Origin of the sequence: Chitinophaga sp. YR573, from assembly GCF_900110995.1 — a bacterium.
Taxonomy (GTDB): Bacteria; Bacteroidota; Bacteroidia; order Chitinophagales; family Chitinophagaceae; genus Chitinophaga.
This window is the reverse complement of the sequence record NZ_FOJF01000001.1, coordinates 775,586-833,256: the sequence shown is the minus strand read 5'-3', so window position 1 is coordinate 833,256 and position 57,671 is coordinate 775,586. Positions and strand designations below refer to the sequence as shown.

Genomic DNA, 57,671 nt, shown 5'->3' with positions numbered 1-57,671 from the left:
GTGATGTGGTGAAGCGACTGGAAACCTGTCCCCTGGATCAGGCGATAGCGGTCCTGAGCGTTGCGCCTTATTACAGCAAGCCTAGTCAGGAAGGGATCTTCCAGCATTACAAAGCGATTGCTGCTGCCTCTCCGAAGCCAATCATCCTGTATAACGTTCCCGGCCGTACGGGCCGTAATATGAGTGCCCAGACCACGCTCAGACTGGCTCACGAAGTTCCGAACATCGTAGCTATGAAGGAAGCCAGCGGGGATATGGTGCAGTGTATGCAGATCATCAAAGACAAGCCGAAAGACTTCCTGGTAATAAGCGGGGATGATGCACTGGCTATGCCGCAGGTAGCTGCCGGTATGGATGGTCTGATCTCAGTAGCAGCGAACTATTTTGCCAAAGATGTATCTGGTATGATTAAAGCTGCCCTGGGGAACGATATGCCATTAGCCCGTAAATTGCATTATAAGCTTCAGGAAGCGTTTGATCTGATGTTTGAAGAGAATAACCCTGCCGGGGTGAAAGCCTTCTTACATGATGCCGGAATTGGCGAAAACGTGTTCCGTTTACCGGTAGTACCGGTGAGTGATGGCTTAAAGAGCCGGATCAGCGCTTTTTCTAAGAATTACAAATAAGTGGGGCATTTGCCTCTTAAAATATCAATCCCCGTCTTGTAGACGGGGATTTTTTTATACATATTTACAACAATTGTTTTGTGATGGTGCTTTGCACCATCACAAAACAATTAAAGGGGTTTTTGCAGGGCGAAGCCCTGCACCCAAAAAATCAAATTAAATAAGATAAGTAACTCCTTCCTCGGCGAGGTCTGTATTCTCAAATACAGGACGGCTTTCTTCCAGGAAAGGTGCCAGATCGGAATACTTGGAAGAGAAATGCCCGATTATCAGTCGTTTAGCCTCCGCGTTCAACGCAAGGGTAGCTGCCTGCACGCTGGTGCTGTGATAACGTTCAGCTGCTCTTTCAGCCAGATTATGGAGATAAGTTGTTTCATGGTAAAGGAGATCTGCCTTTTCTGCATAGGGCAGGAGTTCCTCTGTATACATGGTATCCGCACAGTACACATACCTTTTGCCTGGTAAAGGCGGGAATGTTACCCAGTCGTTTTTCACCAGTAGTCCGTCTTTACGCTGGTAATCAGCGCCTTCCTGCAGTTTGGAGAAGTAAGCCGCAGGTATTTCATATGCCCTGGCTTGTTCCGGGATAATCTTGCGCTTACGTTTCTGTAGTTCGAAGATGAAACCATAACAGGGAATACGGTGTCTGGTAGGGAAGGAGCTGACGCGCAATTCCTTATCTTCCAGGATAACACCATGGTTCTCTGCTGTTAAGGGAACAAATTGTAATTGAAACTGAAGAGTAGTACCGGAGCATTCAAGCTGGAGAAGGAGAATAGTTTCCAGTTCGGGAGGAGCAAATACAGTTAAAGTCTCTGTTCTGCCTAAGAGGCTAAGACTGTTTAGGAGTCCTATCAGTCCAAAGTAGTGATCTCCATGCAGATGACTGATGAAGATATACCTTAACCGGCTTCTTTTGATTTTGTAACGGGCCATTTGCAGCTGGGTGCCTTCACCACAGTCTACGAGCAGCAACTGATCATTACATGTAACTATCTGTGCCGTCGGATGTCTGTCTAACGTGGGGATAGCTGAATTATTACCTAAGATGGTTACCGCAAACATGCCCGAAAATAAATAATTAGAAATCATTTTCCGTAAAATGGAACATAAATCCATATTTCGGAATAACATTTGGCATCAGATTGATACACAGAGAAATTATTCTTCGTCCTGCAGTAACTCTCTTTCAAGGTCTTCCATCATCACCAGGTCAATTGCTTCAGCCATAGTAGGAGCAAGGTTATACACGGTTTCGTCTGCTTGTTTGATGAGAAGTGTTAAAGCACTGTTAAGACCAGTTAACGCGCAGGAGAGGGCGCTGTCATACTGCTGGTGATAGACTGTTAATATGGCTTGAATCCCAGTATCGTCGGCCTTTTCCACCAATGCCATGTCCAGTATAAGGTTACGTCCTTCCAATTCAGGTAATTCGGAGATGCCGGTGATAAAGGGGGCTGCCAAATTAGCATTCAACTCATTAATTTCCGGACTTATTACCACTATTTTTTCTTTGGTATCAATTTTGAATTTCATTAGCAAGATTTTGTTTTATAAATTAGTAAATAAGTAATCTGGAATCCTGCCAAAAAACAGCCTTCTTCTTACTTCACTCTCTCCTATACTATTAAAGTGTTAGGGTAAAGGTAAATCAAAATTATTTGCTAATATTGTATAAGCAAGTCCCCGTAAGGGTTTTAATAATTTAATATTCTCACAATGGACCAGAATTTTTCACCGCAAGTAAAGGAAATTATTTCGTTCAGCAGGGAGGAAGCTCTTCGCTTAGGGAATGATTTCATCGGCACAGAACACCTGCTGCTCGGCATTATAAGAGAAGGGGAAGGGACAGCTGTTAAAATTCTGCAGGCTTTAAATGTAGACCTTTATGAACTGCGTAAGGAGGTTGAATTGGCCGTCAAAGACAAGACAGGAAAAAACATCGCCAATATCAATAGTCTCCCGCTTACAAGGCAGGCAGAAAAGGTTATACGGGTGACCGTACTAGAAGCAAAGGCGCTGAAAAGCCCTACTGTAGAGACAGAGCATTTAATGCTTTCTATCCTCAAGAATAAAGAAAACGTTTGTACACAAATCTTACAACAGTTTGACGTGGATTACGACACTTTTAAAAACGAACTGGGCTTTGTAAAATCTGCTGATCCCAAAGCAGAGTTTGATGATCCTGGAGAGGAAGAATTTGAAGATGAACGCAAGAGTTTTGCCTCGAAAGCCAAACAAACTAATACAAAGTCTAAAACTCCCGTGCTGGATAATTTCGGCAGGGATATTACCAAGCTGGCCGAGAGTGGCAGCTTAGATCCGATCGTGGGTCGCGAGCAGGAAATTGAGCGTGTATCGCAGATATTATCCCGCCGTAAAAAGAATAATCCAATCCTTATCGGGGAACCGGGAGTGGGTAAAACCGCTATCGTAGAGGGCCTGGCACTGCGCATTGTGCAGCGTAAGGTATCCCGTGTGCTTTTTGACAAGCGCGTGGTGAGTCTCGACCTGGCAGCACTGGTGGCTGGTACCAAGTACCGCGGTCAGTTTGAGGAAAGGATGAAGGCTATCATGAATGAACTGGAGAAGAACCGGGATGTGATATTGTTCATTGATGAGATCCACACGATTGTTGGTGCTGGTGGTGCTTCCGGCTCGCTGGATGCTTCCAACATCTTCAAACCGGCACTTGCTCGCGGAGAACTGCAATGCATCGGTGCTTCTACTTTGGACGAATACCGCATGTACATCGAGAAAGATGGTGCTTTAGACCGTCGTTTCCAGAAAGTAATGGTAGAACCTCCAACCGTAGATGAAACCATTCAGATCCTCAATAACATCAAGCCCCGTTATGAAGAGTATCATAACGTAAGCTACTCTCAGGATGCAATCGATGCCTGTGTGAAACTGAGCGATCGCTACATGACAGACCGTTTACTGCCCGACAAGGCGATAGACGTACTGGATGAAGTAGGTGCCCGTGTACATTTAAAGAACATCAACGTTCCTACCAACATCCTCGACCTGGAAAAACAGATCGAAGATATCAAGCAGGAAAAAAATAAAGTAGTAAAGAGCCAGCGTTTCGAAGAAGCAGCAGCTCTGCGCGACACTGAAAAGAAACTGGGTGAAGACCTGGAACGTGCAAAAGCAGTGTGGGAAGAAGAAGTGAAGCACAAACGCTACCCGATTGATGAAGAAGCAATTGCTGAAGTAGTGAGCATGATGACCGGTATCCCTGTTAAAAGGATGGTACAGGCCGAAACTGAGAAACTGCGTCGCATGGGTGAAGACCTGAAAGGCGCTGTTGTAGGACAGGATGATGCTATCAGCAAAGTAACCAAAGCAATACAGCGTAACCGTGTAGGATTGAAAGATCCTAAGAAACCAATCGGTACTTTCATATTCCTCGGACCAACAGGCGTGGGTAAAACCGAGCTGGCTAAATCGCTGGCACGCTACATGTTCGATTCCGAAGATGCACTGATCCGTATCGATATGACGGAATACATGGAGAAATTCTCCCTGAGCCGTCTGATCGGAGCGCCTCCGGGTTATGTAGGATATGAAGAAGGTGGTCAGCTGACTGAAAAAGTTCGCCGTAAACCTTACTCCGTGATCCTGCTGGATGAAATCGAGAAAGCACATCCGGATATCTACAATATCCTGTTGCAGGTGCTGGACGATGGTATCCTCACAGATGGTCTTGGCCGTAAAGTGGATTTCAAAAATACACTGATTATCATGACCTCTAACATCGGAGCCCGTCAGTTGAAAGACTTCGGAGCAGGTGTTGGTTTCACAACTGCCGCTAAATCAGGCAATGAAGACGAGAATACTAAATCAGTGATTGAAAAAGCACTGAAACGTACCTTCTCTCCTGAGTTCCTGAACCGTATAGATGATGTGATCATATTCAACTCCCTCTCCAAGGAACATATCTACACTATCATAGATATCACCATGAAGAGCGTGCTGAAACGCCTCGAAAACCTGGGCTTCAGCCTGGAACTGACAGAAGAAGCGAAAGGCTTCCTCGCAGAGAAAGGATACGACCAGCAATTCGGCGCACGTCCGCTGCACAGAGCCATCCAGAAATACCTGGAAGATCCTTTGGCAGAAGAGATACTGAATATGAATATTCACAACGGAGATATTCTGATCGCTGACCTCGACAAGGAAAATCAGAAACTGATTTTCACTCTGAAGAATTCAGAAGAAAAGAACACGATCTCTGATCAGAAAGAAGCATAAACAGTAAGCCATAGTTGATAAAAATTGTTTTTGAAAGAGTCCCGGGCACTGTCCCGGGATTTTTTTTGGCCCAAACTGTAGCACTTTAGTGTTAATATTCTGCTGTTTATAAATTAGTTATAAAATAAATTTTATGATTATGGAGCTTTTTTGCAGTTCCTGTGGCCTGGATTTGTAAGGGATCTAAGTTATTATTAGAAATAATTCAGATAAAATGGTGATTATCTGGATATATTTTAAGAATTTTACACTCACTTTTAAATTATGACAAATGAGCCAGATACCAACTACATTATTTGACAAAGTATGGGATTCCCACGTGGTCAGGAAAATTGAAGATGGCCCTGATGTACTTTTTATAGACCGGCATTTTATCCATGAGGTAACCAGCCCGGTAGCATTCCTGGGTTTGGAAAGTCGGGGACTTAAAGTAATGTTCTCCGGAAAGACATTCGCTACAGCCGATCATAATACACCTACCATCAATCAGCATTTGCCTGTGCAGGATGCACTTTCTGCCAATCAGCTGAAAGCATTGGAAACCAATTCGGCAAAATATGGTATTTCGCATTGGGGGTTGGGTAATCCAAAGAATGGTATTGTACATGTGGTAGGCCCCGAAAACGGGATTACACTTCCAGGTATGACCATTGTTTGTGGGGATTCACATACGTCTACTCATGGTGCATTTGGAGCTATTGCATTTGGTATTGGTACTTCCGAAGTGGAAATGGTACTTTCTTCACAATGTATCATGCAGCCCAAGCCAAAGAAAATGCGCATAAAAGTAAATGGTAAGCTGGGTAAAGGCATTGTTCCTAAAGATGTGGTACTCTATATCATTGCTAAATTGACTGCGGCGGGTGCTACCGGTTATTTTGTTGAATTTGCCGGAGATGTATTTGAGAACATGAGTATGGAAGGCCGTATGACTGTTTGCAATATGAGTATTGAAATGGGTGCCCGTGGTGGTATGATCGCACCTGATGAAACTACTTTTGCTTATATCAAAGGCAGGGAAAAAGCTCCAAAAGAAGCTGCCTGGGATACAGCGCTTGCCTACTGGAAAACATTGAAAACTGATGAAGGTGCAGGTTTTGACCTTGAATATAATTTTGATGCGGCAGATATAGAGCCTATGATCACCTACGGTACCAATCCGGGTATGGGTATGGGCATCACCAGGCATATCCCTGCTGCTGCGGAAGCCGGTGGTAGTAAAGCCAGTTATGAAAAGTCACTTGAATATATGGGCTTTCATGAAGAAGATGGAATGATTGGGAAAAAGGTGGATTATGTATTTATTGGTAGCTGTACCAATGGACGTATTGAAGATTTCCGTGCATTTGCATCTATCGTAAAAGGCCGTAAAAAAGCAGAACATATTACTGCATGGATAGTACCCGGTTCTCATATAGTTGAACAACAAATTAAAGACGAAGGGATATTGGATATATTGACTGAAGCAGGATTCCAGCTACGTCAGCCAGGATGTTCGGCCTGTCTGGCAATGAATGATGATAAAATTCCTGCAGGTAAATATGCAGTGAGTACCAGCAACAGGAATTTTGAAGGAAGACAGGGACCAGGAGCAAGAACAATGCTGGCAAGTCCTCTGGTGGCAGCAGCAGCAGCCGTAACCGGTGTTGTAACAGATCCGAGAGCATTAATGGCTGAATAGTATTGAAACAAAAAATTATAAAAAATGGCTTACGATAAATTCACAGTATTAAAAAGTTCAGCGGTTCCTATGCCGATTGAAAATGTGGACACTGATCAGATCATTCCCGCCCGTTTTTTAAAAGCAACTGAGCGTACAGGGTTTGGCGATAATCTTTTTCGCGACTGGCGCTATAACACAGATGGATCACAGAAAAGAGATTTTGTATTGAATAATCCTATTTATTCAGGCAAAATACTGGTAGGCGGCAGAAACTTTGGAAGCGGCAGCAGCCGTGAGCATGCGGCATGGGCTATATATGATTATGGCTTCCGTTGTGTGGTATCTAGTTTTTTCGCTGATATCTTTAAGAACAATTCTCTGAACATCGGCATATTACCCGTACAGGTAAGCGCTGTATTTTTAGACAAGATATTTACGGCTATTGAAGCAAATCCTGCAGCAGAACTTGAAGTGAACCTTCCTGAGCAGAAGATTACCATCCTCACAACAGGGGAAAGTGAATCATTTGATATCAATACTTATAAAAAGCATAACATGACGAATGGCTATGATGATATTGATTATCTGCAGGCCATGAAAAGCGAAATTCAGTTGTTTGCTGAAAAAAGCATGTATTAAAAAAACAGTTCAGAACTACTATGTCAGTTAGCCAGCGTTATATTGAGGTAATGGATACCACACTCCGTGATGGTGAACAAACCAGCGGTGTTTCTTTCTCTCCGATTGAAAAATTGACCATTGCCCAGCTTTTATTAACCGAAGTAAAAGTGGACAGGATCGAAATTGCGTCAGCCCGTGTGTCTGAGGGAGAATTTGCTGCTGTAAAAGCTATTACCAAATGGGCAAAGGCAAACGGCTTTTTAAATAAGATAGAAGTACTGACGTTTGTTGATGGTGATGTTTCTGTACAATGGATGCAGAAAGCAGGAGCCAAAGTAATGAACCTGCTGACGAAAGGTTCCCTTAATCATTTAACACACCAGTTAAAGAAAAAACCTGAACAGCATTTTGAGGAGGTAGCTGCTGTTATTGCACTCGCAAAGAAGAAGGGATTGGAGTGTAATGTGTATCTGGAGGACTGGAGTAATGGTATGCGCGACTCTAAAGCATATGTTTTTCAATACCTGGATTTTTTACAGCATCTGCCTGTAAAAAGGATCATGTTACCGGATACTTTAGGTGTATTGATTCCTTCTGAAGTGTATACATATATTTCAGAAATTGTGCAGCGCTATCCGGGTATTCATTTCGATTTTCATGCACATAATGATTATGATCTGGGTACCGCGAATGTGCTGGAAGGAGTAAAAGCGGGTGCACATGGGATCCATCTTACTATTAATGGGATGGGTGAAAGGGCTGGTAATGCACCTTTAGCCAGTGCGATTGCCGTATTGAATGATTTTATGCCTTCTGTAAAAACTTCAGTGGCGGAAAAATCATTATACACTGTAAGTAAACTGGTAGAAACCTTTTCAGGTTTCCGTATCCCGGTTAATAAACCGGTAGTAGGGGAGAATGTGTTTACACAAACAGCCGGTATTCATGCTGATGGCGACAAAAAGAATAAATTGTACTTCAGCGACCTGATGCCGGAGCGTTTTGGTCGCAAGCGTGAATATGCTTTAGGTAAAACAAGCGGTAAAGCCAATATCGAAAACAATTTGCAGCAGTTGGGCATACTGCTCTCCGAACCGGACCTCAAAAAAGTAACGCAGCGTATCATTGAACTGGGAGACAGGAAGGAAGTAGTTACGCAGGCAGATCTTCCTTATATCATTTCCGATATATTGGACAGTAACACGATTGAGAATAAAGTGAGGATAGAGAACTATGTGCTTACTCATGCAAGCAGGCTCAGACCTTCTGCAACGCTGGAAATTGTGATTGATGGTGAACTGTTTGAAGAACATGCACAAGGTGACGGGCAATATGATGCTTTTATGAATGCACTGAAGAAAGTGTATAAGAAGAAGAAGCAGGAATTACCCACATTAACAGATTATGCTGTTCGTATACCACCAGGTGGTAAAACTGATGCTTTATGTGAAACAATTATTACCTGGAGCTATAGTAATAAAGAATTCAAGACAAGAGGGCTTGATAGTGATCAGACAGTATCAGCAATAAAAGCAACACAAAAAATGCTCAATTTAATATAAACTATGGCAACCAAGCATATTTTAATTGTTCCAGGTGATGGAATAGGACAGGAAGTAACAGCAGTTGGTAAAAAAGTTTTAGACAAAATCGCTGTAAAATTTGGACATACATTTACTTACGATGAAGCATTGATTGGTCATGTGGCTATTGAGGCTACAGGAAACCCTTTACCGGATGAATCGCTTGAGAAGATGCGGAACTCTGATGCGGTATTATTTGGCGCTGTAGGCCATCCGAAATACGATAACGATCCTTCAGCTAAAGTAAGACCGGAACAGGGTTTGCTGAAAATGCGCAAGGAATTGGGATTGTATGCTAATCTTCGTCCTATCAAATTGTTTGATGAATTGCTGGAAGCTTCCAGTATTAAACCGGAGATCTTAAAAGGAGCTGATATTTTGTTTTTCCGTGAGCTGACCGGGGATATTTATTTTGGTGAAAAAGGAAGGAAGAATAATGGAGATACCGCCTATGATATTGCGGAATACAGCCGTTATGAGGTAGAGCGTATTGCCCGTAAGGCATTTGACGCTGCCAGGACCAGAAGAAAGAAATTATGTTCTGTAGATAAAGCAAATGTAATTGAAACATCGAGGTTGTGGAGAGAAGTAGTACAGAAAGTAGCTTTAGAATATCCTGATGTTGAAGTAGAACACCAGTTTGTTGATGCTACGGCTATGTTGCTGATAAAAGATCCGCGTCGTTTTGATGTGGTCGTTACAGCAAATTTGTTTGGTGACATTCTCACAGACGAAGCATCACAGATAGCAGGTTCTATGGGCATGCTGGCCTCCGCTTCAATAGGCGATGGTACTGGCGTATATGAACCTATTCATGGCTCAGCTCATGACATTACAGGTATGGGAGTGGCTAATCCGTTAGCTTCCATCTTATCTGCTGCTCTGTTGCTGGACATCTCCTTTAATATGAAGGCCGAATCAGAAATGGTTATTAGTGCGGTAGATAAAGTGTTAAAAGCAGGCTTCCGGACAAGAGATATCGCCAATTCTCAAACACCTGCTGACAAAGTACTAGGTACAGCAGCAATGGGAGAGGAAGTGCTTAAATTTATTTAATAAGATTGTTTTTGAAAGAGTCCCGGGCATTGTCCCGGGATTTTTTTTGCCCTTTTGCTACCACTTAGGTGTTATGATTTACAGTTGTTTTAGATAGATTTTAATTTTAACATATATTTATAGATCTACCTTCTCCACATTCAACTATAAGATTTTTCCGGAAAGATGACTTTCCCTCATTTATAAACAAAATACCCATTATCCCTTGTAGTACTATTTCTACAAACGTGTTATTCAATTCTACTTAAAATCTCAATAATGGTATTATTTTAACATCTGTAAGTACTAAAATACCAGTTAACAAGTCATTTACAATTCATATTATAGCACTAACGTGTTAGATGTATTCAGGGAGTATATTACATAACTCCATCATTTACAATGAAAAAAGGCATTGTTTTAATCTCCCCCTTATCCCCCTTTTTTTGCATTATAACTAATAATCAATGATAATCAGATATATATACAAATGTATTGATTCCCAAAATGATACATTGATGTCATTTTATGAAGTTTAATAATATTATACATTTGTACAATACAATTATAATCAGATAGTTCAGATTCGTGGACAATGACAATACGTGAACGATATACATCCACTACTTTTTTAACCGGCGCTTTTTAATATAACTTTTTAATAAACGGTTAAACATTATATAATCAATTAACAATTAAATCTATCTATCCCTATACTATGAAAGCAGTTATACGCAATGTCTCGCGCACACTCATTATGGCCGGAGCTATTTCTCTGGTTGCAGCTGCGGCTAATGCCCAGATGAAAATAGGTACCAATCCTTCTGTAATTAAAAAATCAGCCATCCTGGATCTGGAAACTACCAAGCAGGGTCTGTTATTACCAAGGCTACCAGATTTTACAGCCATTAATGCGGCTATCGGAACCGATATCGTAGATGGTATGATCGTTTATCTCGCCAGTGGTGTCACAGCTACTGAAGGGGTATACATGCGTAAAGCAGGTGCCTGGGTAAAGATTTCCAGCGCTGCTGATGCTGTAACCAGCTGGAGCCTTCTTGGTAATACCGGTACTACAGCCGCTAATTACGTTGGAACTACCGACGCAATGCCGTTGTCTCTCCGTTCTAACGCTACGGAAGGTATCAGTATCCAGACAGATGGTACCGTACAGTTAAAACAGGTTGCCGCAAGCGCCACCTTATTTGATGTAATGGTGATCGATCCTACTACCGGTACTGTTTCTAAAAGAACATTACCTATCACCGCTTTTAATTCCCTGTTAAGTAATGTTGCCGTAAAAGCTGATTCTGCTTTTGCCACCATGAACGTAACGGAAGATGCAACAACAAAAGCGATCACTATTAACACACCTATTATGGCTGCGTCTTCAACCGCTCCATATGGTTTCATAACAAAAGCTGACTGGGATAAATTACAGTCACTGGCTGCCGGTAATAACTTTACCATCGCAGATTTCATCACCACTATTACTGCTGGTCAGGAAAACAGAGGTGGTCAGATCACATACAATGCCGCTACTGCAAGTTATAAACTGGAATTAGTAGCTGCCAGCGCAACATTGGCTGGTATCGTTACCACCACTGCACAAACCTTCGGTGGCGACAAGACCTTTACCGGTGCTGTTGCTGTTGGTGGTACTTTGGGTGTAACTGGTGCTACTACCCTTAACAGTACACTGGATGTAACCGGTAATACTACTGTAGGTGGTACATTAGGTGTAACTGGTGCTGCTACTTTAGCAAATAACCTGAGTGTTGCCGGTACTTCTACCTTAACCGGTGCTACTACTGTTGGTAGTACATTAGGGGTAACAGGTGCTACTACCCTTAACAGTACGTTAAATGTAGTTGGCGCTTCTACTTTAGGTGGTGCTGTTACTTTAGGTTCAGTTGCTGCTACTCCTACCGCTGCTTCTTATGACCTGCTGGTTAAGAATACAGCAACTAATACTGTTGAAAAGAAAGCGTTTAATCTGGATGCACTGAGTACTGCTGTACAGTTCATCACTACTGGTGGTGCAACTGCTTCTACAAGTGGTACAAGTGTTGAATTCCAGGGTGGAACTACCGGTACCGATTTCAATATCGTTGCTGATGGTACTGCCAAGACAGTTACTTTCAATATTCCTGATGCGAGTGCTTTAGATGCTACTCATACCGCAGCTCAGCGTGGTTTGGTAACTACAACTGCACAGACTTTTGGAGGTAGCAAAGCTTTTGCTTCTAAAGTGGCTGTAGGTGCAACAGATACCAGCTCATCTACTTTCCAGGTAACAGGTTCTGTAGCAATGTCTATCAAACCGGTAACTGCTGCATATACTATCACAGATGCTGATAATACTATCCTGGCGAATGCTACAGGTGGTGGATTCACAGTAACTTTGCCTGCTCCTTCTTCAACTGCAGGTACAGGTAATGTAGGCCGTATTTACACTATTAAGAAAATAGGTACCGGAGATATAGATAATCCGATCACTATTGTATCTGCTGGTGGTGCTAACATTGAAGGTGGCACTACTTACATGATCTACAATGACTGGACATTCATTACTGTTCAGACAGATGGTACTGCCTGGTATATTGTCAAGAAATAATAATTGATTCATTAACAGGAGTGGTATTATACCACTCCTGTTAATCTTATTGTAGCAAATGTTTCTAGAACCCAATTATTATTATCTATGAGAACAATGAAATACAGTATAGCACTCTTGTGCCTGTTTTTATTGTTAACCCGATTTGTACTGGCTCAGCAATTAACGCTGGGCACAACTCCTAATGTAGTTGTGAAATCTGCTTTATTAGATCTGAACAGTGATAAGCAGGGATTATTATTACCCCGTATCAGCAATTATTCTGTAGCGCCTTTAAGCACAGCCCCTGATGGCATGCTTATCTATTCTGTAACTGATAAATTATTGTATATAAGGAAGAATGGTATCTGGAGAAAACTGATAGACGAAACCAATAGCATTACATCCGTAAACGGACAAACAGGTCCTGTTGTTAGCTTAACCACCAACGATATTTCTGAATCTGTGAACCTCTATTATACAGATACGAGGGCCAGATCAGCATTCAGCGCAGGTACCGGTATTAACTTATCTGGTGCAGGCGTTATTTCAGCTTTAAATACTTCTGCTCTCTGGAACGCTTCGCAGCTCCAGGGACGTAATATATCCACCAATGCTCCTGCTAATAACGATGTGCTTGCCTGGGATAATGCTACCAGCACATGGTTACCCAGGAGTAGTACAGCCGGTTCCGTTACTTCTGTAGGATTGGCATTGCCATCTATTTTTACTGTGAGTAACAGTCCGGTTACATCATCCGGCACTTTAACAGGTGCATTAGCTTCGCAAACCTTAAATACTGTATTTGCTGCACCTGTTGCTGCAAACGGAATACCTGCTTTCAGAGCATTAGATCCTTTGGATATTCCTACTCTGGATGTTTCCAAAATCACTTCAGGTATTTTACCAATCGCAAGAGGTGGTACAGGAATAGGAACAATCGGTACTGCGGGACAGTTAGTACGCGTAAATCCGGGTGCTACTGCATATGAATTCTTTACACCTTCTTACCTTACTGCCAACCAGACTATCACATTAACCGGTGATGTGACAGGTAGCGGTACTACGAGCATAGCCACAACACTGGCAAATGCAGGTACAGCAGGTACTTATACTAAAGTAACAACAGATGCCAAAGGTCGTGTAACATCAGGAACTACCCTTGCTGCTGCGGACATCCCTTCCGGCTCAACGAATTATATTCAGAATATCAGTTCAGGTACACAAACGGCGAATTTTAATATTAGTGGCAATGGTGGTGTAGGCGGTACATTTAATACTGCAGGTGCTACTACACTGGGCTCAACACTTGGGGTAACTGGTAATACAACTTTAAATGGTACGTTAAGTCTGCCATCACTGACTACGGGTTCTGTTTTATTCACAGGGGCCAGTGGGTTAGTATCTCAGAATAATGCCAATTTCTTCTGGGATAATACCAATAACCGTTTAGGGCTTGGTACCAACACTCCAAACAGAACGTTGGAAGTAGGTGGTACAGTTGCCGCTTCCGGTTTATCCGGGTTACGTCTTACGGGAATGGGGGCAGCAACGTTGCAATCACCGCTTACGAATGTATTGGCTTTGAATGCCAGCGGAGATGTGATCGTGACTAGTAATCCTGCTGCCAATAACTGGTTGCTCACTGGTAATACAGGTAATGCAGGTACTGCATTTCTTGGAAACACAGATGACAAGGCAATGGTCATCAAATCCAATAACTTATCTTACCTGGAATTCGCACGCAGACAAACGTTAGGTCTTGTACAGGGTTATACTGATTATACCGATCCGGACGAGAAAGTAACATATATACGTTCTGCCATGCAATTCGAAGTACCGGCAACAGTGAATTTCTATAAACCTAAAATGTGGACTACCTCAGATGGTAATTTCAGAATGAAAGGACCTTCTGCCGGTACAGACTATTTTGAGTTTGGTGCTACCGGTACAAACAATGGCGGAGGCTTTGAATTTATTATCGGAGATGATGGAGATGAGCCTATCGTATTCAAAAGTTATAATTATATCGGCCCTGTATTCACTGAAATCATGAGGTTACAGAATGGTAATGCCGGTATTAATATGAATGGTACTGCACCTACAAGAAATCTGATGGTAAACGGTACTTTTAATTTTTCAGGTAGCGTAGGTACTTCAGACAGGTTAGTAGGAAGAAATAACAGTAGCGGGGATGTTGCAACTATTGGTTTAGGTACTACCTTAACCTTAAGCAGCAATGTACTGGATGCGAATGCTTCAAGCGCTATCTGGAATGCGAATCAATTACAAGGGGTTACTGTATCATCCACCGCACCAACAAGCGGACAGGTACTGACCTATAATGGCTCTTCATGGGCACCTGCAGCAGCAACAGGCAGTGGATGGTCGTTGACAGGTAATGCAGGTACTGCTCCGGCAACCAACTTTATAGGAACAACAGACGCACAGCCGTTTGTCATCAGAACTAACAATACAGAAGTTGCAAGAGTTGCTACCGATGGCAGCTTTGGTATAGGACTGGCAGGCGCTACGCCTGTAAAAAGGTTACACGTAAATGCCAACAATGATGCAATACGTATCACTAACCTGTCAGGCAGTGGTACAGGTAATCCATTGGTAATAAATGCAACAGGTGATGTGAAACAGACTACGGCACTGGATGGTGTAACAGTAGGAGCTACTACAAAGGCGTCAGGTGCATTTACAACATTAACAGTTGCAACATCACCACTGGCTTTTGCCGCTGCTACTACTACCGTTAATAATCTGGCGCTACCGGCCAATGCTTCTTTTATAAGGATCACTGGCCCTACTTCTTCATTCACTATTACAGGTATTACAGCAGGATTAGATGGTCAGATGATCACCCTGTATAACACTGTGAATAATAACATGACACTGGGGAACCTGAATGCAGGTAGCAGTAGTGCTAACCAGATCCTTACAATGAATGGAGGAAATGTGAATACGAATGGAGCTGGTACTATCTCATTGATTTATTCTTCGACAGACACCAAGTGGATCGTAACGGCAATAAATCAATAATGTTAGCATAACAAACAATGACTTTAATATGGTTAAAACATAATAATTACATGAAAAGAAATATACTCTTATTATGTTTCCTTATTTTTTTCACGAATACTTTCGCTCAGCAGGCGGCTTATATTCCTGCTGGCGGGAACGTATGGAGTTATGGTAATGTAGCATTTTTTGGTGACGTTTCCAACGACGGACTATTAGGCTCAAATCCTGCTTCCATTCTATATTTTATGGGTAAACAGTGGACCAATGGATTCACTGCTTTACTGAAAGATGAAAGTGCTACAGGTGTGGACGGTATCGGTGGTACCTTCCGCTTTGCCGGTATTACCGGTCAGCAAACCGTTGCCGGTGGTTATAACGTGGCATCCAAATCAGGCGCCAGTTTTCCCAACCTGGAAGTAAGCAACCCGAATGGTATACTGCTGGCAGATCTCAATGACCTGAAAGTAAGGGACACCCTCAAATTCACCAATGGTAATATTTTCCTGAACGGATGGAACCTGGTAGTAGGGCAAAATAACCCGGGTAACATTACCGGTTATAACCAGACCCGTTTTGTAGTTACTGGTACCGGTACTTCAGGAGGATTTTTATACCGCTCGAAATTAACAACTTCAGCAGGACCTGTCGTATTTCCTGTAGGGACTACTGCTACCAACTATGCTCCCGCAGGTGTTGTATATGGTGGTACCGCAGATGATTTTAAAGCAAGAGTATTTGACAGTGTTTATCAGTACGCGGTATCCGGTTATACCATTAATGACAGCGTAGTATATAAAACATGGAATGTAGGGCAGGAAAACCCTGGTCAGGGTGCTGTTACAGTGACCCTGCAGCATATGGATACAGAGGAAGGAGTGGATTATGTGACCAACAGGGACAGCAGTTATATCAGTCAGTTTATAAGTAGTAACTGGGAAAGACGTACAGGTGTGAATGATAATATGGGGCCAGGTACACTTGTTTCCCAGGGGACACTCGCCGGTGCTACTATGCACGCCCGTACCTTTGCCGACCTGGGTATGAATGCATATCTGACCAAGTTTGCTTCCATCGCTTATTATCTGCCTGCTGATATCATACACTTTAATGCTTATCGCGTAAGTGAGTCACTGGCAGACCTGGTATGGACTACATCCCGCGAAACCAACAATGCAGTATTTGAGATAGAGCGGATGTATGATAATGAAACGTCATTCACGAAAATTGCTACCGTACCAACAAAAGCGCCGGGAGGAAACAGTACTACCCGTCTGGATTATTTCTATGAAGATCCTAACAGCTATGATGGATGGACTTACTATCGCATTAAGGTAGTTTCTATATCAGGCAAATACCTGTACACAGATGTAAGAGAAGTACCACCACTGATAAAAGTAGTTGTTTATCCGAACCCGAACTTTGGTCAGTTTAAGGTAGATATTAAGGGTATCAAGGTACCATTGGTATTACAGATGATCGATACATGGGGACAGGTAGTGCGTTCACAGGTAGTTGTGAAGAGCGGACAAGTACAGATAACAGATATGCCGGCAGGCACTTACTTCCTGGTATTAACGTATAAGGATTCCAAGAAACAGGCATATGTATGTAAAGTAATTGTAATAGACCATTGATATCTATGATGACAATTTTTAAAAAATTAGAAAGGGACATTTAATAAGCTGAAGAAGAGCATAGGCCTTGCCACCTGTACTCTTCTTCAGTTTGTATTTATGCCGTCCTAGCTAACCAAGTTATATTTATGAAGACAAAATGTTACGTTCGATTAATTGCATTGTTTTTATTCTCGTCATCTACAGTATTGCATGCACAACAGTTAAAGCTGGGAGATAATCCCAGTACTATTCAAAAATCTGCTTTGCTTGAACTGGAAAGTAAATCTCAGGGTTTGTTATTGCCACGTATTTCAGATACGACGCTGGCGACTATCAAAGCATCACCTGATGGGATGATCATTTTCCTTACCCTGAACAACAGTTTATGTATCCGTGCAAACGGTGCCTGGCAAAAACTGATTCCGGAAGGGCAGGCGATTACGTCCATGAACGGATCTACTGTTCCTGTACAAACGATTACCACTACCAGTAATGCTGCACCAGTATCCATTACTACTACAGCAGGTAATCACTTTATAAATCTGCCGGATGCCACTAATACTTACAGCGGTTTTATGGGTATGGGCTCGCAGAGTTTTGCCGGTGCAAAAACATTCAATGGAATTGTAACAGCTAATCAGGACTTCTACCTGACTGGTCTTGCAATAGATAATACAAAAGATAGTGTGTTGCTGATTGACAATGGTAAAGTGTGGAAGAAACAGCTGACCGGCTTACCTCCAACAGGTGCTGCCAGTGGTGATCTTACAGGAACATATCCCAGCCCTGTCATAGCGGCAGGTGCGGTAACCGGGGCCAAAATGGCACAGGCAGGTGCAACTACCGGACAAGCATTAAAATGGAATGGCACTACATGGGCGCCTGCTGCAGATGATGGTCTCACCTCTGTAGGGTTAACACTACCTTCTCTTTTTACGGTTACGGGTTCACCGCTTACAGCTAATGGTACTATTGCAGCAACCCTGACATCACAAACAGCTAATACTGTATTTGCTGCACCTAACGGAGCCGCAGGTACACCTTCATTCAGGGCATTGGTAGCAGCAGATCTTCCTTCATTACCTTTCACCAAGATCACGGGTATTGTACCTATCGCACAGGGTGGTACAGCATTAAATGCTGTAGGTGCAGCAGGAACTGTGCTGACAAGTAATGGCACAAGTCTTACTTATGCAGCACCATCTGTTACTTTAGCAGGAGATGTTACCGGTGCAAGCAGTTCGAATACAATTGCTGCAAAAGCAGTGACATATGCTAAAATACAGGATGTAACTACACAGACAATATTAGGAAGATATACAGCGGGTTCAGGCAATGTGCAGGAAGTATCCCTGGATAATTCTTTGAAATTAACTACAGCAGGGATCTTGTATGCAGATAGTTCTTTAGCTATCTGGAATGCGAGTAAGTTGTTAGGAAGATCATTGTCTCCTACAGCACCAACAAGCGGACAAATATTAAAATGGAATGGTGCTACATGGGCGCCTGCGGCAGATGATAATACCGGAAGTTTGTCTTCCATAGGTTTAACATTGCCATCTATTTTTACTGTTACAAATTCACCGTTAACAGCAAATGGTACTATAGCAGCAACACTGCAATCGCAAACAGCGAATACCGTATTTGCAGCACCTAACGGCGCAGCAGGTACGCCTGCTTTCCGTGCATTGGCCGCAGCAGATATTCCAGCATTGCCTTTCAGTAATATCACTGGTACTGTACCAACTACACAGGGTGGAACAGGATTGACTACTGTAGGTGCAGCAGGAACTGTGCTGACAAGTGATGGAACGAATCTTTCTTATGTAGCACCATCTGTTATTTTAGCGGGAGATGTTACCGGTGCAAGTGGAGCGAATACAATTGCTGCAAAAGCAGTGACGTATGCTAAAATACAGGACGTAACTACACAGAAAATATTAGGAAGATATACAGCTAGTACAGGTAGCGTGCAGGAAGTATCCCTGGATAATTCTTTGAAATTAACAACAGCAGGGATCTTGTATGCAGATAGTTCTTTAGCTATCTGGAATGCAAGTAAATTGTTAGGAAGATCATTATCACCCACCGCACCAACTTCCGGACAGATATTGAAATGGAATGGTAGTACATGGGCGCCTGCTGCGGATGATAACTCAGGTACTTTAACATCTGTAGGTTTAACAATGCCTTCCATCTTTACTGTTACCAATTCACCATTAACAGCTAACGGTACTATTGCAACAACATTAGCATCACAGACTGCCAATACTGTATTTGCAGCGCCTAATGGGGCAGCAGGTACGCCTTCATTTAGAGCATTGGCAGCAGCGGATATTCCTTCATTACCTTTCACTAATATTACTGGTATTGTACCTATCGCACAGGGTGGTACGGCATTAAGTGCAGTTGGTGCGTCAGGAACCGTGCTGACAAGCAATGGTACAAGTCTTACTTATGCAGCACCATCTGTTACTTTAGCAGGAGATGTTACCGGTGCAAGCAGTTCGAATACAATTGCTGCAAAAGCAGTGACGTATGCTAAAATACAGGACGTAACCACACAGAAATTATTAGGAAGATATACAGCGAGTACAGGCAGTGTACAGGAAGTATCCCTGGATAATTCCATAAAATTAACAACAGCCGGGATCTTGTATGCAGATAGTTCTTTAGCTATCTGGAATGCAAGTAAACTTTTAGGAAGATCATTATCGCCTACTGCACCAACAAGTGGGCAGGGATTAAAATGGAATGGTTCTACATGGGCGCCTGCGGTGGATGATGGTTTAACTTCTGTAGGTTTAACAATGCCTTCCATCTTTACTGTTACAGGTTCACCGCTTACCGCTAACGGTACTATTGCTACAACATTGGCATCACAGACTGCCAATACGCTCTTTGCAGCACCTAACGGTGCCGCTGGTACACCAACTTTCCGTGCAATGGTAACGGCGGATATTCCTGATCAGGGGGTTACTTATGCCAAGATCCAGAATGTGACCACACAGAAATTATTAGGAAGATATACAGCCAGTTCAGGAGTAGCACAGGAAGTGACACTGGATAATTCAATAAAACTAACGACTGCGGGTACACTCTATGCAGATAGCTCACTGGCTATCTGGAATGCCAGTGCGTTGCAGGGTAGAAGGGTATCTAGTGTTGCTCCTACTGATAACTATATATTGAGATGGGATGCGACCAGTAGCACCTGGGGACCTGAAGCTGAAACAAGTGCTTCTAACTGGTTGTTTACAGGTAACAGTAATACAACTGCTGCCAGTTTCTTAGGTACTACTGTTGATCAGCCAATGGTACTGAAGTATAATAATAATGAACTCTTCCGTGGTACAAAAGGAACAGGTCTTTACGCAGCTAAAACTGTCTCTCTCTTTAACGGAGCAACTGCCTTTAATGGTCATCCGGTTGTGATAAAAGCCAATGGTGTTGATGTACTGGCCTTCCAGGACTCTACTGGTACTATGAAGTGGCACTGGAATCTGTTGGGTACAGGGTTGAATTTCGTAGAATCAAATGTGGCAGATTACAGGTTGTTCCTGCAGAATGGAGGATATGTAGGAATTGGTACCAGTACACCGGTAGCTAAGCTTAGCATAGTTGGAGGAATATCAATGGCTATAACAACTATAACGGCAAGTTATACTGTAACTGATGATGACTATACGGTAGTTAAAACAAATTCCGGTGCTGCAACTATAACTTTGCCTGCTGCTACCACTCGTGCAGGAAGGATATTTGTGATAAAGCGTGTGAGTGCAACAGGAGCGGTTACCATAAATGGAGGTGGTACTAATATAGACGGGGCAGCTACATTCACTACAGCTACCACTGCAGGAAAAGCTTATACTATTCAATCAGATGGTTCTGTTTGGTATATCATAGGAGGTATATAAAAGTTTATCAAAAAAAACTCCGCAAGAAACGACGTATTTATTGCCAATATATTCAGCTTAATTTACTCCGGAAAAGTCCTTATAAAATGATTATAAGGATTTTTCCGGAGTTGGTTTTTTATTCAATTTCTTACAATCTCATTACTCCTGAAAACGCTTTCCCACCCTGAAAATGTTAAAAACATAGATGTTTTTTTATTAATTTGAGTACAAGCCCTCTATTCTCCATTTCTCTCTCCCCAATTCCCCCCTTTTCCTGTTAACTTTATAACGAGCCGAGTTATATACTATACCTATACCTAAGAGACCTGACCTATGAAAGTACAACTGAAACTGTATACAGTATTCATCCTGTTACTGTTTATATCCACGCTTACGCATGCCCAGTTGAAACTAGGGGATAATCCTGGTGCTATACAAAAGTCAGCTTTACTTGAGCTGGACAGCAAATCGCAGGGATTATTATTACCCAGGATTTCAGACACGACACTGACCACACTTAAAAATTCACCTGATGGGATGATCATCTACTTTATACCAAATAAAAGCCTGTATGTACATGCCAATAACGCATGGGTAAAACTGTTACCGGAAGGAAATACCATCACATCCCTCAACGGGCAAACCGTCTCCACACAGTTGTTAAAAACTACTAACGTGGCAGGCACCTACGGAATTACTTCCACAGCAGGTAATCATACACTCAATATTCCCAACGCTACCGCTACCACAAACGGGTTTATGAGTACGGGTGCCCAGACATTCGCAGGCAGCAAAGTATTCAACAGCGCAGTGATTGCCAATGGTTCTTTTATCCTCAATAACGGGATGACATCCACCACCGGCGCTGTGAATATTATTACGAACACATCTCAGCCTATACAGCTGATCAGTGGAGATGTTACTGAAATATATGGTACATCGGTTTCTATCGGAAGTGCAACAGGGACTACTATTGCACAGGATCTGTACTTACCGCATATTCAGGTGGATGATACAAAAGACACAGTATTGTTGGTAGACCAGGGGAAAGTATGGAAAAAAAGATTGGGGGCTGCCACACAAACACTCCCCATAAGGGTAGTAACAGATGCCAGCAGCGTCACGGATGATGATTATACTGTGATAAGAAGTGGAACCAGTGGAGCAGTTAACATTACGCTACCAGCGGCCACCGGCCGCACAGGCAGAATATTTATCATAAAACTGGCCAAAGGCGCTTCGGATGTAGTTGTAAATGCCAGTGGAAGCAGTTTTGACGGGGATGACAGTAACACCGGTTTTAACCTCACCAATGGTGAAAGCGCTACAGTACAATCGGACGGTACTTACTGGTATATCATATCAACAGCTAATCCACTTTAAGGTAGTGCCTCAGTTTGATTACGTAATCTTCGCGCCAGATGTTATTGGGCATAAATACACCTTATCTGACGTGAATATCAGGTGAAGTTAAATTGAAAACAAATCCTGAACCCATATTCCAAAGCTAAATCAGAGAGCTAAACAGTCAGATGCAGTGTATTTATGCCCAACAACATCTGGCAAATAACATTCAAACTGAGTCACTACCCACTTTAACATAATTCCTAACCGTATAGTTGCTGATTTTTCCATTTTTCCTTTAACTTTACACCGTCAATTCTTACCCTTGTTCATTTAATTACCTGGTTTTGAAAAAAGTTATTATCACAATAGATGGTTACTCTTCCTGTGGGAAAAGCACACTGGCCAAACAACTGGCAGGAGAACTGGACTATGTGTATATAGACAGCGGAGCCATGTATCGTGCTATCACGCTGTATTTCATACAGAACCGTGTGGACTGGAACAATACGGATGAGGTGAACGAAGCCCTGGATAATATTTCCCTGGAGTTTGTGTATAACCCGATCACCAACTCATCGGAAATGAACCTGAACGGAGAGAATGTAGAGAATATGATCCGCGAAATGCTGGTAGCCGAAAAGGTAAGTGAAGTGGCAGCCGTGAAAGAAGTACGGGAATTTGCCGTGGCACAGCAACAGCAGATGGGAGAGCAGCGTGGTATCGTGATGGACGGACGTGATATCGGGACCACCGTATTCCCACATGCAGAACTGAAAATATTCATGACGGCAGATACTGCCATCCGTGTGGAACGCAGATTCAAAGAACTGTACGCTAAGAACAAAAACATCACCCTGCACGAGATAAAAGAGAATCTGGAATTACGCGATTATATCGATACCAATAGAGAGATTAGCCCACTCCGCAAGGCAGAAGATGCTATTATATTGGATAACAGTCAGTTAAACCCGGACGAACAACTCAGATTAGTGATGCAATGGGTTGAGGATGCGATAATGGTGCAATCTTAACTAAAAAAAGGCCCGATAATAGAACAATCTTTTTGATTTTATTTTAATATTAGAGAAACCTTTATTAAATTTGTCTCACTCCCGGTTTTATTGCGGGTGAGAAACCCTGATAATTTTCCACATCCTCCAGAATTTCCTGCATTTTATTGTTACCGTATTTTTTTGAATACTGCCTATAAGCACTTTCAAAATCATCATATATATTTCCAGAAGTGGTCAAGAGACGTCTTGTTAGGATCTTTGAGGTCTTATCATAGCTGTATCCGGAGACCTGCTATTAACCGTAAGAACATTCGACACTTAATATATAGCGTTGTGGCTAGTAATATTTAAACTTAATGTGGGTAAGGCGGGTTCGCCTGTACTTGTCCATATTTTCAGTAGGTGTATTCGGTTAATAGGAAGAAGGGGCGAATTCTTTCGCCCTTTCGCTTTTTTAACTAACTTGTGCTTATACCTTGCTGATGCATGCTTAAAGGCTGTTACTTATTACTTATCCTGCTCTCGTTAACAAAAGGGGACATATACGGACAGGATTCTATCCTTGTTTTCCATACACTGGATTCTGCCAGACTATTGCCCGGTGATACCAACAAGGTAAACTGGCTGATAGACAAAGGAAAGGCCATGAGCCATTACTTTGATAAACATAAAGCAGAAAACCCCTTCTTCCAGGAAGCAATCGCTACTTCCCAGCATCTCCGGTATTTCCGTGGCCTGTTCAGTGTGTACAATGAACTGGGCATCTCCAAAAGAAATAAATCAGAATATATCCTGGCTTCAGAATATCATGAAAAGGCCGTTAAATATGCCGAAGAGGCCAAAGACGACCTGATGCTGGCCATTGCCCTGAATAATACAGGGGTGGATTACCGGCGGCAGGAAAAGCTGGAGAAGGCATTCGGATACCATTTCCGTGCATTACAACTGGCGGAAAAGGTCAATGATGTGCGTAATATCTGTGTGGCTATCAACAGTATAGGCAATATTCAGCTGTCTTCCGAAAAGTATGATGATGCCATTGCCCATTTCAATAAGGCCTTACTGCTGGAACGTGAGAATAAGAATAGTCTGGGTGCAGCTATCAACCTTGGAAATATAGGGTATGCCTACCAGGGACTGGGTAAACTGGACCTGGCCATAGAATATTATAAGAAGTCACTGGCCGTTAATCAGGTACTGAATAACAGTATGGGCCTGGCCATCTGTTATAATGCACTGGGAGATGCCTATAAGGAAAAGAAAGACTATGCCAGTGCATTGGAATACCTGCATAAAGCGCTGGCAGTGAATAGTAAAGTGGATGATAAAGTGCATGAGGCAGAAAGTTACCTGAGCATTGGGAAGTTATGGAGCCTGCAGGGTAAACATGAGGAAGCACGTAAAAATATCCAGGCCTCTATTAATCTGAGTCAGTTATGGCGGTTTAAACTGATGCTGAAAGATGCCTATAAAGCATTGGCAGCAGATTATAAGGCCAACGGAGAGTTTGAAAAGTCTCTGGAAGCAATGGATAAGTCGTTATTGTACAAAGACAGTCTGCTGGATGAAACCTCTGCCCAGGCATTGGCGCAGACACAAGCCATTTATGAAGTAGACCGGAAAGACAACCAGATCAAACTACTGGAGCATGATAAACAACTGGGTGAACTGCGTACCAAACGTAATGTCGTATATATCATTTCCTTAGCAGGATTTTTATTGATGCTTACAGTAGGTGGCTTCTTTTATATCCGCCACAGAGACCTGGAAACCAAGAAACGTACCTTACAACTGGAACTGCGCTCATTACGTGCGCAGATGAACCCACATTTTATATTTAACTCACTCAGTTCCATACATCGTTTTATCTGGAGCAATAACCAGGAAGAGGCATCAGACTACCTTACCAAATTCTCCCGGTTAATGCGTATGATTCTGGATAATACGCAGTACACCTTTATTTCTCTGAATAAAGAGCTGGAATCGTTACGTTTGTATCTTGATCTTGAAAAATTACGTTGTAATAATATTTTTGATTACGAGATCACTGTATCAGAAGAGATTAATGAAGAAGAGGCAATGATCCCGCCCATGATTATACAACCCTATGTTGAAAACGCTATATGGCATGGGCTGGTACATAAATCAGGTAAAGGACTACTGGAAATAAACGTATCGCTGAAAGGACGTGTATTGACCTGCATTGTTACAGATAATGGAATAGGAAGGAAGAAAGCTGTAGAAATAAAAGAAAAAAAGGGACAAACGCACCGTTCGATGGGCATGAAGGTAACGGAAGGCAGGATAGATCTGATCAGAAAGATCAATAATACAAAAGAAGCAAACGTAAACATTACAGACCTGGAAGACGAAGCCGGAACAGCCACCGGCACAGAGGTCAGACTCGTCTTACCGGTAGAATTTATTTTTTAATACACATTAAGAGCATGAGCGAAATAAGAGCCATCATCGTTGATGACGAGCAGCACTGTATTGAAGCCCTTCATACAATGCTGCAAAAGAAATGCCCGGAAGTAACTGTGGTAGGAAGCGTGAACAGTGTAAAAGACGCAAGGGATATGATCTCCGAATTACAGCCGGATGTAGTATTCCTGGATGTTGAAATGCCTCATCAGAATGGTTTTGAATTATTGAAACTGTTTGATAAGATCAATTTCGACGTGATATTCACTACTGCTTATGAACAGTATGCTTTAAAAGCGATCAAGTTCAATGCACTGGATTACCTGTTGAAACCTTTTAGTGTAAAAGAGCTGCAGGATGCTATTCAGAAATGTACCAGCAGGCGTAACGGGCCGGCCAGTGAAGCACAGCATTCTCCTATTGAAGTATTCCTGCAGAACATGAAAACGCTGCATCAGACACATAAGAAGATTGCACTGCCTACTATTAACGGATTGGTATTTATGCCCGTACAGAATATTGTACGGTGTGAATCTACGGGTAACTATACCCGGATATTTTTTACGGATAAGAAAAACCTGATGGTATCCCGTCCGTTAAAAGAGTTTGAAGAATTGCTTACAGATGTGGATTTTTTCCGTGTACATAACTCTCATCTTATTAACCTTCAGCAGATGCAATCTTATATACAGGGAGAAGGTGGGTTTGCACTCATGAGTGATGGAACGCAGGTAGAAGTTTCGAGAAGACGTAAGGCAGATTTCCTGAAAAAGGCCATGCAGTTCTAACCAGATTTAATGTGTTTTATGCCACTTACAGGAAATTGACCACCAGATAATAATTGTTGGTTGTTGGCTGAAAAGGTAAAAAGTACTTTTGGATCAGATTCTACCTTATTACAATATATAAATTTTTTTCTCTGCATTACTAGCATTGATTAGCCCCAAAGACAAAAGACACCACGTGGTGTCTTTTGTGTTTTATGACTACTTGAATTTCGCCGCTAATTCTTCAATTTTATGTTCCAGTCCGTAGAAGGAGAGTAGTTTCCGTATAACTGCTTCTACTAATGCATCCGGGCAGGAAGCCCCGCTTGTGAGCATAATAGTTACCTGTTCTTTTTTAGGCAGAAAGGTAAAGCTGTGTAATTCCTGTTTGTGGTGAAAATCCCAGTGTTCTATTTCATCAGCAGATACAAGCTTCTCATCTGAGGAGATGAAAAAGGTAGGCAGCTTCTCTTCACAGAGTTCTACCAGGTGAGAAGTGTTGGAGCTGTTATAACCACCTACTACAATGGCCAGGTCTGCCTCTTCCTGAAGCAGGCCGGTTACAGCGCTCTGATTGTCGTTAGTAGCATAGCAGAGGGTATCTCTTGCATCTGCGAAACGTTCACCTGCGGTGGCGGCAGTTAATGCGTAGCGGTCCATCATTACATTGCGGATGTAATCTGCAATGGCCTGGGTTTCTGTCGCCAGCATGGTCGTCTGGTTTACCACACCTACACGTTGTAAGTCTTTTGCCACGTCAAACCCGGGGGAATATTGTCCTTTGAAGAGTTCGTAGAACGCTGCTGCCGGTTTTTCTCCTGTGATGAATGTAGCCAGTAGTGTAGCTTCTGCCATGTCTTTTACCACTATAGTGGGTGTACTGCTGGTACTATGGGAGAAGGTAGCCCTGGTTTCTTCATGACCAGGTTTACCGTGGACAATGACGGTGTAGGATTGTTGTCCGATCTGTTCTGCCTTGTTCCATACCCTTTCCACGAAAGGGCAGGTGGTATTATATTGAAGGGGGGCAATGCCCAGTGAGGTTAGTTTTGCTTCTATTTCCAGTGTGGTACCGAAGGCGGGGATGATCACGATATCATCCGGGTTGAGTGATTCCCAGGGGACCAGCTGTTTGCCAGCTGTGTCCATAATGAACTGTACACCTCTTGCCAGCAGGTCGTTATTGACGTGCGGATTGTGAATCATTTCACTGAGGAGGAAGATCCTTTTATCCGGGTTCTCGTCTAAGGTCCTGAAAGCTATTTCTATAGCATTTTCCACACCGAAGCAGAAGCCGAAGTGACGGGCCAGTAATACTTTAAGCGGGCCGAAATCCAGCACGGTAGGTGTAAAATCCTTCTTCATGCGGTCCAGTTGCTTGCGGCTGTTCTTGATAGCCGTGATCAGCGGACTGCGATATATAACAGGGACGTTGAATGTTTTCATCTGAAGGCGAAGTTACATATTTTGATGGCCAGTTATTCCTGGCTCATTCTCTTTAACCAGGCTTTTTCATCAGGGCTCAGGCTTTCGAAGCCTTTGTCGTTGATTTTGTCCAGGAGCTGGTCCAGGCGAAGCTGCCTGTTTTCTTCCGGTCCGTTCTTCACCACTTTCAGCGGGGATTTCTTGGGTTTGAACATGCGTTTACGCTTGCCGGTAGCTTCTACACGTACCCGTCTGTTGAACAGCCATATTAAAGGCTGACAGATATCGGTACCATTGTCCAGGAGCTTCACGTATACAAAACCCATCAATGCACCACCCAGGTGAGCAGCGATACCGCCGGTGTTACCATCAGGGATGGCAATAGCATCCAGTACTACAATGGCCAGAGCCAGCCACTTTAAGCGGATGGAACCCAGGAAGAGTAAGCCTATCTCGTAATTGGGGATCTTGGTAGCGCAGGCCACCAGTAAACATATTACAGACGCAGAAGCACCTATGAGGGTACCATCGAGGCTGGGGTAAGCTAGATTGTAGACTAAGAGGAATACCAGTCCGCCTGTGATACCGCCCAGCAGATAGAGGGGCAGTACACGGTGATTACCGAGGAATGACCGGAAGAGGTTACCGAACCAATAGAGGTTCAACATGTTGAAGAAGATGTGAAAGATGGCAACATGGGTGAACATATAAGTAAATAACCCCCAGGGTTTCACAATAAAAGCAGGTAATGCCGAATGCAGGGACAGCTGCTCATATAAAAAGGTGGGTATAAAACCCGCAGCGGGAGATATCCATCCCGCAACATGCACTACTCCCAGCAGGAGGAAAACAACAATGTTCCAGAAAAGTAAATGGTTAATTGTGTTTCCTTGTCTCAGCCAGTAGCGAATATCAGATCTGAAAGACGTTCCGTTCATACTTGAAAATTAGTACAAAATCTGCATTCCTAAACCTATTTAGCCTACATTTTTACAAGCGGCGACGACCAGGATTTTGGTGGTTTTTTTATGATTATTCAGTATCTTTGCCGTCCAATTAAAACTTCCGGCTTAATCTCCGGGGGATATTTTATCAAAAAGTAATAACAAAATTTTGGAAGAAAACAACATTATTAACGAACAAAACGCTGAACAGCAGGCTCCGGTGGCAGTTAGTGCCCAGGCAGAAACAGCGACAAAAAATGCACCTGTTGCAGTACAGACCGCTCACGATGATTTTGACTGGAGCGTGGACAAACGTAACGTATCTTCTTATAGCCAGGAAGAGAAAGTTAAGTATGACCAGACTTACGACAGCACTTTCAAAGTGATCGAAGAAAACGGTTTGCTCACTGGTACCGTGGTTGGTTTAACCAAAACGGACGTTGTGATCAACATTGGTTTCAAATCAGATGGTCTTATCTCTCTGAATGAGTTCCGCGATCTGCAGGGCCTGAAAGTAGGAGATGAAGTAGAAGTACTGGTTGTAGAAAAAGAAGACAGGGATGGTAACCTGCACCTGAGCCGTAAACAAGCTCGTCAACAGCGTGCATGGGAAAAAATCGTTGAAGTGTACAAAACAGGCGAAGTTGTTACTGGTACTGTTACCAGCAAAACTAAGGGCGGCCTGATCGTGGACGTTTATGGTATGGAAACATTCTTACCAGGTTCACAGATCGACGTTAAACCTGTTACTGATTACGATCAGTTTGTTGGTAAAACAATGGAATTCAAAGTGGTTAAGGTTAACGAAGCCATCAGAAATGCAGTTGTTTCCCACAAAGCGCTCATCGAAAGCGATATCGAACAACAAAGAGTGGATATTATCTCCAAACTGGAAAAAGGCCAGGTATTGGAAGGTACTATCAAAAATATCACAGACTTCGGTGCATTCATCGATCTGGGTGGTCTGGACGGCTTGCTGTACATCACCGACATCAGCTGGGGTCGTATTTCTCACCCAAGCGAAGTACTGCAGATGGATCAGAAGATCAATGTGGTTGTACTGGACTTCGACGACGAGAAAAAACGTATCAGCCTTGGTTACAAACAACTCACTCCCCATCCTTGGGATACCTTACCAGCTAACATCACAGAAGGTGCGCGCGTGAAAGGTAAAGTAGTGAACATTGAAGATTATGGTGCATTCCTGGAAATTCTGCCTGGTGTAGAAGGACTGGTACACGTATCTGAAATCTCCTGGGCTTCTACACCAATCAATGCTAAGGAATTCTTCAAATTAGGAGAAGAGTACGAAGCAGTGGTAGTTACCCTGAGCAAAGACGAGCGTAAAATGAGCCTGTCTATCAAGCAACTGACAGAAGATCCTTGGGCTACTATCGAAACTAAATTCCCGCTGGAAAGCCGTCACAAAGGTATTGTGAAGAACATTACTCCTTATGGCGTATTCGTTGAGCTGGAAACTGGTATCGGTGGTATGATCCATATCTCTGACCTGAGCTGGATCAAACGTTTCAATCACCCAAGTGAGTACACTAAAGTAGGTAGCGAAATCGAAGTAGTTATCTTAGGTATTGACAAGGATAACCGTAAACTGAGCCTGGGCCACAAACAAATTGAAGAAGATCCATGGAACACTTTTGAAACTATCTTCCCGATTGGTTCTATCCATGAAGGTACTGTAGTGAAGAAAGATGACAAGGGTGCTACCGTTCAGTTACAATATGGTCTGGAAGCTTACGCTCCTGCCCGTCACCTGCGCACTGAAGATGATAAAGCCATCAGCGTTGAAGATGTGAAAGAATTCATGATCATTGAATTCGATCGTAGCGAAAAACGTATCCTGGTTTCTCATACAAGAGTTTGGGAACAAGTGAAGAACGAAGAGAAAGCTGTAGTTGCGAAAGAAAAGAGAGCAGATGCTGATAACACTCGCAAAGCAGTTAAAACCATTCAGAGTAAAGTAGAAAAAGCTACTTTAGGTGATCTGGGTGCTTTAGCTGAACTGAGAGAGAAACTGAAGCAGTCTGAAGGTGGTGAAGAAGAGAAAAAAGCGTAATAACTTTTTTAGGTTGAAATAATACAGGGGCTGTTTCGAAAGGAACGGCCCCTGTTGTTTTTTATCATATCCATAGATTTTATGAGGCTCCGTCAGGAGCCCCGTGTTTGTTACAAACATGGGGCTCCTGACGGAGCTTTTTTGTATAGATAATTGATTTATAGATAATTAAAGAGAGAAGGATCCATATGTCCATCACCGATGGCCTATTTCAGAAGAGTCCCTGAAAAGCCTTAACAGGCTTGTGATCAGAGATATAATCCATATATAACCCATATATAAGCCATATATGAAGCATATATAAGACATATTTCTAGAAGTATGCTTTATATATACCTCATAATTGGTTTATTAATGCAATAAATAAATTTAAGAGGATTTATCAGAAGCCGGATAAAGATATGTTAGAACCCGGTAAGGTAAGAGCAGGGAAGCCTTTGTACCACTTAACCCATCGTATACTGATATATAAAAACCCGGGCCGGAGTAAGTTTAAACTTACCCCGGCCCGGGTTTTATGATATGTTGATATTTTTATAGTTTAGCTAAAATCCCGTCGTTAAACTCGGTTAAAGAGCTTAATTGTACATCTGCCAGGGCATAACGTTTGTTACTGCGGTTGTGCGGCTCCGGCACCACCACTACCTTCATACGGGCAGCTTTGGCGGCTGTCATGCCGGTAACGGAATCCTCGAAAGCGATACATTGCAGGGGCCTGCTACCCAGTTCCTTAGCGCAGGACAGGTAAACAGCCGGATGCGGCTTGCCATGTGATTCAAACTCTGCTGAAGAGATTACCTGGAAACGGTCTTTGATACCGAAATGATTCACCGCAGCCAGGATCAGCCGCATAGGAGAGGAGGAAGCCAGTCCTATTTTGAATTTCTTCTGTTCGAAATAATCGAGAATGTATTCCAGCCCTTCCATCATCTCACCTTCTGCCACGATTTTGGCAGTAACGCTGTCAATAATCTCTGAAGTCACCTGCTCTGAACCTTTTCCTTCCCATTTGAAGAAATTATGCCAGTAATCCACCACTTCTGCCGTGCGTAAGCCGGTAGTATGACTAGCCTGTTCCATTGACAATTCCACTCCAACCGTAGCGAACACTTCCCGCATCGCTTGTCCCCACAGGGGTTCGGAGTCAATCAACAATCCATCCATATCAAAAATCACCGTATTGATCATGTGCTCTTTTCGTTTGTTTTGCGCGGCAAAGTTACATTATCATTCCAATGACAATAGAAAAATCCGGGAAGCATCCCCCAGACTTTTAAATAAATTCTAATATTCACCCCCTTTTTTTATGAAAATTTCCTTTGGAAATCTCACTTAGATTTATAACTTTGTTATAGTCTACAAAAACGATGGGAAATATGGATAGTAATCTGATGATAGAGCGTTTAGAGTGCCGTTGCTGTACCGCAAAGGTAAGAGCGGAGGCGTAGATGTATACCAACTGATGATCAATCAAAAATCAAACAAGATATACAAAGCCTCCGTTCTTACGGGGGCTTTGTGCTTTATATAGGCTTAATAAGGAAGATAATTTACCACCACCCAAGAAAATAATTGATATGCAAAGCTTCAGAACAGAACTGGAAAATCCGGTTGTAGAGAAGGACATAATAGAACTGGAGAAAAAGATCCGATTATTCCGTGAAGGACAGATACCGGAAGAGAAATTCCGTAGTCTGCGTCTCGCAAGAGGTATTTACGGACAGAGACAACCGGGAGTTCAAATGATACGCATTAAACTGCCCTACGGTAAAATGACACTGGAGCAGTGGAAACGTATGTCTGACGTTTCTGACGAATATTCTACCGGTAACCTGCATCTGACCACCCGTCAGGACATTCAGATCCACTTCGTGAGCCTGGAAAGGACACCCGAACTGTGGGCCAAATTAGATCTTGACGATATTACCATACGTGAAGCCTGCGGTAACACCGTAAGGAATATTACCGCTTCTGATAAAGCGGGTATAGATCCTGCTGAACCATTTGACATTACACCTTATGCTGATGCAGCGTTCCGCTATTTCCTGCGTAACCCTGTATGCCAGGACATGGGCCGTAAGTTCAAGATGTCTTTCTCCAGCAGCGATGCAGATACAGCATGGGCTTTCATGCACGATATAGGTGTAATACCTAAGATCCGTGAAATCAACGGACAGCAGGTACGTGGCTTTAAAGTGATGATAGGTGGTGGCCTTGGCGCACAGCCTTACCTGGCTCACGTTGCTTACGAATTCCTGGAAGCAGATCAGCTGATCCCATACATAGAAACTGTGTTGCGTGTGTTTGACAGAAATGGTGAAAGAGCCAGCCGTCATAAAGCACGTATGAAGTTCCTGATCCAGAAAATCGGGTTTGAAGAATTCACCAGACTGGTAGAGGAAGAACGCCTTGCCAACAAAGTGAAGACTTTCCATGTAGACGCTGATGTGTGGGAAGAACCGGCATTACCTGCAGCAGATGCAGTATTACCGTCTTACACTATTAAAGATCCAAAGAAATACGAAACATGGAAGGCTACCAATGCTTTCCGTCAGAAGCAGGCAGATTATTATGCCGCTTATGTGCGTGTACCACTGGGTAACATCAGTTCCGTTATTTCCCGTCAGATCATTGAAGCACTGAGACCAGCCATCGGCAACGATGTACGTGTAACAGCCAACCAGGGTTTACTGTTGAAATACATATTACCTGCTCACCTGCCTTATGTGTTCAGTGTACTGGAAACAGCAGGTTTTGCTGAACCCGGCTTTGACAGTATCGCCGATATCACTGCCTGTCCTGGTACTGATACCTGTAACCTGGCTATTTCCAGCAGCACTGGTATTGCTACTGCACTGGAACTGGTGATTCAGGAAGAGTTCCCTGACCTGGTATATAATAAAGATATTAAGATCAAGATAAGTGGTTGTATGAACTCCTGCGGTCAGCATGGTATTGCCTCTATTGGCTTCCATGGCAGTTCCGTGAAGAGTGGTGGTAAAGTATTACCAGCCCTGCAGGTATTGCTGGGTGGTGGTATTGTAGGTGATGGTATTGGCCGTGTAGCGGACAAAGTGATCAAGGTGCCAAGTAAACGTGGCCCGGATGTACTGCGCTCCCTGCTGAATGACTATGAAGCCAATGGACAGGAAAGCGAAAAGTATAATGATTACTACGACCGTCAGGGAGAGAGATACTTCTACGACCTGCTGAAACCACTGACAGACCTGACTACCCTGCAGAACGATGATTTCATCGACTGGGGACAGGGCGACAAGTTCGCTACTGCTATCGGTGTAGGTGAGTGCGCAAGCGTGGTAATAGACCTGGTAGCTACCCTGTTATTTGAAGGGGAAGAAAAGCTGCAGTCATCTGTTGTAGCTTTGGAAAGCAATCAGTTCGCAGACAGTATCTATCATTCTTACTCTACTTTTGTACAAACAGCGAAGGCATTACTGTTAGGAGAAGGCGTAAGCTGTAATACACAGACCGGCATCATCAATGACTTTGACAAATATTTCGTAGAAACTGGCAAATGGCCAATCGACGGAGGTTTTAAAGAGCTGGTGTTACAAATCAATCAGCACGAACCTTCAGAAAGTTTTGCGAAAGCATATCACAAACAGGCAGCAGACTTTTATCAGCAGGCACACGCCCTCAGGCAGCAGCCAAGCGCTGAAGTGTCTGCGTCTTAATCTTTAAAAGAGTACATTATGCAAAATATACATCCAAAATTAACACTGGTAGGCGCAGGTCCTGGTGATCCTGAGCTGATCACTGTAAAAGGGCTGAAAGCCATACAACAGGCCAGGGTAATTCTGTACGACGCACTGTCTAACAATGAACTGCTGGAGCATGCACCAAGCAACTGCTTAAAGCGTTTTGTTGGTAAACGTGCCGGTATGCATGTGTACTCTCAGGATGAGATTAATCGCATGATTGTGAAGTACGCATTGACCTATGGCAATGTGGTACGCCTGAAAGGAGGAGATTCTTTTGTGTTTGGCCGTGGGCAGGAAGAACTGTCTTTTGCCCAGCAGTTTAATATAGATACAGAAGTAATTCCCGGTATCAGCAGTGCGATATCGGTACCGGCTTTTAACGGGATTCCAGTGACAGCGCGTAATGTGAGTGAGGGATTCTGGGTACTGACCGGTACCACGCAGAACGGCAACCTGGCAAGAGACCTGGACCATGCTATCCAGGTGAAAACGACGGTTGTGATATTAATGGGAATGAGTAAGCTGGAAGAGATATCTTCCGCATATATCGCGCAGGGAAAAGGTAATACCCCTGCTGCCATTATCCAGAATGGTACATTACCTAACCAGAAAGTGGGTGTAGGTACTGTGGGAGAACTGGCAGCGATCGCCAGCAGGGGAGACCTCCGCAATCCCGCTATCATTGTTGTGGGAGAGGTGGTGCGTTTCCATGAAGCGTTTCAGTCTGTGAAGGAGAAGCTGGCTGCCGAATTTAAAATAGCCGTATAAGTTTTTGGGTGCAGGGCAAAATCCCTTCAATTTTTATGTGATGGTGCGAAGCACCATCACATAAAAATCACTCACTACCCCCTGAAAGTGGGATGCTTTTATCTGCTGATATTGAGTAACTTTTTGTTATAAATGTACCCATATGGAAGAGAATAATCTGTTTCCGGTATTTTTCAAGGTACACCATCTGCAGGTGCTGGTAGTTGGCGGGGGTAATATCGGGCATGAAAAAGTAAGTGCTATCCTCAGCAACTGCCTGGACGCCAATGTTACAGTAGTGGCAACCTGGTTCCTGCCGGAACTGGTAACGCTGGCCAAAACCGCTCCCAATGTGACATTAGTTCAAAAACCTTTCTCCTGTGGGGATATGCTGGGTAAAGACCTGGCCATTGCCGCCACTAATGATAAGGAACTGAACGGCTATATCTGGGAAAAGGCGAAGGGCAGCCGGGTACTGATCAATGTGGCTGATACGCCGGAGTTATGTGATTTTTATTTAGGTTCAGTAGTACAGAAGGGCAATCTCAAAATAGCTATTTCTACCAATGGTAAATCTCCTACCATTGCGAAGCGTTTAAAAGAAGTATTACAGGAAGCTATACCAGGCTCTATTAATGAGGTGCTGGATAAGTTACAGATGATACGGGAAAGACTGAAAGGTGATTTTAGTGAAAAGGTGAAACAATTGAACCAGATAACTGAGGTACTGGTAAAGAGAGATTAAAGATTATAAAATATCAATATATTCCATTTTTTACTGCAAATAGCCCAATTTTCCACCCACCAACGGAACAATTCTGCATTTTTTATTACAAATAGATAGTTTTTTAGCCTTCTCAGGATAAAACTATCTTTCTTTTTATGCTTAATTCTTTATTTTTATTACATGATTAATAAAAATATATTTATAAATTAGCATCGATGTATGTGAAAATTCAACAATGGTTGTTATTTTTATGTAAATATTAGAAAGTATAAGTGGTTTTGATAGAGATTTTCAGATTAATAGTTCAAATATATTTATTTTTAATGTGTCATTAGTCTCTTGTTATGCGCAATGTTTCGAAAAACAGGTTCAGTAGGATGGTCATTAAGAAATCGCCCTATATTAATTCGGTTACTATCATGAAATCCAATATTAAAACAAGTCCATTACAAACAATCATAAAACCATCCAAAGGAGCAGTGTCAACCTATGATCAGCAGATAATAGCTGGCTCTGCTCTCTAAAATATTGAGGCATATAGCAAGTATATGCCCGAAGATAAAGTAAGTAGCGGTTACAGGCGGGGAACTTCCGGTGCTAGGGTCGGCAAAAGGCCAGCAAAGTTCTTGACCTCGCAGTTTCGGATAGTTATCATATCCCCGCCTTATGCCGCGCCAATTACAAAGATAGTTCCCGCTTCCCTGAAGTTAATACCTTGTGCCAGAGGCCTGAAAGGGGCCTCGCTTAGGTATTATTAAGATCGTTTATCAACCAAAATCTGAATTGTATTTCGACTATTCACTATTTCATTTTATCAACCATCATTTAGCTGCACCAAACTAATCTATCGATTAATACAAAGAGAAAAACGAAGAAAATCTAGTGAAGCAGATCCCCTGTAATATTGCATGCTGCCAGAATTCAGGGAAGGGAAACGGTTCATTGCAGGCTATGCTTCCTTAACCGTTTCTCTTTTTCTTCGTTCTTCGTAGCTGTATATTTGCCCCATGATCCTTTCCCAAACAGAAGCATTCGTTAAAAAAGAACTGGCAGGCGCCGAAGGCGGGCATGACTGGTGGCATATTTACAGGGTATGGCAACTGGCTAAACACATTGCTGCAGAGGAAGATGTGAATATGCTGGTGGTTGAACTGGGCGCCCTGCTGCATGATATTGCAGACGCCAAATTTCATGGAGGAGATGAAAGTGTTGGGCCGGCGAAAGCACGGCAGTTCATGGAATCTATCCAGGTACCGGCTGATGTGATACAACATGTGACTGATATCATTGAACATATTTCTTTTAAAGGCGGACAGCAGGCAGGTAAATTTTACTCTCCGGAACTGGGGGTGGTACAGGATGCAGACCGCCTGGATGCACTGGGGGCTATCGGTATTGCCCGCACCTTCAACTATGGCGGTTTTAAGAACAGGGCCATTTATGATCCGGGGATTGCACCTGATTTACAGATGACTAAAGAACAGTACAAAAATAGTACGGCCCCTACGATCAATCATTTTTATGAGAAGTTGTTATTGCTGAAGGACAGGATGAATACTGCTACCGGCAGAAAGCTGGCTGAAGAAAGACATTTGTTTATGGAGCAGTTCCTGGAAAGGTTTTATAAAGAGTGGGAGGGGATATCCTGATGTGTGAAAGATGTCCTTTCACACATCAGTAAGCCTTTTATGCAAATAATGCTTTCAGTTCTTCCGCATCTTCCGGCTTCATTTTACCACTGAGGATCAGGCGAAGCTGACGGCGGCGTAAAGCACCGTCATATAAATTCTTCTCATCTTCTGTATCAGGAACAATGGGAGGTACTATCCGGGATTTGCCATTAGGGTCCAGGGCTACGAAAGTCATGAACGCCTCATTTGACTTATAACGATATTGCTGTACAGGATCTTCACCCCATACCCGCAGATGTACTTCCATTGAAGTAGTAAATGCCCTGCTCACTTTCGCTTCAATATGTACTACGTTACCCAGCTTAATGGGATTCTCGAAAGAAATGTTGTCTACAGATGCCGTTACTACCGGCGCACTGCAATGTTTCATGGAAGCCAGCGCTGCGGCTATGTCCATCCAGTACATTAAACGGCCGCCCATCAGGTTGCCAAAAGTGTTGGTATCATTGGGCAGTACCAGTTCCGTCATCTGGATAACTGAGTCCTGCGTGCGCTTGGGCGTTATAGTCATGTTATTGTTTGTTCGCCGGCAAAATTAGTAAGAAGTTTGATGCTATCGGTAATAAATAAAATGTGGAACCCCTCACGATAAATTTATAAGCCCTAAATAAGAGGTTAAATATTTTTATGTTATTTCTTTATATATGTGATAAATATATAATCTTAAAAAGCCTTTTGGGCGGGTAGCAAATTTTTGTAACTTTGCCTGACCTTCGGAAGTTAGTTTTTACTTGACTGGTTACACCATTTATGTCGTCCGGCACTTCCTCTTTAGGTCAAGTATTCTACAGAATTAGATCTTATGGCAAAATATATCTTCGTTACGGGAGGTGTTACATCCTCGTTGGGTAAAGGAATTATAGCTGCTTCGCTGGCAAAATTATTGCAGTTGCGCGGTTTTAGAGTAACTATTCAGAAGTTTGATCCATACATTAATGTGGACCCGGGGACATTAAACCCTTATGAACACGGAGAGTGTTATGTAACCGAAGATGGCGCTGAAACTGACCTCGATCTGGGGCACTATGAGCGTTTCCTTAATACACCTACATCCCAGGCTAATAATGTGACTACCGGTCGTATTTACCAGACTGTAATTAACAAGGAACGTGAAGGGGCTTACCTCGGTAAGACTGTGCAGGTAGTTCCGCATATTACAGATGAAATCAAGCGCAGGATCCTGCTGCTGGGTAAAGATGGTAATTTCGATATCGTGATCACTGAATTAGGTGGAACAGTAGGTGATATCGAATCACTGCCTTATATAGAGGCGGTTCGTCAGTTACAATGGGAACTGGAAGAACAGGATTGTCTGGTGGTACACCTGACCCTGATTCCTTACCTGCGTGCAGCTAAAGAGCTGAAAACCAAGCCAACACAGCACTCTGTGAAAATGATGAGTGAGAACGGCGTTCATCCGGACGTGATCGTTTGCCGCACAGAAGAACCTATGTACAATGATCTGAAGAAGAAAATTGCACTGTTCTGTAATGTAACGGTAGATGCTGTGATAGAAGCTACAGACATGAGTACCATCTATGAAGTGCCGCTGGAAATGCTGCGCGAAAAGCTGGATGTCATTGTGATGAAGAAACTGCATATCCCTATTGAGAAGGAACCGGATATGACCAAATGGAAAGGATTCCTGGACAAACTGAAGTACCCTAAATCCAAAGTGACTATCGGTCTCATTGGTAAATATGTGGAGCTGCAGGATGCCTACAAATCTATCCTGGAGTCATTTATCCATGCAGGAGCCATGAATGAGTGTAAAGTAGTAGTACAAAATATTCATTCTGAGTTTCTTACATCTGAGAATGTATCTGAGAAGCTCCGCAACCTGGATGGTTTGCTGGTGGCTCCCGGTTTTGGTCATCGTGGTATAGAAGGAAAAATAACGGCTATCCAGTATGCGCGTGAAAACAACCTGCCTTTCTTTGGTATTTGCCTGGGAATGCAGATGAGCGTAGTGGAATATGCACGTAACGTAATAGGATGGAAGGATGCACACTCTACTGAAATGAACCCTGATACCCCTCATGCGGTAATAGGATTGATGGAAGAACAGAAGAAAATTACGGCCAAAGGCGGTACCATGCGTTTAGGCTCTTATGCCTGCGAACTGGTGCCAGGCTCCAGGGCTGCTTCTATTTATGAAGGTACCAGCATCACTGAACGCCACCGTCACCGCTACGAATTCAACAGTATGTTCCTGGAAGATTTCGAGAAAGCAGGTATGGTAGCTTCCGGTAAGAACCCGGAAAGTGGCCTGGTAGAAATGGTAGAACTGCCTGATCATCCTTTCTTTGTGGGATGCCAGTTTCACCCGGAACTGAAGAGTACCGTGGACAGACCGGCTCCGTTGTTCGTTCATTTCATTGCTGCCGCTAAGGAATATGCAGAAATTAAGACAAACAATGCTAAACTGGCGGAAGAGAAAATCGCCCACCAATAATTAATAATGAGTAGCCGCAAGCTATTAGTTGCACACTGCGAGTAACAATTCAATATTAACTTAACAGAATATTGGGATGATACTTGTCGCTTACAGCTAAAAGCTTGCGGCTTTTACATACCTTTGCAGCCTAAATTTCAATTAGAATTTCATGGACAGAAACTCGGTCATTGGCTTCGTCTTGCTGGGAGTATTACTGGTGGGATATATCTTCTATAACCAAGGTCAACAGGTAGAAGCACGGAAAGAGAAAGCCCGTCAGGATTCCATCGCGAACATTAACAAGCCCAAAGTACCCACAGATACAACAGGTTATGCTGCTACCGGCCCGGTCGGTACTCAGGATTCCACCCGTTTGGCAGGTGAATATGGTGCTTTTGCTAATGCAGCAAAAGGTACTGCTCAAACTGCTGTACTGGAAAATGACGTGGTAAAAATCACTTTTACCAACCAGGGCGGACAGCCAGCTACTGTTCAGCTGAAAAAATTCAAAACCTTTGATGGCGCTCCTTTATTGCTGGTAGACGGTTCTTTCAACCGTATTTCCATGCAGTTACCTGCCAATAACAATACCTTATTAAATACGGCAGACCTGTTCTTTACCGGTGGTACAGTGCAGAAACTGGCAGATGGCAGTCAGGCAGTTACTTACCGCCTCTCTACCTCTAATCCTGAACAGTTCCTGGAATATGTGTATACACTGAAACAGGATGGTTATGCGGTTGACTTTGACATTCATGCTGTTGGACTTGAAAACGTGCTGCCTGCTTCCCAGAAAACACTGGCCCTGCAATGGGATGCCCAGAATGACAGACAGGAACTGGATATGCAGAATGAACGCCTGAACAACCAGGTACATTATGAGTCCGGTGAAGGTAAACACGATTATTTCACCTTACAGCGTACCAGTCATCAGCAACTGGAGAACAAACTGCAGTGGGTGAGTGTGAAACAACAGTTCTTCAACACTACCTTCATCTCCAAAAAAGATAACAACTTCGCAGGAGCTGATATCAATACCAAAGTGCCTGAAAGCGGTAATATCGTTGGACAGACTTTCACCACCCTGTCTATCCCTTACACCCGTGCACATGATTTCAAGTTCCCGATAGAAATATATTACGGTCCTAACCATTATAAGACATTAAAATCTTTTGATATAGGGCTGGAAAATATCATCCCGCTGGGTTCCGGTATTTTCGCTTTCGTAAAGTATGTGAACAAATGGGTGATCATCCCTGTGTTTAACTTCCTGAGTGGATTTATTCACAATTATGGTGTTATCATCATCCTGCTCACCTTATTTATACGCTTACTGATAGCGCCGTTCACTTACCAGAGTTATGTATCATCTGCTAAAATGAAGGTATTAAAGCCTGAAATTGATGCACTGCGTGCTAAACATGGTGATGATCAGCAGGCTTTTGGTATGGACCAGATGAAACTCTTTAAGAGTGCCGGTGTAAACCCTCTCGGAGGCTGTTTACCTGCTGTAATGCAGTTACCTATCCTGGTAGCGATGTACAGCTTCTTCCCGTCCTCTATTGAGTTGCGCCAGGAGAGTTTCCTGTGGGCGAAAGACCTTTCGACCTACGATTCTATCTTCCATCTGCCGTTTACCATTCCTTTCTATGGTGATCACGTGAGTCTTTTCACATTGCTGATGACCGCTACCAGTTTGATGCTGGCTTTCAATAACCGTGGTATGGCCGATCAGAGCAACCCGGTAATGAAATACATGCCTTACGTTTTCCCGGTAATGCTGTTGGGTATATTTAACCGTCTGGCTTCGGCTCTTACATTCTACTACTTCCTGTCTAACGTAATCAGTATCGTGTTACAGTGGGTGATACAGAAATTTATCATCAACCACGACAAGATCCATGCACAGATCCAGGAGAACAAGAAGAAGCCTAAGAGCAAATCCAAATGGCAGGAAAAGCTGGAAGAGATGCAGCAAAGGCAGCAGGGTGTACAACCGAAAAAGAAGTAACTTAATTTTATTATATTTGAAAGAAGGCTCCCACAATGGGAGCCTTCTTTATTTACTGGTCTCAATCGTAAACATGAAACAATTGTTGTTACTGGCAACAGCCAGCACTTTGTATTTATCCACCTATGCACAGGATTACATTCCTTCTCCCAGCCGCATTCAGCATACGGTGAACTACCTGGCCTCTGAGAAACTGAAAGGCAGGGGATCCAATGAAAAAGGTGGCATGAAGGCCAGTAAGTATGTGGCCAGGCAGTTTAAGAAGCTGGGACTTAAGCCGGGCAATAATGGCAGTTATTATCAGGACTTTACTTTTGATAAGAACTCACATAAGAATGTGCCCAGTCGTAATGTAATCGGGTTTTTAGATAATGGTGCTGCCCGTACTATCATTATAGGCGCACATTATGATCACCTGGGTTTAGCTACGCTGTATGACGGTAAATACCCCCTTAACGTGATCCATAACGGAGCTGATGATAATGCTTCAGGCGTAGCCGGTTTGCTGGAATATATCCGTTATTACAGCCAAAACGGGGAGAAAGAACCTTTTAACTTCCTGTTTATTGCGATGGGGGCTGAAGAGCCGGGCCTGATGGGATCTAAATATTTTGTAGATCATCCTACTATTCCGCTGAGCAGTGTTCACCTGATGCTGAATATGGATATGATAGGACGTTATAATGATACGAGGGGATTGGGTATTGGCGGTTATGCTTCTGCGCAGGAATGGCCTGCCGTGTTCAAGGATGTGCAGCAGCCGGGGATTCATTATTTCACAGACGGTGGCAGTAAAGGCGCATCTGATCACCATAACTTTTATATGAGCGGAATACCGGTAATATTCCTGCATACAGGCCCACATGATGATTATCATAAGCCTACAGATGATGCTGATAAATTAGAACCGAAGGAAGAAGCGCTGGTATTACAGCTGGGGATAAAACTGGTAGCGAATGCAATGAAATATGATTCGTTACATTATGTAGGAGAAGAGAAAAAGTAAAATAAAAGAGATATCCTATCAGTAGATACTAAAAAGGCTCCGTTAGGAGCCCCGTGTTTGTAGCAATTGATTATAACATCAAACCAGACTCCGTTAGGAGTCCCCTATATCCGATTTTAGGGGACTCCTAACGGAGTCAGTTTTTGTTGTTTATTATGTTTTCTACAAACACGGGGCTCCTAACGGAGCCTATTGTGTTTTGTTATAAAATGCTTAATTATCTTTCTTAGGAGGAAGGACTGCTTTGGGAGTTTGTGCCGGTTGTGCCGGTGCTTTTTCTTTCTCCTTTTCTTTCATCTCTTTATTAGCCTCTTCTTCCAGTTTATTCACATCATAATATTCATCTGCACTGCCATTACCCTGATCGGTGGCTTCTGCAGCCGGTGGAATATTATCCTGGAAAGGTGCATACCCGTTTTCTATAGAAGCAGGGATGGCAAAGGAGGCTTTTTCATCAATCTTCAATGATTTATCCGCATATACTTTCTGGAAGAAATAAGCCCAGATAGGTAAGCCTGTGGCGGCACCCTGACCGTTTCCTGTAGTAGCAAAGTGCAGGAAGTTGTTTTCGCAACCCACCCAGGCACCTGCCAGCAGTTGTGGTGTATAACCCAGGAACCAACCATCAGTATTATCATTGGTAGTACCGGTTTTACCTGCTACTTCACCTGTGATGTTGTAACGGAAACGCAGACGGGCTGCTGTACCGTGCGGGCCAGTTACGCCCTGCATCATTTTGACCATAGTGTAAGACTCCGTCTCATTGATCACTTCTTTCTTTTCCGGAGCGAATGTTTGCAGGATATTACCGTTCCTGTCTTCTATGCGGATAATATAAATTGGTTTGGAGATGATACCCCTTGCAGGGAACATGGTATATGCCCGTAACATTTCATACAGGGATATTTCCGGTGTACCCAAACAGATAGAAGGGTAGGGAGGAATATCGCTGGTGAAACCTATTTTATTCTTTGCAAAATCGGCTACAGCTCTTGCGCCTAACTGCTTGATGAGGTAAGCAGATACCAGGTTCAGGGACTGGGCCAGTGCACCTGCCATGGTAATACTACCACCTACACCACCTTCTGAGTTATGGGTAAGTGTCCAGTGTTCTTTGGGGAAAGTAACCGGTTCATTTGGCAGTACAGTATTTGGCGACATCCCATTCATAATCGCAAAGCAGTACAGGAATGGTTTAAAGGTGGAACCTACCTGACGTCTTGTTTTCATGACGTGGTCATTCTTGAAATAACGGAAATCCGGTCCGCCTACCCATGCTTTCACTTCACCGCTTTCAGGGTTCATAGCCATAAAGCCCGCCTGTAAGATGGCACGCATGTATTTGATGGAGTCGATAGGCGTCATCACAGTATCAATCTCGTTCAGGTCTGGCTCAGTATAACTTCTCCAGGAGAATACCTTCATTTTGGTAGGAGTGTTGAAAGCTTTGGTAATTTCTTCATCAGAAATCTCATCATCTTTCATCGCCTTATAACGGTCTGATTCCTTCATGTAGCGGTCGATATACTGTTGCCAGTTCTTCCACACACTGCCGGATTTGATATTAGACTGCTGGGAAAATATTTTCTGCAGATCTTTTAAGTGATGATCAACAGCTTCCTCTGCATACATCTGCATGCGGGGATTGATGGTAGTATATATTTTCAGACCATCGCGGTACAGGTTGTATTCTGCGCCATCTGCCTTTCTGTGGTCTTTACACCAGGCTTTGAGTTCATCACGTAATACTTCCCTGAAGTAAGGCGCTAATCCTTTATTATGATCTATCTTATTATATCTCAGTACAATAGGATTGCTTTTAGCTGCATTGGCTTCTGCTTCCGTAATAAAGTTGTTCTTCTGCATCAGCTCTATCACCGTATTACGGCGATCGCGGGCTATTACAGGATTACGACGGGGATTGTACAAATTGGTACCCTTCAGCATAGCGATGAGGGTAGCTGCTTCTTCTATGGAAAGATGACCGGCATCTTTGCTGAAGAAGGTCCTTGCACCATTTTCGATACCGTATACGTTATCACCGAAAGGCACTGTATTTAAGTAGAGCGTAACGATTTCCTGTTTGGTGAAGTTGCGTTCCAGCTTGATGGCGATGAGCCATTCCTGCATTTTCTGGAAGCCTCTTTTAATAATATTGGAAGCACGCAGTGTTCCGTTATTATCTGCCTGAAGGTTCAGGGCCAGCTGCTGGGTAATAGTACTGGAACCTCTTTTTTTACCGATGGCCAGGTAAAAAGGAATGGCCATGGTACCATAAGGATCTATACCGGAGTGATCGTAGAACCGCACATCTTCTGTAGCGATGAGGGCATTGATCACATTCTTTGAAATCTCATTGTAGTCAGAACTGGACCTGTCTACCTGGTAGTATTTACCAAGGATGGTCCCATCTTCCGCAATCACTTCTGATGCCAGGGCAGCCCTTGGATTTTCCAGGGTTTCCATGGATGGCATGTTGCCAATAATGCGGAAATTGATCAGTAATAACATTAAAATGAATATCCCCATCACCCCCAACACCGTGATCCACAATATTTTAACAGATTTTTTCATACTTACCTTTGAATTGGCTTTCCAGATTATAGCAATTTACGGGCCTTATTGCCCATATACAGTGTAACAGCCGGGCAAAAATATTAAAAAAATCCCGGTGAATTCCTTCAATTAATGTTAAAAGCCATATTAATTTGATTAAATCCGTTAATATGTTTTTGCCTCATTATTGCGTGATATAGTTGTCGTTAAAGAACTTTTTATACCCGTCGAGGTCCTTTGTGCTGTTTAACTGTATGAAATTGTCCCTGGATATAATAAATAAGCTGTAGTCGGAAGGTCTGATCTTCGGCGCTATCTTGTCTGCTGATGTTCTGATATCATCAAAATAGTCAAGCGCTTTATCCTCATTGGTGAACAGGCGGAAGATGATCATCACTTCTGTTGGCGTGAGCACAAAGCTGGCCACCTGCACATTTTCACCTGCATGTTTCTCCGCATTGTAACGGGTATACTGATTCAGCGCTTCTTCTGTGAGTGCTTTAGATACACGGTTGAAGGAGAGTACCACGAAATGAGGGTTGGCAGTATTGAGTTTATAAAGCGTGACCGGTTTCAGCGGCGGAGGCAGCGGAGCGATCTTGAGATTATTGTTGACGAGTTTCAGAGAATCTGCGGTAGCCGTTTTCAGTTTCAGGGAATCGAAAGCTGGCTGCGGATTTTGCCATGGGTAGCGCATAGAAACGTTTTCATCCAGTGTATCCTGGCTGCCTTTCTTTTTGTCCACTTCCAGCATGGAGAGATATACAACCAGTGCTGGTCTGTCGTTCAGCGCATCGAGTAATGACTGTGCTTTTGCATGGATGGCTTCATCCTGCTGGTATTTGTGCAGTACATCGGTGATGGCCTGGCGTCCGAACTCGCAGGTATCTATCTTCATGAGGATCATGGCTTCCAGCAGGTCGAATTTCGGCTGCATGAAATTGAGTCCGAAGGTGGTGTCTGCCGCCTTCTTGATTGCCAGGGCCCCCATGTAGTTACAGTCGAGGTAAGCCATGTACATATCTCCATATGCAGCGGAAATTTCTTTCTTTTTAGCCTTGTTGGCATCCTGTAAGCCACCGTATTTGATCATGCTGGCGAACTTGGAATCCCCGTACTGGTTCACTACACCTTCGCGATAGCTATTGGCTAATGCAGTGTGGTTCAGCTGGTTATTCCATAGGTACAGCGAGTACATGACTTCCGGTTTGCGCGGATGGCGTGGGTATCGTTGTAAGAGCGTATCGTATGTTTCGATGCCAAGGACCGCGTTATCGAGCTTGTCGTGGTAGAGTTTACCGAGGTCAAACAGGGCATCTTCGATAATGATATTGGATTTGAGCAGATCGTCCGGGGTAAGCGGAAGACCGGCAGCCAGAGTTTTAGCGGTGGCGCTGTCGGCAGGAACTGTTTTGGTTTTGCCTTTACCGGCTGCACCTAAAGGATTGCCTTCGTCGTCTTCGGGTTGAGTACCCTGATTAATGTTGGCAACGCTGTTCTGACTTCTACGCCAGTTATCTGAAAGGGTACGGTTTCCCCAGCGTTTTTTAAACTCCGAGTAACCGGATGTTTTGCTGGTAGTGTTATAGAAGTACCAGTCGCCCGCATCATCTTTCTTAGGCCCCAGGTTGTTGTTATTATTGTTTGAAAAAGGATTGTTGGCCAGCCCCTGATCGGTATTGTTAGCCGCGTTCAGTTTATCCTGTTTTGCTTTTTCTTCTGCGGCTTTGCGGATGTTGGCAGCCAGTTTTTCCAGGAATATGTTTCTGTCGGATTCCGGCATAGCCGCAATTCTTTGCAGGCTATCCTCATGCTGGATGGCTTCTACGCGTATTACAACGTCTGTCAATACACGTTTGCGGGTATTCACTACGGCAGTGTCCAGGAATTCTTTTGGCATTATGGAAGCGGTGCTGTCGTAGAAGTTTTTGGCAAAACGGTACTGGCGTTGTCCATAATAGATATCGGCAATGGCTTTGTAGGTCAGTGCCTTCTGAAGGGTGTTGTTGCTTTCTGCTTTTAAGGACTGGTGCAGGTAGCCCATTGCCGCATCAGGGTCTTTGGGAAGCACCAGGTTAGCCATGGTATAGTAAATAGCATCTCTGAAAGGAAGGTACTTTTCTTTCTTTGCCATTTTCTGTAGCACGGCCAGGCTTTTATCAAGAGATCCGCCGGGAATTGATACGTTCAGTTTAGCGATCTGTATGCGTGCCTGGAATTCCATCATGGGGTCCGGTTTGGCAGCGATCACTTTTTTGAACATCAGCAGGGCGGAGTCCGGCTTGTTGTAGTTGGTATAGATCTGACCGAGGATATAGGACATACGGGCCCTTTCATCACGGTTGGTTTTCTTTTTCAGGGCTATCTGCATGGGAGCGATCGCTTCAGCGAAACGTTCCTGTTTGTAGAGGGTATAGGCCTGTACCTCAGCGAGTTGCCCGTTCAGTCTTTTCGGGAAGAAGGGATCATGTTCCAGGATGTTGAGCATGGAACGGGCTTCATCGAATTCCTTTTGTTCCAGTAATGTTTTCGCTCTCCATATGAAAGCGTCATTACGGGCGTAGGTATGTTTGAAGAAGCCGATAATGCCTTTGCGTTTTTCGCGGGAAGCGATGGATAGCTGGTCGTTCTGACTGGAGCCTACCACTGCTTTATAATCGTCTTTCTTTTTAGGCGCGTAAGTGGTGTTGATGAACTGGAAGGTCCTGTTGGCTTTGTCCCATTCACCCTGGTAGAAGTAGGCTTCGCCTATCACGAGGTAGCTATCGTCTATCCATTTACTGCGGGGATCGCGAATCTGGATATTGATGGAAGCCTTTTCTATTACGGAGTCCAGGTCACCTTTGCTGAGGCCAAGGCTTTGCAGGCTGTAAGGGTAGAAGGGCAGCAGGTAATTGTAGTTATCAATACCCTGGCGGCTTACCGTATGACTGATATCGTGTAATTTCTTATTGGCGTGGTAGTAGTAATTATAGCGGGCAAGGATATTCTGGACTATCCGTCGTTTGATGGTCCATTTCTTTTCCAGCATTTTTTCAGAGGGTGGCCTGCGGTCGTCTACTTTGACTGGCGCAGGAGTAACCAGCGGCTTTTGCATGGTCCGCTGCTGAGGAAATTTGCTATTATCACGTGGCCGGTTGGTACCGGTTGTATCCCGCTTCTGGGCATTAACACTGGTAATGACTGTACAGCACAAAAAAAGACTAACCAGGCAGATGTATGATATATGTGTAAAAACAGATCTGTTATGATTCATGGATGCCAGGGTGTATAGGCTTACCTATATAACTTATATGTTGATAATTTATTTTTAAAGATAGGATAAATTTTTTGAGGGGCAGGGAAGGGGGAAGAATGCATCGTCTAATTTTTTAAATACGAAATAATATAAATGTTTAACTTTAGCCAGTTGATAATCAGAAATCTTTTTTAAGTTTTATAGCAGATATGGCTAAAAAGCGCGATAGCAAAGGTAGAAGTATAGGTCAGATCGGCAACAGGTACCGCCTGGTGATTATGAATGATAACACCTACGAAGAGGTAACATCTTTCAAATTGTCCCGTATGAGTGTGTACGTAGCATTGAGCACTCTTTTTGTGTTGCTGGTAACAATTACTGTGGCAACAGTGGTGTTTACGCCGTTACGGTATTATATTCCGGGGTATGGTGACCTGAAGCAGCGACGGGAATTTATCCGGCTGAAGATGCGGACGGATTCGCTGGAGACTGCTATTAATGCACGTGATCAGTATTTAAACAATATAAAACAGGTAATAGACGGGGATTTTTCGACGAGCAAATTAGATACAACGACTATTCAGATACCTAAAGTAGATAACAGTACTTATTAATAACTATTCAATAAAAGGGACAATTTACCGTTATGGGGATGTGGACAACTTCGGGAAAGAAGTGATAGCCAATCTTTAATAATATGTAAACTATTAATACTATCTTGTAAACACTAACGCTGAAAAACCTAAATCCTATGTTTAGCAACAACAATCGCAATGCCAGAAATGAAGGCAAATCAGTAATGCCTACTTCTAATGTAAACATCATTGGTAGTGGTACATCTATTCAGGGAGACATCGTATGCGAAGGGGACATTCGCATTGACGGACAAGTAAATGGCCTGGTATCTACAAAGGCGAAAATCGTAGTAGGACCAGAAGGAGAGATCACCGGCGACCTGGTATGTCACAGTGCTGATATCCTGGGTAAAGTGACTGGTATCATTAAAGTGGAAGATTTGCTTTTCCTGAAGGCAAGTGCGCTTGTAAAGGGAGACGTTTACACCGCTCATTTTGAGATGGAGCCTTCTGCAAAATTCAATGGCCGTTGTTATATGGAGCCTGAGGATGCTGCAGCAGCTTCTGATAGTCTGAAAGAAAGAAATGGAAGATCCACAATCACAGCACAAGCAACCGAAGAAGCCTAATCAGCTTCTACGCTATGCAGGCCTGGCTTTTCAGATGATGGCCGCATTAGGATTGGGAGTATTTGCCGGTTATAAACTTGACAAGTTAACAGGTTGGAAATTTCCTGTTTTCATGATCATTTTTTCTTTACTGGCATTAACCCTAATTTTGTGGCAAATCATCAAAGACACGAGCAGGAATGACTGACAGGTTTTACATTGCCTTAATCGGCCTTTTTATCTTAATTAACGGTACTCTTATATTCCTGAAGGCCCGGTTGCTGGAAACAGGGGCTCATCATAATGTGCTGCTTATTGGCAACCTGGCTTTAGCCCTTATCACAGGTTTGTCTTATTATATGAATCGGAAGGGGCTTCAATCTTCCAATAATAACGCCTTTGTGCGAATGGTATATGGTTCTACGCTCAGTAAACTGATGTTGTGCGTGGTAGGTATTGCTGTGTATGTGATCATCAACCGGGCGAATACCAGCAGGGTTACCATTTTTATACTGATGTTTTTATATGTGGCTTATACGGTAGTTGAAACGTTAAGCCTTCAGCGGGTGACAAAGAAAAAAAGTTGAACCGGTAGTGAAGCAGGAGGCACCTTTACATGCATTGTCCGGATACCTGCCAGATGGAACTTTTGAGCAGGTGATGGCTTACCTTACAGAATACAAGGTACATCTTACCGTTACACGTGAGCGGCAGAGTATACTGGGAGATTATCGCCATCCGGACCGGAAAGGCGGACACCGTATCAGCATTAACGGCAACCTTAACAGGTATGCTTTCCTTATTACTCTTCTGCACGAGATTTCACATCTCACTACTTATATGCATTTCGGCAATACAGTGGCTTCTCATGGGAAGGAATGGAAATTACAGTTCTCGGCAATTCTTAAACAGTTTGTAGGCAAAGGCTTTTTACCGCATGATGTGGAAGCTGCTGTAAGGCAGAGTATTCACAATCCTGCGGCGAGTTCCTGTGCAGATGATGACCTGATGCGGGTACTGAAAAAGTATGACCTGCAAAAGGAGAATCATTACCTGGTGGAGCAGTTGCCCTTGCATCAGCTTTTCCGCACTAAGGACGGAAGGATTTTCAGGAAAGGAGAGAAGATCCGTAAACGGTACAGGTGTGAGGAAGTAGCTACAAAGAAGATTTATCTGTTTAGCCCTGTGTATGAGGTAGAAGTTGTGGCAGCATAAGGTTGTTTTTTTATGATGGTGCTTCGCACCATCATAAAAAAACTGAAAGGGTTTTGCAGGGCGAAGCCCTGCACCCAAAATATATTTTTAAACATTCGTGGCCGGACGGCCGATCACCATTCTCTCTTCATAAGCCCTTTCCATTTTCTCAATACGTTCCCTCTTGTATATTTTAAAGCTGTGTTCATGTACGTCCAGCAGGTCATCGTATGGCCCGCGTGGAGAGATGAGCTTTACAAATACAGGAGCTGTCTCTATTGTGATGAACAGCAGGGTGATGAACCAGTTAGCCCATCTTACGGGTTCGCTGCGGTCTGTGAGGTGACCTAAAGCGTCTATGCGTGAAGCCAGTCCGTCTATATGGCTGCGGTCCATCTGTTGGACGGTGCTTTTGAAGGTGGAATCTATGGAATGGAGTTCCTGTTGTTTTTGTCTGATGAGCGTTCCGTTCTGATTGCTGATGGTGAGTAACTGGGCAGCGGCACTGTCAGCATCAGCCTTTTTAACCTTGTAGATAGGCCCCAGATTTTGTTTACGGGAGCCACCTGTACCATCTGCTTCCTGCTGGGCGATGCGCAGCAGGGTATCCCTTTTAATGGCTTGTTGCTGGATACCATTGTTGAGTAAGGCGATATCAGCGTTTAACTCGTTGATACGTTGCTGATAACGTTCTTTAGCTTTGTCTTCCTGTGTTTTGAAGACCTGCTGTTCCATGGTAATCAGTTCCTGCTGAATTTCTTTGTTGAAGACCTGTAGTTCCAATGGTTTAGAAATGACGATGGCGATCAATACTGCCAGAACTATACGTGGCATTGCCAGTGCTAATTCTTTCCCGAAACCGTCCCGCTTTTTCATACCGGAAACGATGTAGCGGTCTAAGTTAAAGATCATAAGTCCCCAGACGAGAGCGAATAAAACAGCAGCCCATATCTGCCCGAATACCGTCCATAGTGCATAGCCGCCTGAGAGGGCGGCCAGTAATCCTGTAAAAAAAATAGTGGCGCCAATACCGCCGTATTTATTGGTTTCCGATGGTGCACGCCGAAGCATAGGTATATGAGCTCCTGAACAAAAAAGGAAGAAATCGCCGATGCGCTTCATTTTCAGAATACATTTAAAATAAGAAAAAAAAAGTAACTCCCGCGGGCCGCAGGTGCATAATAAGGATGGATTATGAAGGTAGGTTTTTCCCCTGAGAAAAGTTGAAAAAGTGACCGAAGGGCTGAAAAAAGTGACGGATAAATCGGGGTTGATTTATTTTGATCAAAGAACAATTTTTTTGTGGTGGTGCTTCGCACCATCACAAAAAAATAAAGGGGTTTTGCAGGGCGAAGCCCTGCACCCAAATAAAAAGCCCCGGACAACGTCCGGGGCTCTATCTATCTATAAAAATCTAATTAAGCATTTACCGCTTTGTTTACCAGTGCAGCAGCTTCGCTGAGCAGGATGGCAGACTGTACTTTCAGGCCGCTTTCGCTGATCAGTTTCTGAGCTTCTTCTGCGTTGGTACCCTGCAGACGAACGATGATAGGAACAGTAATGTTTCCGATGGATTTGTAAGCATCGATAACACCCTGGGCAACACGGTCGCAACGAACGATACCACCAAAGATATTGATGAGGATAGCCTTCACCTTAGGATCTTTCAGGATGATACGGAAGCCTGCTTCCACTGTCTGTGCGTTTGCGCTACCTCCTACGTCCAGGAAGTTAGCCGGTTCACCGCCGCTCAGTTTAATCATGTCCATGGTAGCCATAGCCAGACCAGCACCGTTTACCATACAACCTACGTTACCGTCCAGTTTTACGAAGTTCAGGTTGTATTTACCTGCTTCTACTTCTGTAGGATCTTCTTCGGTGATGTCACGCATAGCTTCGAGGTCGGGATGACGCATTAACGCGTTATCATCCAGGCTCAGTTTACAGTCAACCGCAATGATCTTCTCATCGCTGGTTTTGAATAAAGGATTGATTTCCAGCATACCTGCATCTAATCCTACATAAGCATTGTACAGGTTAGTTACGAACTTCACCATGTTTTTGAATGCTTCACCACTTAAACCGAAGTTAAAAGCGATTTTCCTGGCCTGGAAGGGCTGCAGGGTAGTATTAGGCTGTACATGCTCCTTGAAGATCTTCTCAGGAGTTTTGTGTGCAACTTCCTCAATGTCCATACCACCTTCGGTAGAGTACATGATCACGTTCACACCTTTTGCACGATCCAGCAGGATAGACAGGTATAATTCTTTAACGGGATTAGCTCCAGGGTAGTATACATCCTGTGCAACCAGTACCTTGTTCACCAGTTTACCGGCTTCTCCGGTCTGGATAGTAACCAGGACACCACCCAGGATATTTCCGGCAATTGTTTTAACATCTTCTGCATTCTTACCAACAGCGACACCTCTCTGATCTTTTCCACGAATGGTACCTTTTCCACGTCCGCCCGCATGTATCTGCGCTTTCACCACTGCATATTCATTACCATATTGTACTTTCAATTGCTTGTAAGCTTCTGCTGCTGCTTCCGGAGTTTCTACCGGAATCCCTTCCTGTACCGGTACGTTATATTTCTTCAACAGTTCTTTAGCCTGGTATTCATGTAAGTTCATCTGATAAAAATTTGCGCTAAAATAGGTCATTATGATTTAAATATAAAACAGCAGTGTTTTGTGAATTAAAAATAACTTTGCGCAACCTGACTAAAGGACATAATAATGAGTGATCTGTTACGACAAATAGCTGCTGCTGCAGACCATATTAAGAAATTGTGGTCTGAAACGCCACAGGTTGGTATTATACTGGGCAGTGGATTAGGAAATCTGGCCAGTGAGATTAAAGACAGTATAGAAATCCCTTATGAGGAGATCCCGCATTTCCCGGTTGCTTCTGTAGAAGGACATAAGGGAAGGCTGATACTGGGGAAAATGAATGGACGCCCCGTGGTAGCCATGGCAGGCAGATTCCATTACTATGAAGGCTATTCCATGCTGCAGGTGACCTTTCCTGTGCGCGTGATGAAGGCCCTGGGAGTGCATACATTGCTGTTATCCAATGCGGCTGGTGGTATGAATGCCGCATTCCAGGTAGGTGACCTGATGATTATCCGGGACCATATTAACCTGCAACCGGAACATCCGTTAAGGGGCGCTAACATAGCTGAACTGGGGCCTAGGTTCCCGGATATGAGTGAGCCTTATTCCAAAGCACTGATCGTCAAAGCAAAAGAAATTGCAGCGGCCAACAATATTAAAGTACATACAGGCGTCTATGTGGGCGTACAAGGCCCAACCTTTGAGACCAGATCGGAGTATAAGTATATGCATACGATAGGTGGAGACGCCGTGGGAATGAGTACCGTGCCGGAAGTAATTGTGGGTATACACAGTGGTTTACAGGTATTTGCGATGAGCGTGATCACAGACATTGGTATAAGAGAGGAGGAGAATGTTATCACCCATGAAGAGGTATTGGAGGCAGCAAACGCTGCTGAACCAAAATTAACACTTATTTTCAGGGAATTGATCAGTGTTTTATGATATTGTGACTCAGTTTGATTTTGGGTGTGAGGTGAGTCACTACCTTTTATAATAAGAAGAAAAGAAGCAGGAAATATATCAAAGGATGAGGTCATTTATTTTAATATGTTGTTTGTTGTTTGGTGTTCAACAGCTACATGCGCAGATCAGCAGCCGCCTGAATAGTTTTGGCAGTGGCGGAAGTGGGTCCTCCAAGATGACCAAGGACACAACCAAGCACACGCATGATGTGGATACAATAACCATTACTTACCGCCACCTGGGGGAGCCTACTGATTTCAGGATAGACTCTTCTATTGCGGACTTTAATGGCAGTTTCCTTCGCTTACCTGCTAACTATGTTTTCCTGGGTAATAACGGGTCTCCTGCACGCAGTATTACTTTTGCGCCAAGGATGCAGTCTGGTTTCGATGCTGGTTTTCACAGCTTTGATGCCTATGGGTTCTCTCATGAGAATGCCCGGATTTATAATTCCAACCGTCCCTATACAGAGATGCTGTACATGGTAGGTAGCCAGAAGGAGCAGCAGCTGGGGTTGATGCATACACAAAACCGTACTGACCGTTTTAACTTCGGGTTCGAGTATCAGAAGATCTATGCACCGGGATATTTCCGTTCGCAGACAGCCGCTCATGATATCTACAGGTTAACTTCCCGGTTTATCAGTAAGAACCAGCGCTATAATGCTACTTTAAGTTATTTCTATAATAAGGACCAGAACGGGGAGAATGGTGGTATCAAGCGGGAGGAAGACCTTACGAATCCCAAGTACAGCCAGCGTCAGACGCTGGACGTGAACCTGGGTAACGACGCTACCACTACATCCAGTCTTTTCAGTACTACCATCCCGGTGAAGACAGCTTATGGCCGGTCGGGGTTTTTACTGATGCAGTCATACGACTGGGGCAAGGGGGATACCATTCATGTGAATGATACGACAGACTATTACAAGTTTGATCCGCTGTTCCGTGTGCAGTATACGTTTAAATATTCCAATGACGACTACCGGTTTACGGATGGTCAGCCGGATACTACTTTCTATACCAAACATTATGGCTGGGCTTTTAACGGGGATACTGTGGCTGCCCGTCATAACTGGCGTATTTTATCCAATGATTTCTCCCTGATCCAGTTCCCGATAAGGGGTAACCTGGCGCATTTTATTAATGTGGGGGCGCGGTATGATAATATCAGCGGTACATTCCTGGACTCCAAGATCAATTTTAACAATTTTGCTGTACATGGGGAATACCGGAATAAGACCCGTAATAAGTTATGGGATTTTTCTGCGAAAGGAGAGTTTTATGTAGCAGGACAGAATATAGGGGATTATAATGTGAGCGGAATGCTGAGCCGTTATCTGAATGAAACACTGGGTAATATTCATTTGTCTTTCAGTAATGTGAACCGGGAGCCATCGTATGTATACAAGTATTTCAGCAGTACTTATGATAGCTGGTACAACAGTACTTTAGCAAAAGAAAACATCACCCAGTTACAGTTTGCGGCAGATAACAAAAAGCTGAAGTATAATTTAGCGGTGAACTACTTCATCATAGGCAATTATACCTACTTCAAGGATTATTACCAGAGTGCGCAGGCGCCTGCTGTATTTAACCTGTTGCAGGTAATTGTGAGCAAACATTTCCGGGCCGGGCATTATAACTGGTATGCGGATTTTGCTTTCCAGCAGGTACATGGGGATGGACGTATCAATATTCCTACTTTATGGACCAGGCACAGGCTTTCCTATGAAAACAGGTTGTTTAATAATCTGAATTTAATGATTGGTATTGAAGCTAAATATAATACGACTTATTATGCGGATGATTACTCTCCTGTAACAGGTCAGTTTGTGTATCAGACTACCCAGAAGGTACAGTATTCTTTCCCTGATCTGGCTGCTTTTGTGCATTTCAGAATTAAATCTTTTTCTGCTTTTATAAGGGGAGAAAACCTGAATACTTTCTTCTCAAAAAACAACTTTGCAGCACCACTCTACCCTTACAATAATTTCTCTTTCAGACTGGGTATCCGTTGGTGGTTTATTAACTAACTTTTATGTTGTAACTGCTGTCATTTGGCGTGGCATTTGTTTAAGTTTGGTATAAAGCATAAACATATGAAGGCCTTCACAGTATTGTATAACGCGAACAGATATGATGTAATACCACTAAGCGGTCATACTCAGAGATTTAGGGCAAATGTAGACGGAACAGCCGTATACTTTGAGCATGATATTGACGGTCATGTACGGGCAGAAATGACGAATGCTGTGAGTACCTCTTTATTGATGGCACTGGCGGATAAAATTGAAGAGACCGAAAGAAGTTAGTTTTGATAGGATACAATGTTGTAAATTTGTATCCTGTAACAAATGAAGAAATTTACCACTATAATAATTGCCATCCTGTATACCGCTATGACCAGCGGGTTTACAGTGCATGCCCACTACTGTATGGGCAAGCTGGCAGAGGTGAATTTTAAAGAATCTTCTGATGTTTGCGGCAAATGCGGTAAGGCCGGCAAATGTTGTCATGACGAGTACAAGTTCTGCAAGGTAACTGTACAGCACGAGACCGTTAAAGTACAGCAAAGCATTGTTCCTGCTTCCAAAGATCTTAGCTTACCGGTGATCATTTTACCGGTTCCCGCTGTTAATATTTCTACTCCATTTAT

Annotated in this window: 41 protein-coding genes (2 of these 41 running past the window's edge); 31 read left to right on the top strand and 10 right to left on the bottom strand. The window is 43.4% G+C overall.

Going from position 1 to position 57,671, the window contains the following annotated elements; all coding sequences use genetic code 11:
* Positions 1–626, top strand: partial view of a 4-hydroxy-tetrahydrodipicolinate synthase gene (dapA, locus tag BMW86_RS03580; RefSeq protein ID WP_089779040.1) — the 3' portion only. It extends 253 nt beyond the left edge of the window; 626 of the gene's 879 nt are visible here — the last part of the coding sequence; its start codon lies beyond the left edge, outside the window; the stop codon is at positions 624–626.
* 156 nt (positions 627–782) lie between these two features.
* Here the strand turns inward: dapA and BMW86_RS03575 are convergent, their stop codons facing one another.
* Positions 783–1,718 (bottom strand): ribonuclease Z, encoded by a 936-nt coding sequence (locus BMW86_RS03575; protein ID WP_255372839.1) that lies wholly within the window; start codon positions 1,716–1,718, stop codon positions 783–785.
* Between the two features lie 69 nt (positions 1,719–1,787).
* Complete coding sequence (locus tag BMW86_RS03570) at positions 1,788–2,162, bottom strand: STAS domain-containing protein (RefSeq protein WP_089779038.1); 375 nt, start codon at positions 2,160–2,162, stop codon at positions 1,788–1,790.
* A gap of 183 nt (positions 2,163–2,345) precedes the next feature.
* On the opposite strand from BMW86_RS03570, the gene BMW86_RS03565 reads away from it, so the two are divergent.
* The 13 genes from BMW86_RS03565 (at position 2,346) to BMW86_RS03505 (ending at position 26,498) form a co-directional block, all read left to right on the top strand.
* Positions 2,346–4,883 carry an ATP-dependent Clp protease ATP-binding subunit gene (locus BMW86_RS03565; protein ID WP_089779037.1) on the top strand — a complete coding sequence of 846 codons (2,538 nt, stop codon included), beginning with the start codon at positions 2,346–2,348 and terminating at the stop codon, positions 4,881–4,883.
* A gap of 271 nt (positions 4,884–5,154) precedes the next feature.
* A complete protein-coding gene (gene leuC / locus BMW86_RS03560) occupies positions 5,155–6,564 on the top strand; it encodes a 3-isopropylmalate dehydratase large subunit (RefSeq protein ID WP_089779035.1) in 1,410 nt (469 codons plus the stop codon).
* A 24-nt stretch (positions 6,565–6,588) separates the two neighbouring features.
* Entirely contained in the window at positions 6,589–7,185 is a 597-nt protein-coding gene (leuD, locus tag BMW86_RS03555; RefSeq protein ID WP_089779033.1) for a 3-isopropylmalate dehydratase small subunit, read from the top strand.
* 20 nt (positions 7,186–7,205) lie between these two features.
* Complete coding sequence (locus tag BMW86_RS03550; RefSeq protein WP_089779032.1) at positions 7,206–8,729, top strand: alpha-isopropylmalate synthase regulatory domain-containing protein; 1,524 nt, start codon at positions 7,206–7,208, stop codon at positions 8,727–8,729.
* Between the two features lie 3 nt (positions 8,730–8,732).
* Entirely contained in the window at positions 8,733–9,806 is a 1,074-nt protein-coding gene (gene leuB, locus BMW86_RS03545) for a 3-isopropylmalate dehydrogenase (protein WP_089779030.1), read from the top strand.
* Between the two features lie 697 nt (positions 9,807–10,503).
* On the top strand, positions 10,504–12,402 hold the full coding sequence (locus tag BMW86_RS03540; protein WP_143056471.1) for a beta strand repeat-containing protein: 1,899 nt from the start codon (positions 10,504–10,506) through the stop codon (positions 12,400–12,402).
* A 96-nt stretch (positions 12,403–12,498) separates the two neighbouring features.
* Positions 12,499–15,429 (top strand): beta strand repeat-containing protein, encoded by a 2,931-nt coding sequence (locus BMW86_RS03535; RefSeq protein WP_089779025.1) that lies wholly within the window; start codon positions 12,499–12,501, stop codon positions 15,427–15,429.
* 50 nt (positions 15,430–15,479) lie between these two features.
* Positions 15,480–17,045, top strand: coding sequence for a T9SS type A sorting domain-containing protein (locus BMW86_RS03530; RefSeq protein ID WP_177189140.1), 1,566 nt, complete (start codon positions 15,480–15,482; stop codon positions 17,043–17,045).
* Positions 17,046–17,173: 128 nt separating this feature from the next.
* Positions 17,174–20,944, top strand: coding sequence for a beta strand repeat-containing protein (locus BMW86_RS03525; RefSeq protein ID WP_143056469.1), 3,771 nt, complete (start codon positions 17,174–17,176; stop codon positions 20,942–20,944).
* 315 nt (positions 20,945–21,259) lie between these two features.
* A complete protein-coding gene (locus BMW86_RS03520) occupies positions 21,260–22,309 on the top strand; it encodes a hypothetical protein (protein WP_089779019.1) in 1,050 nt (349 codons plus the stop codon).
* Positions 22,310–22,617: 308 nt separating this feature from the next.
* Entirely contained in the window at positions 22,618–23,304 is a 687-nt protein-coding gene (cmk, locus tag BMW86_RS03515; protein WP_089779017.1) for a (d)CMP kinase, read from the top strand.
* A 468-nt stretch (positions 23,305–23,772) separates the two neighbouring features.
* Positions 23,773–25,719 carry a tetratricopeptide repeat-containing sensor histidine kinase gene (locus BMW86_RS03510; protein ID WP_089779015.1) on the top strand — a complete coding sequence of 649 codons (1,947 nt, stop codon included), beginning with the start codon at positions 23,773–23,775 and terminating at the stop codon, positions 25,717–25,719.
* A gap of 14 nt (positions 25,720–25,733) precedes the next feature.
* Complete coding sequence (locus tag BMW86_RS03505) at positions 25,734–26,498, top strand: LytR/AlgR family response regulator transcription factor (protein ID WP_089779012.1); 765 nt, start codon at positions 25,734–25,736, stop codon at positions 26,496–26,498.
* Positions 26,499–26,696: 198 nt separating this feature from the next.
* Here BMW86_RS03505 and BMW86_RS03500 read toward each other — a convergent pair whose 3' ends face one another.
* Both BMW86_RS03500 and BMW86_RS03495 read right to left on the bottom strand, forming a co-directional pair.
* The gene (locus BMW86_RS03500) at positions 26,697–27,923 is read right to left on the bottom strand and encodes a 4-hydroxy-3-methylbut-2-enyl diphosphate reductase (protein ID WP_089779010.1); all 1,227 of its coding nucleotides are present in this window, start codon (positions 27,921–27,923) and stop codon (positions 26,697–26,699) included.
* 32 nt (positions 27,924–27,955) lie between these two features.
* The gene (locus BMW86_RS03495; protein WP_089779008.1) at positions 27,956–28,840 is read right to left on the bottom strand and encodes a rhomboid family intramembrane serine protease; all 885 of its coding nucleotides are present in this window, start codon (positions 28,838–28,840) and stop codon (positions 27,956–27,958) included.
* A gap of 175 nt (positions 28,841–29,015) precedes the next feature.
* Here BMW86_RS03495 and rpsA point away from each other — a divergent pair, with 175 nt between their 5' ends.
* Complete coding sequence (rpsA, locus tag BMW86_RS03490) at positions 29,016–30,920, top strand: 30S ribosomal protein S1 (RefSeq protein ID WP_089779006.1); 1,905 nt, start codon at positions 29,016–29,018, stop codon at positions 30,918–30,920.
* A gap of 534 nt (positions 30,921–31,454) precedes the next feature.
* Here rpsA and hxpB read toward each other — a convergent pair.
* Entirely contained in the window at positions 31,455–32,108 is a 654-nt protein-coding gene (gene hxpB, locus BMW86_RS03485) for a hexitol phosphatase HxpB (protein WP_089779004.1), read from the bottom strand.
* 389 nt (positions 32,109–32,497) lie between these two features.
* On the opposite strand from hxpB, the gene BMW86_RS03480 reads away from it, so the two are divergent.
* From BMW86_RS03480 to BMW86_RS03465, 4 genes are all read left to right on the top strand, one after another.
* Positions 32,498–34,615, top strand: coding sequence for a HEPN domain-containing protein (locus BMW86_RS03480; protein ID WP_089779002.1), 2,118 nt, complete (start codon positions 32,498–32,500; stop codon positions 34,613–34,615).
* Positions 34,616–34,633: 18 nt separating this feature from the next.
* Entirely contained in the window at positions 34,634–35,410 is a 777-nt protein-coding gene (cobA, locus tag BMW86_RS03475) for a uroporphyrinogen-III C-methyltransferase (protein WP_089779000.1), read from the top strand.
* 142 nt (positions 35,411–35,552) lie between these two features.
* A complete protein-coding gene (locus BMW86_RS03470) occupies positions 35,553–36,134 on the top strand; it encodes a precorrin-2 dehydrogenase/sirohydrochlorin ferrochelatase family protein (protein ID WP_089778998.1) in 582 nt (193 codons plus the stop codon).
* A gap of 989 nt (positions 36,135–37,123) precedes the next feature.
* Positions 37,124–37,765 (top strand): HD domain-containing protein, encoded by a 642-nt coding sequence (locus BMW86_RS03465; RefSeq protein ID WP_089778996.1) that lies wholly within the window; start codon positions 37,124–37,126, stop codon positions 37,763–37,765.
* A 37-nt stretch (positions 37,766–37,802) separates the two neighbouring features.
* Here BMW86_RS03465 and BMW86_RS03460 read toward each other — a convergent pair whose 3' ends face one another.
* Complete coding sequence (locus BMW86_RS03460; protein ID WP_089778994.1) at positions 37,803–38,318, bottom strand: acyl-CoA thioesterase; 516 nt, start codon at positions 38,316–38,318, stop codon at positions 37,803–37,805.
* 291 nt (positions 38,319–38,609) lie between these two features.
* Between BMW86_RS03460 and BMW86_RS03455 the strand changes: the two genes are divergently transcribed.
* The 3 genes from BMW86_RS03455 to BMW86_RS03445 all read left to right on the top strand — a co-directional run bounded on the left by BMW86_RS03455 (position 38,610) and on the right by BMW86_RS03445 (position 43,261).
* Entirely contained in the window at positions 38,610–40,262 is a 1,653-nt protein-coding gene (locus BMW86_RS03455; protein WP_089778992.1) for a CTP synthase, read from the top strand.
* Positions 40,263–40,413: 151 nt separating this feature from the next.
* The gene (yidC, locus tag BMW86_RS03450) at positions 40,414–42,255 is read left to right on the top strand and encodes a membrane protein insertase YidC (RefSeq protein WP_089778990.1); all 1,842 of its coding nucleotides are present in this window, start codon (positions 40,414–40,416) and stop codon (positions 42,253–42,255) included.
* A gap of 73 nt (positions 42,256–42,328) precedes the next feature.
* Positions 42,329–43,261, top strand: a complete 933-nt coding sequence (locus tag BMW86_RS03445) for a M20/M25/M40 family metallo-hydrolase (RefSeq protein WP_089778988.1) — start codon at positions 42,329–42,331, stop codon at positions 43,259–43,261.
* Positions 43,262–43,474: 213 nt separating this feature from the next.
* On the opposite strand, the gene BMW86_RS03440 is transcribed toward BMW86_RS03445, so the two are convergent.
* Positions 43,475–45,835 carry a transglycosylase domain-containing protein gene (locus tag BMW86_RS03440; protein WP_089778985.1) on the bottom strand — a complete coding sequence of 787 codons (2,361 nt, stop codon included), beginning with the start codon at positions 45,833–45,835 and terminating at the stop codon, positions 43,475–43,477.
* Between the two features lie 166 nt (positions 45,836–46,001).
* Positions 46,002–49,073, bottom strand: coding sequence for a type IX secretion system periplasmic lipoprotein PorW/SprE (locus BMW86_RS03435; RefSeq protein ID WP_143056468.1), 3,072 nt, complete (start codon positions 49,071–49,073; stop codon positions 46,002–46,004).
* 191 nt (positions 49,074–49,264) lie between these two features.
* Here BMW86_RS03435 and BMW86_RS03430 point away from each other — a divergent pair, with 191 nt between their 5' ends.
* The 5 genes from BMW86_RS03430 (at position 49,265) to BMW86_RS03410 (ending at position 51,453) form a co-directional block, all read left to right on the top strand.
* A complete protein-coding gene (locus tag BMW86_RS03430; protein ID WP_089778981.1) occupies positions 49,265–49,669 on the top strand; it encodes a hypothetical protein in 405 nt (134 codons plus the stop codon).
* A gap of 137 nt (positions 49,670–49,806) precedes the next feature.
* Positions 49,807–50,259: a bactofilin family protein gene (locus tag BMW86_RS03425; RefSeq protein WP_089778979.1), complete on the top strand. Its 453-nt coding sequence runs from the start codon at positions 49,807–49,809 to the stop codon at positions 50,257–50,259.
* Positions 50,216–50,446 carry an AtpZ/AtpI family protein gene (locus BMW86_RS33300; RefSeq protein ID WP_089778977.1) on the top strand — a complete coding sequence of 77 codons (231 nt, stop codon included), beginning with the start codon at positions 50,216–50,218 and terminating at the stop codon, positions 50,444–50,446. Before BMW86_RS03425 ends, BMW86_RS33300 begins: the two co-directional genes overlap by 44 nt.
* Positions 50,439–50,825, top strand: a complete 387-nt coding sequence (locus tag BMW86_RS03415; protein WP_089778975.1) for a hypothetical protein — start codon at positions 50,439–50,441, stop codon at positions 50,823–50,825. Before BMW86_RS33300 ends, BMW86_RS03415 begins: the two co-directional genes overlap by 8 nt.
* A 7-nt stretch (positions 50,826–50,832) precedes the next feature.
* Positions 50,833–51,453 carry a SprT-like domain-containing protein gene (locus BMW86_RS03410; protein ID WP_089778973.1) on the top strand — a complete coding sequence of 207 codons (621 nt, stop codon included), beginning with the start codon at positions 50,833–50,835 and terminating at the stop codon, positions 51,451–51,453.
* A gap of 87 nt (positions 51,454–51,540) precedes the next feature.
* Here the strand turns inward: BMW86_RS03410 and BMW86_RS03405 are convergent, their stop codons facing one another.
* A complete protein-coding gene (locus tag BMW86_RS03405; protein WP_089778971.1) occupies positions 51,541–52,554 on the bottom strand; it encodes a DUF4407 domain-containing protein in 1,014 nt (337 codons plus the stop codon).
* Between the two features lie 296 nt (positions 52,555–52,850).
* Positions 52,851–54,065, bottom strand: a complete 1,215-nt coding sequence (sucC, locus tag BMW86_RS03400; protein ID WP_089783541.1) for an ADP-forming succinate--CoA ligase subunit beta — start codon at positions 54,063–54,065, stop codon at positions 52,851–52,853.
* A gap of 105 nt (positions 54,066–54,170) precedes the next feature.
* Here sucC and BMW86_RS03395 point away from each other — a divergent pair, with 105 nt between their 5' ends.
* The 4 genes from BMW86_RS03395 to BMW86_RS03380 all read left to right on the top strand — a co-directional run.
* Positions 54,171–54,992: a purine-nucleoside phosphorylase gene (locus tag BMW86_RS03395; protein WP_089778969.1), complete on the top strand. Its 822-nt coding sequence runs from the start codon at positions 54,171–54,173 to the stop codon at positions 54,990–54,992.
* A gap of 85 nt (positions 54,993–55,077) precedes the next feature.
* On the top strand, positions 55,078–57,048 hold the full coding sequence (locus tag BMW86_RS03390) for a putative porin (RefSeq protein ID WP_089778967.1): 1,971 nt from the start codon (positions 55,078–55,080) through the stop codon (positions 57,046–57,048).
* 66 nt (positions 57,049–57,114) lie between these two features.
* Positions 57,115–57,327, top strand: coding sequence for a hypothetical protein (locus BMW86_RS03385; protein WP_089778965.1), 213 nt, complete (start codon positions 57,115–57,117; stop codon positions 57,325–57,327).
* Positions 57,328–57,369: 42 nt separating this feature from the next.
* Positions 57,370–57,671, top strand: the 5' portion of a protein-coding gene (locus BMW86_RS03380; RefSeq protein WP_089778963.1) for an HYC_CC_PP family protein. The gene runs 73 nt beyond the window's last position; only the first 302 of its 375 coding nucleotides appear in the window; it begins with the start codon at positions 57,370–57,372; its stop codon lies off the right edge, out of view.

Coding starts and splice junctions, on each gene's coding strand:
- BMW86_RS03535 (WP_089779025.1), top strand. CDS start 12,499: ATGAAATACAGTATAGCACTCTTGTGCCTGTTTTTATTGTTAACCCGA.
- BMW86_RS03480 (WP_089779002.1), top strand. CDS start 32,498: ATGCAAAGCTTCAGAACAGAACTGGAAAATCCGGTTGTAGAGAAGGAC.
- BMW86_RS03575 (WP_255372839.1), bottom strand. CDS start 1,718: ATGATTTCTAATTATTTATTTTCGGGCATGTTTGCGGTAACCATCTTA.
- BMW86_RS03445 (WP_089778988.1), top strand. CDS start 42,329: ATGAAACAATTGTTGTTACTGGCAACAGCCAGCACTTTGTATTTATCC.
- BMW86_RS03470 (WP_089778998.1), top strand. CDS start 35,553: ATGGAAGAGAATAATCTGTTTCCGGTATTTTTCAAGGTACACCATCTG.
- leuB (WP_089779030.1), top strand. CDS start 8,733: ATGGCAACCAAGCATATTTTAATTGTTCCAGGTGATGGAATAGGACAG.
- BMW86_RS03385 (WP_089778965.1), top strand. CDS start 57,115: ATGAAGGCCTTCACAGTATTGTATAACGCGAACAGATATGATGTAATA.
- BMW86_RS03550 (WP_089779032.1), top strand. CDS start 7,206: ATGTCAGTTAGCCAGCGTTATATTGAGGTAATGGATACCACACTCCGT.
- BMW86_RS03395 (WP_089778969.1), top strand. CDS start 54,171: ATGAGTGATCTGTTACGACAAATAGCTGCTGCTGCAGACCATATTAAG.
- cobA (WP_089779000.1), top strand. CDS start 34,634: ATGCAAAATATACATCCAAAATTAACACTGGTAGGCGCAGGTCCTGGT.
- BMW86_RS03440 (WP_089778985.1), bottom strand. CDS start 45,835: ATGAAAAAATCTGTTAAAATATTGTGGATCACGGTGTTGGGGGTGATG.
- BMW86_RS03510 (WP_089779015.1), top strand. CDS start 23,773: ATGCTTAAAGGCTGTTACTTATTACTTATCCTGCTCTCGTTAACAAAA.
- BMW86_RS03530 (WP_177189140.1), top strand. CDS start 15,480: ATGAAAAGAAATATACTCTTATTATGTTTCCTTATTTTTTTCACGAAT.
- BMW86_RS03565 (WP_089779037.1), top strand. CDS start 2,346: ATGGACCAGAATTTTTCACCGCAAGTAAAGGAAATTATTTCGTTCAGC.
- sucC (WP_089783541.1), bottom strand. CDS start 54,065: ATGAACTTACATGAATACCAGGCTAAAGAACTGTTGAAGAAATATAAC.
- BMW86_RS03455 (WP_089778992.1), top strand. CDS start 38,610: ATGGCAAAATATATCTTCGTTACGGGAGGTGTTACATCCTCGTTGGGT.
- BMW86_RS03415 (WP_089778975.1), top strand. CDS start 50,439: ATGACTGACAGGTTTTACATTGCCTTAATCGGCCTTTTTATCTTAATT.
- BMW86_RS03465 (WP_089778996.1), top strand. CDS start 37,124: ATGATCCTTTCCCAAACAGAAGCATTCGTTAAAAAAGAACTGGCAGGC.
- BMW86_RS03460 (WP_089778994.1), bottom strand. CDS start 38,318: ATGACTATAACGCCCAAGCGCACGCAGGACTCAGTTATCCAGATGACG.
- BMW86_RS03495 (WP_089779008.1), bottom strand. CDS start 28,840: ATGAACGGAACGTCTTTCAGATCTGATATTCGCTACTGGCTGAGACAA.
- yidC (WP_089778990.1), top strand. CDS start 40,414: ATGGACAGAAACTCGGTCATTGGCTTCGTCTTGCTGGGAGTATTACTG.
- leuD (WP_089779033.1), top strand. CDS start 6,589: ATGGCTTACGATAAATTCACAGTATTAAAAAGTTCAGCGGTTCCTATG.
- BMW86_RS33300 (WP_089778977.1), top strand. CDS start 50,216: ATGGAAGATCCACAATCACAGCACAAGCAACCGAAGAAGCCTAATCAG.
- leuC (WP_089779035.1), top strand. CDS start 5,155: ATGAGCCAGATACCAACTACATTATTTGACAAAGTATGGGATTCCCAC.
- BMW86_RS03540 (WP_143056471.1), top strand. CDS start 10,504: ATGAAAGCAGTTATACGCAATGTCTCGCGCACACTCATTATGGCCGGA.
- BMW86_RS03435 (WP_143056468.1), bottom strand. CDS start 49,073: ATGAATCATAACAGATCTGTTTTTACACATATATCATACATCTGCCTG.
- BMW86_RS03500 (WP_089779010.1), bottom strand. CDS start 27,923: ATGAAAACATTCAACGTCCCTGTTATATATCGCAGTCCGCTGATCACG.
- BMW86_RS03505 (WP_089779012.1), top strand. CDS start 25,734: ATGAGCGAAATAAGAGCCATCATCGTTGATGACGAGCAGCACTGTATT.
- BMW86_RS03425 (WP_089778979.1), top strand. CDS start 49,807: ATGTTTAGCAACAACAATCGCAATGCCAGAAATGAAGGCAAATCAGTA.
- BMW86_RS03390 (WP_089778967.1), top strand. CDS start 55,078: ATGAGGTCATTTATTTTAATATGTTGTTTGTTGTTTGGTGTTCAACAG.
- BMW86_RS03520 (WP_089779019.1), top strand. CDS start 21,260: ATGAAAGTACAACTGAAACTGTATACAGTATTCATCCTGTTACTGTTT.
- BMW86_RS03430 (WP_089778981.1), top strand. CDS start 49,265: ATGGCTAAAAAGCGCGATAGCAAAGGTAGAAGTATAGGTCAGATCGGC.
- BMW86_RS03570 (WP_089779038.1), bottom strand. CDS start 2,162: ATGAAATTCAAAATTGATACCAAAGAAAAAATAGTGGTAATAAGTCCG.
- hxpB (WP_089779004.1), bottom strand. CDS start 32,108: ATGATCAATACGGTGATTTTTGATATGGATGGATTGTTGATTGACTCC.
- BMW86_RS03405 (WP_089778971.1), bottom strand. CDS start 52,554: ATGAAGCGCATCGGCGATTTCTTCCTTTTTTGTTCAGGAGCTCATATA.
- BMW86_RS03525 (WP_143056469.1), top strand. CDS start 17,174: ATGAAGACAAAATGTTACGTTCGATTAATTGCATTGTTTTTATTCTCG.